This is a genomic window from Leucobacter sp. BZR 635 (assembly GCF_048061935.2).
Classification (GTDB): domain Bacteria; phylum Actinomycetota; class Actinomycetes; order Actinomycetales; family Microbacteriaceae; genus Leucobacter.
In genome coordinates this window covers 56,900-114,570 of the sequence record NZ_JBLUNZ020000042.1, presented here as the reverse complement: position 1 = coordinate 114,570, position 57,671 = coordinate 56,900, and the positions used below count along the sequence as shown (strand labels likewise).

Below are 57,671 nucleotides of genomic sequence, written 5' to 3'. Positions count from 1 at the left end.
AACGCGCGCACCTGGGGCTTCGTCTCGGGCGACAGCGCGAAGCGTAAGGCGCAGGAAACCCTCGAAATCTATGCGCCACTCGCGCACCGACTCGGTATTCAATCGATGAAGACCGAGCTCGAAGATCTTTCCTTCGCGGTCCTCAAGCCAAAGCTCTACGCCGAGATCGAGAACCTCGTCAAGCAGCGCAACCCGCAGCGCGACGAGCTCGTCGGCAAGGTGATCAGCTCAATCGAGACCGACCTGCGAGATTCCCGCATCAAGGGCGAGGTGACGGGGCGCCCGAAAGAGCTGTATTCGATCTACCAGAAGATGATCGTTCGCGGCCGCGACTTCGACGACATCTACGACCTGGTGGGTATTCGTGTGCTCGTGCACTCGATCCGCGACTGTTACGCGGTGCTCGGCGCGGTGCACGCCCGCTGGACCCCGATCCCCGGGCGGTTCAAGGACTACATCGCCACTCCGAAGTTCAACCTGTACCAGTCGCTGCACACGACCGTGATCGGGCCGGATGGCCGCGCGGTTGAGATCCAGATCCGCACGGTCGAGATGCACCAGCGCGCCGAGTACGGTGTCGCGGCGCACTGGAAGTACAAGCAGCGTCAACCCGGCTCCGACAAGCAGACCGCGTCGAACGACATGGCCTGGCTCGCGCACATCTCCGACTGGCAGGCAGAGACCGAGGATCCGAGCGAGTTCCTCGACGCCCTTCGCTTCGAGATCGGCGCGAAAGAGGTGTACGTCTTCACCCCGAAGGGCCGCGTGATCGGGCTCCCGGCGGGCGGCACCACCGTCGACTTCGCGTACGCCGTGCACACCGAGGTGGGTCACCGCACCATGGGCGCGCGCGTCAACGGCAGGCTCGTGCCGCTTGAGACGGCGCTGCAGAACGGTGACGTCGTCGAGGTGTTCACGTCGAAGGACCCGAACTCGGGCCCGAACAAGTCGTGGCTGAACTTCGTGAAGAGCAAGCGGGCGCAGAACAAGATCCGCCAGTGGTTCACGAAGGAGCGGCGCGAAGAGGCCGCCGAGACCGGCAAGCAGGAGCTCACCAAGGCGCTGCGTCGGCAGAGCCTCCCGCTGCATCAGGTGATGAACTCTGAGGCGCTGCAGCAGGTCGCGCTCCAGCTCAACCACGCCGACGTCACTACGCTGTACGCGGCGATCGGTGAGGGCAACGTCTCTGCCCAGTCAGTTGTCGAGAAGGTCGCCGGCCTGATGTTCGACGATCAGGCATCGACCGAGCCCGCAACGCTCAGCGTGCCGCTCGCGGACACGCCCCGGGCCCAGGCGTCGCGGGCGACGTCGAGCGGTGTCGTGGTGAAGGGCGCAAGCGATGTGCTCGCAAAGCTAGCGAAGTGCTGCACCCCGGTGCCCGGCGACGACATCCGCGGCTTCGTCACCAAGGGCCAGGGCGTGAGCGTGCACCGCACCGACTGCCACAACTTCAAGAACCTGCAGACTCAGCAGGAGCGCGTCGTCGAGGTCGAGTGGGCGCCGACGCCTAAGAGCGTGTTCTTGGTGCAGATTCAGGTGGAGGCGCTTGACCGCTCCGGGCTGCTCTCAGACGTCACCAGGACGCTCTCAGAGCATCATGTGAACATCCTCTCGGCTTCGGTGAACACTTCGACGTCGCGGCTGGCGATCAGCCGCTTCCTCTTCGAGATGGCGAACGCCACGCACCTCGATCACGTGCTGAACGCTGTGCGCCGCATTGACGGCGTCTACGACGTCTACCGGCTGACCAGCTAGGGCGGGCGGTGCGGTGCTCTGCGCCTGCGGTGGCACTCTGCGATCCTCTCTGCCCCGATTAATCCAAACCGACCCTTTCGACGGCCGAGAACGCGGCGGAATGGATTAATCGGGGGCCTTGAGATGCAGGTGCTGCGGCCTCGAGGCTCGTTGCGCGCTGGCGGGGCTGCCGCGAGCGTTTCGCGCCCTCGCCTTTACGCAGGCGGGTCCGGGCGGAGCTCATTTCGAAGCTCCCGCGGCCGGGGGCATGCCGCGGACGCAGCGGCCTTGCTGGAAGTGCTCACCGTGTTCGGCCACGTCACGACGCTTGCTGATGTCTCGGGTGTATATCCCGGGTCCCTTCGGGAGCCCACCTGGCATTCTGCCCGACCGTATTGATCCAGACCTAGCCTTGCACGGATCGAAAACGGGTAGGAATGGATTATTCGGGGGCTTCTCCGTGGTTGGCAACGGTGTGCTGGTGCTTCGTGCGAGCGCAGGAGACCGCTGGGAACAGCAACGCGCGCAAGCTGCGTACCGGCCGGGGAGCGCCTGGAGGTGCTCCGGCCCGGCGCACACTGCCTTCAGCGCGGGCGCGGAGCGCCGTGTCAGCAGGCGACCCTGCGTCAGCACGCAGCTGCGGGTCGGCGCTCTGCGCCGAGTTCGGCGATCCTCTCCGATCCTATTTTTCCTTGGTGACGGCTGTTGGGGGTGTGCAAGGGGCGCAAAGGATAAAACGGGGTGGAGAGGATACGGGCGCGCGTCACGCAGGGGCGAGGCGGCGCGCGATTCGGGCGCGGTCAGCCCTGCTAGCCCGCTCAGCGCGGTCGAATAGACGCCGCCGGGCCCCGGGCTCGGAGAGCAGCAGCAGCCGCACAGCGACGAGGCGGGCTCCCTCGAGCGGTGCCGTGGAGCGGAGCAGGTCGTAGGCTGTCCGAAGACGAGTCGTCACCGCGTAGCCCGCAATCTCGACGACGTCACCCGGGGCGAGCCGGTAGTTGCTGATGTGCACCTCGAACTCGGAATTGCTCAGTTCAAAGCGGGCTGGCGCACGGCCGCGTCGCGTGAGCAGCCGCAGCGGTGCGCCTGGGGAGTGGCGCACGCCCCAGATCCAGGCGGCGGTGTCCTCAATCGCGGCGTATCGCTCCGACAGCACGCTGGCGATTGCCGTGCAGCGGGCGGTGGCGTTATCCGGCCAGGAGACGGGACGATACCCCGGCCCGCAGCGCACGAGCGTTCCGGTGAGCAGCGCGGCGGAACGAAGCGCCGGTGGCCAGTGGTCGACTCGCGGCGGGGCCGGGGGAGTCATGCACGTTCCCGAGAGTTCATGCAGACAGCATTACTGCCCCGGCCAGCGAATGCTAGACCGGGGCAGTAATGTGTGGATAACTAGTCGCCGAGTGCCGCGAGCCACGACTGCTGTGTGGCAAGCTTCTCTTCTGCGGCGGCCTTCGACTTCGCGTCCTTGGCTCCGGCGATCTCTGCCTCGAGCTCGGCGATCGACTCTTCGAGCTGGCCGCGGAGGCCTTCGCTGCGAGCCTTCGTCTCAGGGTTGGTCTTGCGCCAGTGCTCGTCTTCGAGGCCCTTGACGTGGTCCTCGATGCGGCGGAGTGCGCCCTCGGTGTCGCGGAGCGACTCGCGCGGTACGCGACCGACCTCGTCCCAGCGCAGCTGGATCGCGGTCAGCTGCTTGCGCGCTGCCGGGGGATCGGTGATCTCAAGGATCGGCTTGGCGTCCTCGAGGATCGCCTGCTTCGCGACCAGGTTCTCCTGGTACTCCTCGTTGGTCTGCGCGACCTCTTCGGCCTTCGCCTGGTAGAGCACGTCGCCTGCGGCCTTGAAACGGGCCCAGAGCTGGTCGTCGAGCTTGCGGCTCGCGCGGCCAGCCTGCTTCCACTCGTCGAGCAGGTTGCGGTACGACGGGATCCCGTCGAGCCCGCGGTCGGCGAGCGCCTCGGCCGAAGCGATGAGCTTCTCCTTGCGCGACTTCACGTCTTTGTTGTTTGCATCCATCTGCGAGAAGTGTGCCCGGCGAGCGGTGTCGAAGCTCTGGCGAGCAGCACGGAAACGCTTCCACATGGCGTCGGCCTGCGGCTTCGGAACGTGCGGGCCCGAGCGCTGTGCGGTCTGCCAGTCGGTGAACAGGCGCTCGAAGGCCGCGCTCGTGTCCTTCCAACGGATCGATGCCTCGGGCTGTGCGGCGAGCTGCTCGGCCTCAGCGACGATGGCCTCGCGCTTGGCGGCGGCCTCCTCGCGTGCTGCTTCGCGCTCCTGCTGCTGCTGCTCGCCGAATGCGGCAGCCTTCTCGGCCAGCTTCGCGACACGGCCGCGAAGCGCATCGATGTTGCCGACTGCGGCGGGCTCGACCAGCTGCTCCTGCAGCTTGGTGACGGTACCCGCCACCGACGCGTCCGCGGTTCCGCGGGCGATTCGCGCCTCAAGCAGCGTCACCGCTCCCGCGAGGTCTGCGAACTTTCGTTCGAAGTAGGCGAGTGCTTCTTCCGGGGTGCCGTCGGGGAAGGAACCGACAGCGCGTTCACCCTCGCCCTCTCGTACGTACACCGTACGATCTTCGTCGACCCTGCCCCAGGGCATCTCGTTTGTCGCTTCACTCACCGTGTTGCTCACCTGTCGTGTGGGATCGGTTAGCCCGACCGCGTTACTAGATAGACCCCTCCACTATGCCACAGCGAACCCCGCAGAGCATGATTGTCTGAGGTCCTCGGTAGCATTGGGGTGTGTCCCAGTTTCCAGGTTCGAGTGCCACGACCGCCCCGCTAGCGGTCCGCATGCGCCCGCGCTCGCTCGACGAGGTGGTCGGGCAGAAGCATTTGCTGCGCCAGGGATCACCGCTGCGAGTGATTGCGAGCGATGCAGACGGTTCTGCTGTTTCAGTGATTCTCTGGGGGCCGCCGGGCACCGGAAAAACGACGATGGCGCAAGCGATCGCGCATACGAGCGGTCGGCGTTTCGTCGAGCTATCCGCGGTAACCGCAGGCATTAAAGACGTGCGTGCCGTGATGGAGCGTGCCCTCAACGACCGTGACCTCTACGACATCGCCACGGTGTTGTTCCTTGACGAGATTCATCGGTTCACCAAAGCTCAGCAGGACGCGCTGCTGCCGGGTGTCGAAAATGGCTGGGTGACGCTGATCGCGGCAACGACCGAGAACCCATCGTTTTCAGTGATTAGTCCGCTGCTCTCGCGCTCGCTGCTGCTCACGCTCGAAGCGCTGAGCGACGCAGACATCGCCGAGCTGCTCGACCGTGCGGTGACTGATCCGCGCGGACTCGGGGGAGCCGTTGCGCTCACCGAGGAGGGGCGCGCGGCGCTCGTGCAGCTCTCGTCGGGCGACGCGCGGCGCGCGCTCACTGGACTCGAAGCCGCGGCGGGGTCGGCGCTGGCGCTCGGCGCTGAGGCTGCGGCCGAAGCCGCGGAGGATGAGGATCCTGAGCCGGCTGCCGTGCCCGAGATCACCGCCGAGCTCGTTGCGATCTCGGTGGATCGTGCACTGCTGCGCTACGACAAAGACGGCGACCAGCACTATGACGTGGTGAGCGCCTTCATTAAGTCGATGCGGGGGTCAGACCCGGATGCGGCGATCCACTATCTCGCCCGAATGATCGAGGCGGGGGAGGATCCGCGCTTCATCGCCCGACGGCTGATGGTGCACGCGGCAGAAGACGTGGGTCTCGCCGACCCGCAGGCCCTCACGATCGCGGTCGCTGCGGCGCAGGCCACGCAGCTCATCGGGCTCCCAGAGGCCCGCATTCCGCTCGCGGAGGCGACGATCTACATCGCGACCGCCCCGAAGTCGAACGCGGTGATCTCGGCAATCGACGCTGCGATCGCTGACGTGAAGGCCGGGCGATTCGGCGCGGTCCCGAAGCCCTTGCGCGACGCGCACTACCCCGGTGCGAAGAAACTCGGCCACGGCAAGGGCTACCGCTACCCGCACTCCGACCCGCGCGGCGTGGTACGGCAGCAGTATCTCCCCGACGAAATCGTCGATGCCAAGTATTACCAGCCGACAACACACGGCAACGAGCGCGAAATCTCGGAGCGACTCGAGAAGATCCGCCGAATCAGCCGAGGGGAGTAGCGGCGTGGCCCGCGCGACACGCGCCGCGATCCTCTGCTAAGCTATTCGTTGGCCAACATGGCTCCCACGGCAGGCTGCAGTGGGAAGCATATGGCAGGCACCCTGTAGCCGGGTTTCTGCAACGGTCGTTCCCTCACCGAAACCGGTTTGTTGTGTCGCGTGCATTGCGAGCGAAAGCTTGTGAATGCGGGCACAGCGTGGCCGAGAGAACAATACGGACAGCGCATTCGCGCTGATCTGTCAGAAACCCGAAAGGATACCCGTGTCGACTACGTCACGTACCCGCTCGCAGACGCGCCTGTCGCGCTCGCTGGGCCTCGCCCTCACCCCGAAGGCAGCTCGCTACCTCGAGAAGCGCCCCTACGGCCCCGGCCAGCACGGCCGCACCAAGCGTAAGAGCGACAGCGACTACGCGGTTCGCCTGCGTGAGAAGCAGCGTCTTCGCGCCCAGTACGGCATCCGCGAGAAGCAGCTCGTTATCACCTTCAACGAGGCACGTCGCCAGGACGGCCTGACCGGTGAGAACCTCGTCGAGCTCCTCGAGATGCGTCTCGACGCACTCGTGCTGCGTGCAGGCTTCGCCCGCACCACCGCACAGGCTCGTCAGCTCATCGTGCACCGCCACATCCTCGTTGACGGCAAGCTCGTCGACCGTCCCTCCTTCCGCGTGAAGCCGGGACAGCTCATCCACGTCAAGGAGCGCTCGGAAGCTCTCGAGCCGTTCCAGGTTGCAGCTGCAGGCGGCCACGCCGAGGTGCTCCCGAACGTTCCGGGCTACCTCGAGGTCGCACTCGACAAGCTCGAGGCGCGCCTGCTGCGTCGCCCGAAGCGCGCTGAGGTCCCCGTGACCTGTGAAGTGCAGCTCGTCGTCGAGTTCTACTCGGGCCGCTAAGCCAAAACTTTTGAGGGCGCTGGGATCCACACGGAATCCAGCGCCCTCAAGCATTTCCGGCATGCGTTACCGGTTAAGCTTGACGGGTATAGTTCCGCGGCGCGCATCGTGTCGCCGCGAGACCGCAGGAGGGTGGAACACGTGCGGAAGCTAATGTTGTTCGTATTCGGAGTAGGCACCGGCTTTGTCGCCGCCCACTTTGTCAACCAGAGCCCCGGTGGGCACCGCTTTTTTGAGCGTGTGAACCGCGGCATCGCCGAACTCGCGAACGCCTACTCGAGCGGCTACGAGGCTGCCGAGCGCGAGCAGTTCGACGAAGACCTTGAGCGCACGCTCAAGGGCCTCGACCACAAGGGCAATTAACTCGGCCTCGACCGAGACTCACTGAATTTCTGCGCCGGCCCGTCGCGGCCTGCGCTGAAGCACCACGAAGGAACGAAGCACCGCACATGCAGACCGCCGAGATTCAACGCCGCTGGCTGAACTTTTTCGAGCAGCGAGGTCACACGGTTGTGCCCTCGGCGTCGCTCGTCAGCGACGACCCGAGCCTGATGTTCACGGTCGCCGGCATGGTGCCGTTTGTGCCCTACCTCTCTGGCCTCGTGCCTGCCCCGTACGACCGGGCGACGAGCGTGCAGAAGTGCATCCGCACGAACGACATCGAAGAGGTCGGCAAGACGCCGCGCCACGGCACCTTCTTCCAGATGTGCGGCAACTTCTCCTTCGGCGATTACTTCAAGAAGGGCGCGATTCAGTTCGCGTGGGAGCTGCTCACCACGAGCGAGGCCGACGGCGGACTCGGCTTCTCGCCCGATGATCTCTGGGTGACGGTGTACGAGGAAGACGAGGAGGCGCTGAACCTCTGGCTCGAGCACTCCTCACTCCCGCTTGAGCGCATCCAGAAGCTCGGCAAGGACACGAACTACTGGTCCACCGGCCAGCCCGGCCCCGCCGGCCCCTGCTCGGAGATCTTCTTCGACCAGGGCCCCGCCTTTGGCCCCGACGGCGGCCCGGCAACCGATCACGACAGGTACGTCGAGATCTGGAACCTCGTGTTCATGCAGTACCAGATCGCCGACGTGAAGTCGAAGCTCGACTTCACGATTGTGGGCGACCTCCCGAAGCAGAACATCGACACCGGCATGGGCCTCGAACGCGTCGCGTTCATCAAGCAGGGCGTGCAGAACATGTACGAGATCGACCAGGTGCGCCCGGTCCTCGACCGTGCTGCCGAGCTCGCGGGGAAGACCTACGGTGCCGAGCTCGACGACGACGTGCGCCTGCGCGTCATTGCCGACCACGTGCGCAGTGGCCTCATGCTCATCGCCGACGGCGTGACGCCGTCGAACGAGGGCCGCGGCTACATCTTGCGCCGCCTGCTGCGCCGAGTCACCCTGTCGATGCGGCTGCTCGGTGTCGAGGGCCCGAGCTTTGCTGAGCTGTTCCCGGTGTCGCGCGACGCGATGAAGTCGGCCTACCCGGCCGTTGATGAGAGCTTCGATTTCATCTCGCGCGTTGCGTACGCCGAGGAGAAGACGTTCTTGCGGACGCTCGCGAGCGGGATCCAGATCCTCGACACAGCGATTGAAACCGCCATCGAATCGGCGAAGGCCGACACGAAGGGCGCTGGCAGCACCGCGAGCGTCGACGGCGACACCGCCTTCCTGCTGCACGACACCCACGGCTTCCCGGTCGAGCTCACGCTCGAGATCGCGGAAGAGGCCGGTGTGACGGTGGATCGCGAGGTCTTCGCGACCCTCATGCAGGAGCAGCGCGACCGCGCCAAGGCAGACGCAAAGGCGAAGCGCGGCCAGCAGGCTGACCTCGCCGTCTACAAGGAGCTGCGCGGGCTCGGTGAGACCGCGTTCGTGGGGTACGACGAGCTCATCCACGAGAGCCGCGTGCTCGGCATTGTGGTTGACGGTGCTCCCGCGTCTGAGGCGCGAGAGGGTCAGATTGCCGAGCTCGTGCTCGCAGAGACCTCGCTGTTCGCGGAATCGGGCGGTCAGGACTCGGATAACGGTGTCATCGTCGGCGACGGCTTCGAAGCCGAGGTGCTCGACGTGCAAAAGCCGGTGCCCGGCCTCATCGTGCACACGGTCAAGGTCACGGTCGGCGTCATCGGCGTTGATGCGCGTGCGGAAACCCGCGTCGACGCCGAATACCGCCGGGGTGCCACGCAGGCGCACTCGGCGACGCATATCGTGCATGCGGCGCTCCGCGACGTGCTCGGCCCGAACGCGCACCAGGCAGGCTCGTACAACAAGGCCGGCTACATGCGCCTCGACTTCACGCACTCGGAGGCCCTGAGTAGCGAGACGAAGAGCGAGATCGAGGAGATCTCGAACCTCGCGATCCGCTCAAACTACGGCGTGGTCACCCGCGAGATGGGCCTCGACGAGGCAAAGGCGATGGGCGCGATGGCGCTCTTCGGTGAGAAGTACGGCGAGCGCGTGCGCGTCGTCGACATCGGCGGCGAGTGGTCGCGCGAACTCTGTGCCGGCACCCACGTCGCGACCGCGGCCGAGGTTGGCATGATCAACCTCGTGTCCGAGAGCTCAGTCGGATCGACGAACCGCCGTGTCGAGTCGCTCGTGGGCCTCGAGGCCTTCCAGAGCTTCGCCGCTGAGCGTTCGATCGTGCAGCAGCTCGCAGGTGGCCTCCGGGTGCCGCGCACCGAGGTTGTCGCACGGGTTGAGGATCTCAACGCGCAGCTGCGCGCCGCCGAGAAGAAAATTGCAGCGCTTGAGGCAGCAAAACTCGCAGAGCGCGTTCCCGCGCTGCTGGCCGCGGCCGAACGCGTTGGATCGGTGCAGCTCGTCTCCGCCGACCTCGGCACGGTTGGCTCGCCCGACGACCTGCGCGGCCTCGTCACCCAGCTTCGTGAGAAGCTCGGCAGCGAGCCCGGCGTTGTGATGCTCGCGGGAACGGTTGCGGGTGACGGCGCGGGTAAGCCCGTGGTCATCGCGGCAACCACCGCGGGAGCGCGCGAGATTGGCATCAAGGCAGGCGACCTCGCCAAGCGCGGAGCCCAGGTGCTCGGCGGCGGCGGCGGCGGCAAGCCCGATCTCGCGCAGGGCGGTGGTACCGATCCTGCACAGATCTCGGCCGCGCTCGCCGAGATGCGGCGCTCGATCGAGGCGTAAGCGGTGCGCACAGGGGTACGCCTCGGGATCGACGTCGGTAAGGCTCGCATCGGGGTCGCCCGGAGCGACCTGCACGGCATGCTCGCGACGCCGGTCGAGACCGTGAAGCGCGAGCTCGAGAGCGGAATCGACCTCGACCGACTTGCCGCAATCGCTCGCGAACTTGAGGCTTTCGAGGTTATCGTTGGGCTACCGCTGAACCTGCGAGGCGAGCGGACGCTCTCAACCGAGGACGCCCAGAGCTTCGCAGAGCAGCTTGCCGCGCGGCTCGATGGTGTCGCCGAGGTGCGGCTCGTTGACGAGCGACTGTCGACGGTCTCGGCGCAGGGCCAGCTTCGGCAGGCCGGACGCAAAACGAAGGAAAGTCGAGGGGTGATCGACCAGGCAGCAGCGGTCGTCATCCTGCAGCACGCGCTCGACGTCGAGCGCAACAGACATGAGGCACCGGGCGACCTCGTGGTGCCCGCACCCGATCAACGCAGAAGCGAGGACACGCCGTGAGTGACACAGGGACCCGCCGAGGGCGACGTGCAGCGAACACACTGACCGAGGAAGAGCGGAAGACGAAGCGGCGGGGCCGTATCGTCATCTCGTCGGTGCTCGTCGTCATGCTGCTGCTGCTTGGCGGCGGCGCAGCGTACGTCTGGAGCTCATTCGGAGACCGGATCTCCCTCGCCATGGGGTGGACGACGAACGACTACGAGGGTGAGGGCCAGGGCGAAGTCCTGCTCACCATCACCGACGGGCAGATCGGCTCAGACGTAGCTGCAGCGCTCGCGGAAGCCGACGTCGTCAAAACTTCCGAGGCGTTCTACGACCTGCTGCTCAGTCAGTCAGAAGAAGTCCACTTCCAGGTCGGCACCTACCGCCTGAAGCAGCAGATGAGCGCCGAGTCCGCGCTTGCAGCGCTCACGGACGAGGCGAACCGGATGGAGCTGACGGTGATGATCCCCGAGGGCACCGCGGCCCTCGACGCTCTCGCGGTCACCGCGAGTGTCGTTGACATCCCGTTCGAGGAGTTTGAGGCGGCCGCCGCAGACCCGGCAGCGTTCGGCGTGCCCGAGCAGTTCCCATCGATCGAGGGCTTCCTGTTCCCGGCGACGTACACGTTCGAGCCGGGAGATACGGCCGAATCGATCATTCAGAAGATGGTGGATCGCATGTGGCAGGCGCTTGCCGAACACGGTGTCGCACCCGGCGATGAGTGGGAGGTGCTGACGCTCGCCGCGATGGTGCAGCGCGAGGCAGGATCGCGCCTCGAGGACTTCCCGAAGGTCGCCCGCGTGTTCCTCAACCGCATCGACAGCGGCATGCTGCTGCAGTCCGACGCGACCGTCTCGTACGGCACCGGCAACACGCACACGGTGTGGACCACCGACGAAGAGCGCGCAGACAAGTCAAACACCTACAACACCTATGCGAACCCCGGGCTGCCGGCTGGCCCGATCGGCCTTCCCGGCGATACCGCGATTGAGGCGGCGACGCATCCGGCCGATGGCCCGTGGCTCTACTTCATGCCGATCGACCTCTCGAGCGGCGAGACGGAGTTCGCCGAGACGCTCGAGGAGCACGAGCAGAACGTGCAGCGGCTTGACAAGTGGTGCACGGCTCACGCGGCCGAGGGCGGAAAGTACTGTGACTAACGCATGAGCGAAGCGCACCCGACCGACGCCGAACTGCGGCTGCCGGGAGTAGCCCAGTTGGGCGTGCTCGGCACGCCCATCGCGCACTCGAAGTCGCCCGCGATCCACGCCGCCGCCTATGGCGTGCTCGGGCTGCCGTGGAGCTACGGCCGAACCGAGCTCGATTGGCCCGAACTTGCGGGTTTCCTCGCCGGGCTCGGGCCCGAGTGGCGCGGGCTATCGCTCACGATGCCCCTGAAAGAGGAAGCGGCGAGACTTGCGACGGTGATTGACCCAGCCGCTACCGAGAGCGGTGTCGTGAACACGCTGCTCCGGCTCACCAACGACGCGTCAGGGAACGCGCAGTGGGCGGGATTCAACACGGACGTCGCTGGGCTCGCACGGCCGATCGAGCGCGCTGGCCTCGATGCAACCTCGACCGTCGTGCTCGGCGCCGGGGCGACCGCGGTGTCCGCGATCCTTGCGGCCCGCTCACTCGGTGCCGAACGCATCGCGATCGCGGCAAGACGCCCTGAGGCCGCCGCGGAACTCGCCACCAGGTTTGGCGACGGAATGTCGGCGATCTCGCTCGGTGAGGTGCCGAGCTTCGACCCGACGCTCGTGGTGTCAACGCTTCCAGGCCCCGGGGCCGAGTCAATCGATCTGCCCGAGTCGCTGCTCAGCGTGCCGCTGTTTGACGTCGCCTACGACCCGTGGCCATCGCCACTCGCGGAGCGTTGGCGCGCCGCTGGCGGCGTTGCCCATTCGGGCCTCGACATGCTCGTCGAGCAGGCGCTCGTACAGATCCGCATTTTCATGAACGGTGACCCGGACATTCCGCTCACCGACGAGGAGTCAGTGCTGGCGGCAATGCATGCCGCGAGTATGGAAAGATAGAACCTATGCTTCGTTGGCTTACCGCCGGGGAATCCCACGGCCCTGAACTTATTGCTGTCATCGAGGGTATGCCCGCAGGCGTGCCAATCTCCCTCGACGCTATCCGAGAGGACCTCGCGCGCCGAAAGCTCGGCTATGGGCGCGGGTCGCGCATGAAGTTTGAGCAGGACGCGCTCAACGTCTCGGGCGGCGTCGTGCAGGGCGTCACGATCGGTGGCCCCGTTGCGATTCGCATCGGCAACACCGAGTGGCCGAAGTGGGCCGAGGTGATGAGCCCCGAGAAGACCGAACTCTCCGAGAAGTCCCGCGGACGCGGTGCAGCGCTCACGCGCCCCCGGCCCGGCCACGCCGACCTCGTTGGCATGCAGAAGTACGGCTTTGACGAGGCCCGCCCGGTGCTCGAGCGCGCAAGCGCCCGCGAGACCGCTGCGCGAGTGGCGCTCGGCGCGGTTGCGCGGTCGTTCCTCAGCGAGCTCGGGATCCAGCTCGTCAGCCACACCGTCTCCATCGGCGACGTCGTCGCCCCGGCTGCAGCTGCGCTGCCACGGCCCGAGGACGTTGCGGCGCTCGACGCTGATCCACTCCGCTGCTTCGACACGGACACGAGCGCCCGCATGGTCGCTGAGGTCGACGACACGAAGAAGTCAGGCGACACCATCGGCGGCATCGTCGAGGTGCTCGCATACGGTCTGCCGCCAGGGCTCGGGTCGTACGTGCACTGGGACCGCAGGCTCGACTCGCGACTCGCTGGTGCCCTCATGGGCATCCAAGCCATCAAGGGCGTAGAGGTCGGCGACGGCTTCGAGACGACCCGCCGCCGCGGCTCAGAGGCGCACGACGAGCTGCACCTGCGCGACGGCGAGATCGTCCGCGACACTGGCCGCGCAGGCGGCATCGAGGGCGGCATGTCGACCGGGCAGGTGCTGCGCGTCCGCGCCGGCATGAAGCCGATCGCTACCGTGCCGCACGCGCTCCCCACCATCGACGTCGCCACGGGCGAAGAAGCAAAGGCGCACCACCAGCGCTCCGACGTCTCGGCAGTTCCTGCCGCCGGCGTGGTCGCAGAGGCGATGGTCGCCCTCGTACTTGCCGAGGCCGTCGTCGAGAAGTTCGGCGGGGACAGCCTTGCTGAAACTCGTCGCAACCTCGACAGCTATCTCGCAGCGATCCCCGAGCAGCTCGCGACCGCCCGAGAATCGTGAGCGGCGCGCGTCGGGCCGGTCGGCGAGCGGGGGCTCCCGCCGCCGCGCCAACGCCCGCGCCCACCGAGTCGGTCCAGCCGGCTGCTGCGGCATCGGCGTCAGCCGCGGAACCTGCAGCAGCCGCGGCACCTCCTCCGGCCGCGGCACCGTCCGGGGCTCCCGCTGCTGCGCCAGCAGCCACCGCAGCGTCAGAAGCCCCGGCTTCGCACGCCCCGGTTCCGGTGCCGACCGCTCCAGTGACGCTGCCGACCCAGTCTGCCTCGCGAGGCCGACGCCGGAACGCGCGGCCACAGGCCCCTGCGCGAGGGCGGACTGACTCGACGCGATCCAGCGCGCCCGCGACCGGGCAGGCAGGATCCCCTGCGCAGGAATCAGCCACACCGCGGACCGAAAGCGGCGCTCCGGCGGAGCGCGGCCCCAAGCGCCGTCGCCGACGCCGGCGCGGCGGAGGCAACCGCCTACCCGAGCGCACGATCGTGTTTGTCGGGCCGATGGCCGCTGGCAAGACCAGCCTGGGGCGGCGGGTAGCGAAGGAGCTCGGCATCCCCTTCGTCGACAGCGACGTTGTCTTTGTGCGCAAGCACGGCACGATCACCGACTTCTTCGAGGCGCACGGCGAAGCCGAGTTCCGACGCATTGAGGCCGAGATCATTGCTGCCGAGCTCTCGGAGCCCGGCACCCGGATCCTCGCGCTTGGCGGGGGAGCGGTGCTCTCCGAGGCAACGCGGGCGCTGCTGCAGCTGCACCCAACAGTCCTGCTGATGACGACTCAAGAGGCCGTGCTGCGCACCGCCAACATCTCCCGCCGACCGCTGCTGCGAGATGATCCCTCGGCGTGGGGGCGGATCCTGGCGGAGCGCAAGCCGCTTTACCGAGAGGTCGCTGACGTGACGTTCCGCACGGACCGTGCCGGGAAGGAACAGCTCACCAGACGCGTTGTTGAGTGGGCGCGCTCGTACGCGCGGAAGGAACGCGCCGCGGCGCAGGCTGCGGCCCAGGCTTCGCAGGCTGCCCAGCCGGCTAGCGAGCCGGTCACCGATACTTCACCAGCATCAGCGAACACTGATTCGAACACCGTAGGAAAGGACCAGGAGTGAGCAACTCTGCTTCAGTCACTGAGATCGCCGTCACCGGAGAAACGAACTATACGGTCACGGTGGGCCGCGACCTCTTTGACCGGGTTCCCGAGGCGCTCGGCCCGCGGGTGTCGAAGGTGCTCATCGTGCACACCTCGACCGTTGGCAAGCTCGCCGACGATCTGCGCACCTCGCTGCAGGGCCACTACGGTGAGGTGATGCTCGCCGAGGTCCCCGATGCCGAGTCCGCGAAACGCATCGAGGTCGCGGCATTCTGCTGGCAGATCCTCGGACAGGCCGACTTCACGCGCAGCGACGCAATCATCGGGCTTGGCGGGGGAGCCGTCACCGACCTGGCGGGCTTCGTCGCGGCGACCTGGCTGCGCGGCGTGCGGCTCGTGCAGATCCCGACAACCGTGCTCGGCATGGTCGATGCAGCTGTCGGGGGCAAGACCGGGCTGAACACCGCAGAGGGCAAGAACCTCGTGGGCGCGTTTTACCCGCCCGCAGCGGTGATCTGTGACATCGCGGTGCTCGATACGCTGCCGAAAAACGAGATCCTCGCGGGCTTCGCCGAGGTCGCCAAGTGTGGCTTCATCGCTGAGCCCGAGATCCTTGACATTATTGAGGCCGACGTGGATCGGGCGACCGACCCCACGACCCCCGAGTTCCAGCGCGTGGTGGAGCTTTCCATCGGCGTGAAGGCGCGGGTCGTCTCGGAGGACTTCAAGGAGGGTGGCCTCCGTGAGATCCTCAACTACGGCCACACACTTGGCCACGCGATCGAACACGCTGAGCGCTACCAGTGGCGTCACGGCGTCGCGATCTCGATCGGTATGGTCTACGCGGCCGAGCTCGGGCGCATGGCCGGCGCGCTCTCCGACGAGGCTGTCGAGCGGCACCGCCGGGTGCTCACGCTGCTCGGGCTGCCGCTCGACTACCCCGCTGGCCGCTGGCCGGGGCTGCTCGCTGCGATGCAGCGCGATAAGAAGGCGCGCGCAGGCATGCTGCGGTTTATCGTGCTTGATGACCTCGCGAAGCCGCGGGTGCTCGCGGGCGTCGACGAGTCGATGCTGCAGTTCGCGTACCAGGAGATCGCGAGCTAGCGGCGGACGCCGCCGCTCCGCCGCTCCGCCGCTCCGCCGCTCCGCGACGCCTCTTGTGGTCAGTTTGCGCCACCCTGCCCGTGCTTTGGCTGCAACGGCTGGCGCAAACTGACCACCACTTGAGCTCCTCGCGCTCGGCCCCTCTCAACTGACGGTGTGGTGCCTCGGGCGCGGGGCAGGCTCCGCCTGGCGTCCTCCGTACCTCCTGCACATCCTTACTTCCCCGATTAATTGAGACCGACTCTTCTGAGTGCCAAACACGGGGTGGAATAGATCACTCGGGGCTTTGTCGCCGGAGGACACCGGGGCTACGCGCACGAGGGTGCCGTGTCTGCCGCTGCCGGCGAGGAACTGCAACGGGCGCGACCTTGCCAGAACCGCCGGAGGCCAGATCGACCAGGAGCCACGTCCTCACCGCGGGAGCCCCGAAAGGCACACCGCCCGGGCGCACCCGCGCAGTACGGCAAGGGTGCGAAGCGCCCGCGGCGGCCACAAGCACGCGCACCCCGCTCCTGGGTTGAAGCTGGGTGGCTCCGGTCTGGGCACTCCGGGGGCTCCCGCGGCCGGTACGCAGCTGACGGCACCCGGTAGCGCCCAGCGGTTTCTCCGCCCGTGACAATTCCTTACTTCCCCGATTAATTGAGATCGACCCTTGCGAGTGCGAAACACGGGGTGGAATAGATAACTCGGGGGTTTGTAGCCTCAGAAAAACTCGGGGCGGCCTTCCGTGGCAGAGCGGGAGGGCGCGGGCACCGAATCAGTGCTTCTGGGAAAACCATTGCTGGCGAGGTCCGAGATTGGCGTCGCGCAATTTGAGAATTGCGCGTAGACTGGTGGTATGAGCATCTCAGTCCCACAGCAGCCCGGCTTCGCCGACGGCTTTCGCATGCTGCTGGGTGCTGCCGGCAACGGCACCCTGCTTGCTGAGCTCCTCGGCGTGAAGCCCTCGCAGGTGACGCGGTGGAAACAGGGCGCGCAGCTGCCGTCGCCGGAGTCCGCCCGATCCATCATGGATTTCGCGTACATCATTGCCCGCGCCGAGTCGACGATGCACACGAAGGTAGTGCCGATCTGGCTCGATTCACCGAACCAGTTTCTGCGCGGCTCGACGCCTCGCGAGTGCATCAAACTAGGCCGCGTAGCCGAGGTCATCGGCGCGATCGACGCCGAAGATGAGGGCGCGTACGCGTAGGCGATGGCGGAGTCGATGCCCCAGCCACTACGGCTGTTCCGCTGCTATCCGAAGGCTGCCGGTGCGAGAACGGGCATGCCCGGGCACTGGACGTTCGTCCCCAGGCCGCAGTTTCACGGGCGGTGGGACAACTCCGACCTGTACGACTCCTGGTATTTCTCCCGGAGCGCGGTCGGGGCGATCGCCGAGAGCTTCTACAACAAGCGCACCTGGATACCGGAGGTGTTTCTCACCGCCGCAGGAGAGCCCCGCGCGCTCGCCGAGTTTCGCTACACCGGGCCTGAGGTTGTCGACCTCGACGACGCCGCGGCGCTGGTACAACTCAACGTGCGCCCAAGCGAGATAGTGGTGCAGGATCTCGGGGTCACCCAGCAGATCTCCCGAGGCATCTTTGAATCCGAGGGGAGTGCCCGCGGCGGGCTCTCCTGGTGGTCGTCGCAGATGCCCTCGGAGAGCTCGATCCTGCTGTGGGGCGCGGGCGGGAAGCCCCCAGCAGGCCTCGAACTTGTCGGCATTCAGTCGCTGAGTGTCGAACATCCGGCGGTGGTGGAAGCCGCTGCCCGGCTCTATCGCGAGCTCGGGTAGCGGCTACACCCCGGCCGCGCCTCAGGTGTCGCTTGGTCCGGCTGACCGGCCCGCCCGCACCGCCTTGCGCGCTGCCCGCGTGGGAATCCGGACGGGGCTCGTGCCGGTATCAACGGCAAGTTGCTGCTGCACCTCATCGGTATCGGCGCGGGCCGGGTCGTACATCTTGTCGCGGATGAAGAAGAACGTGATGATGGCCGCCAGCGCGTAGCCGAAGCCGAGCGCCGCGAGCCCGAGACCGACACTGAACGAGTCAGCGATGACCCCGATGGTGAGCGGAGCGAGCAGCGCGCCGATCCGCCCAAGGTTGTACGCCGCCCCGGTTGCAGTGCCGCGCAGTTCCGTCGGGAAGCTCTCGTTCATGTATGCGCCGTTCACCGCGTACGGCCAGCCGTACATGAACCCGAGGATCAGCAGGAACGCGACGATGTTTTGTGGGTTCTGATACAGGTAGATGATCGGGAGGAGCGCGGCGGTGACGAGGGCGCCGATGCTGAAGACGAGCCTCCTCCCGATGCGGTCAGCTAGCCAGCCGCCGAGGAGTCTGCTGCAGAAGCCCGCCGCGTAGGTGCCAGCCACGTACACCGTCATCGAAGCGAACTCGATACCGAGATCACCTGCAATATACGACGGGAGCCACGTGTTCACGCCGTAGTACCCAAACTGCAGACAGATCGATGCGGCCGTCCAAAGAAAGAACATTCTCCGGGCGATCGGATTCTTGAACAGGAGTCGCCACTGGTTGCGATCCTTCGCCTTGGATTCGGGAAGCAGTGCCTGCGCCTGCCGCTCTTGCCAGCCCTGAGGCTCGGGGATCACCCGACGAATGTAGATTGCGAGGACAACGGGGACGATCGCGATCCAGTACATCCACCGCCAGCCAAACACCGGGATAACCGCTCCAGAGAGCAGCGCGGCCGAGAGATAGCCGAGGGAATAGGAAGCCATGAGCACGCCCATGGTGAGCCCCCGGCGCTTTGCGTTCGTGTATTCCGCCATGAGCATCATGCAGATCGTGTACTCGGCACCGAGGCCGAGCCCGGTGATGAAGCGGATGATCATGAACTGCCACGGCGCTTCAGTGAAGCCGAGGGCAAACGACCCGATCGAGAACAGCACGATCATGAGCGCCGCCATCCGCACGCGACCGTAGCGGTCGGCCAGCCAGCCCCCGAATATTCCGCCGACGCCCATTCCCGCGAGCGACGCGGTTCCGAGCAAGCCGGCCTGGGTGTTCGTGAGGCTCCACTCCTCGGTGAGGCTCGGGAGCGTGAGTGAGAGGATCTGCAGGTCGAAACCGTCGACGTACAGACCGAGAAAGCACGACACGAACACCGATATCCAGATTGTTCTGGGATTTGTCAGTTTTTTGCGCATGGGGGACTCCTCTTCATGCGTCGTTGGATGAAAAGCTTGCAGAAATGGAAACTTCGGAAGCCGACAGGCCGGTGGTGCGCTGCCGTCGGTGACTACTTCGCGGCGATGACCCCGGCGGTACGGAGGCGGTCGATCCTTGCGGGGGAGTACCCGAGCTCCTCGAGTACGGCGTCGGTGTGCTCTGAGAACCGCGGCGGCCCCGCGGAGATCTCAGCTGGTGTGCCGCGCAGGCCGAACGGGGCGGCGAGGAGCTTGAGGTCGGGCGAAGCGGCCCCCTCGACTTCAACGACGATGCCGCGGGCAGCAACCTGCGGCTCGTCGAAGAGCTGCGCGACGGAGTTCACCGGGCCGCACGGAACTCGCGCTGCGCGGAGACGCTCGAGCAGGTGTGATGAGCTCCACACGCGCAGACGCTCCTGCAACACTGCGATGAGCGCTTCGCGGTTCTGGATCCGAGAGCTCGCGTCTCGGTAGCGTTCGTCGGTTGCGAGCTCGCTACAGTCCAGCACTTCGCAGAACCGCGCGAACTGTCCGTCGTTGCCGACGGCGACGATGACGTCTCCGTCTGCGGTTTCGAAGCTCTGATACGGGACGAGCGTCTGATGCTGATTGCCGTAGCGCGGCGGGACGACCCCGGTGTTGAGATACGTCGTTCCCAGGTTGAGGAGCGAAAACGCCATGGAGTCAAGCAGCGAGATGTCGCAGTGCTGCCCCTCGCCCGTCCGCTCCCTCGCCTGCACGGCAGCCAGGAGGCTGATGGTGGCGTGCAGCCCGGCCTGCAGATCAGCGAGCGCGATGGGTGCCTTCGTACCCTCATCGCCGGGAGCGCCATTCATCGAGACGAACCCCGTCATCGCTTGGGCGATGAAGTCGTAGCCGCCCTGCTCCCTCGAAGGCCCGGTCTGGCCAAATCCCGTGATTGAACACAGGATGATGCGCGGGTTGAGTTGCCGAAGCGTCTCGTAGCCAAGCCCAAGCCGCTCGAGCGTGCCCGTGGTGAAATTCTCGATCACGATGTCGCTCGTGCGGACGAGATCGCGGATCACGGCGACGCCCTCCGGCGTCTTGAGATCGACGGTGATCGCCCGTTTGCTGCGGTTCACCGTCGCGAAGTACACGCCCATGTCGCCGATCTCGGGAGGGAACCAGCTGCGGGTCTCGTCGGGGTTGCGGGGGCCCTCCACCTTGATGACGTCCGCCCCGAGGTCGCCGAGCATGCTCGCGCACAGGGGGCCGGCGACCACGCGGCTGAGATCGAGGACTCGCAGGCCGTGAAGCGCCCCGGGGGTGCGTTCGCTCGCGGTTGTCGCGTCCGTGATGTCGCTCATCGAACGCCCACAGGCGATTCGATGGATCGGGATCTCGCCGCGGTCGCGCGGCCCACCGTGTCGCTCAGCGCCGTCTCGACTGCCCCGAATGGCACGTGCCCGTTGGTGAGGATCTCGGTGGCGTAACCGCCGAGGAGTAGGCTTTCGGCCGCGCTGCCCGAGCGAGCTTCCCCGAGCATGTGCTCCTCCATGTACCCGATGAGCACGGCGATTTTTCGCGCATTCCCCGACGCCTGAAGCTGGGACCGCGCCTGCTCGAGAAACAGGCTTGCCGCGAGCACATCGTACAGGTCGTTCATCTGACGCGCTGCTGCGACTTCCCTCCGGTCGACGGCAGCTGACGAGAGCTGCTTCGAAGACTGTTCGGCGGCAGCGTGAAACGCGAGGAGCACCTCAGCGAGTCCGCCAAGCTGCGGGTCGTTGACGGACAGCGCGAGGCGATCGGCGATGTCCGCGAAGAACGGCGTTCCCGAGTCGTTGCGCAGCAGCGCACGCTGCACATCGAGGGCGACGATGTTGGTTGTCCCCTCCCAGATCGAACCAAGCTGCGCTTCGCGCAGGAGCTTGCCGTCGACCCACTCGTCGATATACCCGTTTCCGCCCCGTGCTTCCATGCCCTCGGCGACGATGTGTCGGGCGCGCTTGCAGATCACGCCTTTGAGGATCGGCGTGAGGAGACGCACGTGCCGAGAATCAGGGTCAGGCGGCACGCTTGCGGCGCGTTCTTCAGGCGTAAGGTGCGTGACTGCCGCGTCGGCCCTGTCGTAGACGGTTGCCGTGTGGAAGAGCGTTGCCGAGGCTGCCTCGGTATCAAGCAGCATGCGAAACAGGGCCTTGCGCATGAGTGGTTTCTCCACGAGCGGCCCGCCGAACGCCTCCCTGCCCGTCGTCGAAGTCAGCGCCTCGACGTAACTGCGCCGCATGAGTGCGCTTGACCGCATCGCGTTCGAGAGCCGAGACGAGTTCACCATCGACATCATCTGCTTGAACCCGGTGCCGAGGTCGCCGACGAGGTACGCGTGAGCCCCGGCGAATGTCACCTCGCCGGAGGCCATTGCCCGGGTGCCAAGCTTGTCCTTGAGCCTGTTCACTCGGAAGTCGTTCATGCTGCCGTCTGGCAACACCCGCGGCATGAGAAACATCGCGAGGCCTGCGGTGCCCGCCACCGCGCCGTCGGGGCGCGCAAGCACGAGCGCGACATCTGCCGAGACATTTGAGCAGAACCACTTGTCACCCCAGAGCAGCCACTCGGCGCCGCGCTGCTCTGCCCGAACAATGTTTGACCCGACATCCGAGCCGCCCTGCTTTTCTGTCATGAACTGCGCCCCCGAGAAGTGCGCCCCGTCGGTGCGAATCATCGCGGACGCGTAGCGCTCCTTGAGTTCGCTGCTGCCGTATTTGCTCAGCACGCGCACTGCGGAGTCGGTCATGCTCATCGGGCACGCGAGGGCGAATTCGGCCTGACCGAAGAGGTACCAGAACGCGTATTTCAGGGTGTGGCGAAGCGGTGCGCCGAAGTCCATGACGGGTCGATGCGACATGGCGACGAGGCCGAAGTGCTCGATTGCGATCTGCTCCATTGCAGTGTAGGCCGGGTGGTAGTCGACCGCGTTGAGGATCGCGCCGCGGTGATCGTAGGTGCGCAGCACCGGCGGATTGGCGTCGGCGGCACGTGAGTGGGAGTCGAGCGCGTCGCCAACGAGGGCGCCGAGCTCGCGGAAGTGCGGCAGCGCGAGCGCGAACTCGTCTGCGGGGAGGAGGGCCTTGAGCGTGAGCTGTAGATCGTCATCGATCTCGAAGAAATTCACACCCTGGGTGTCGGGCATCGTGTCCTCGGGAAAAAGCTGCTGGGGCGGGGTGTGCGCGAGCGGGGAGCGGTGCGGCATTGCGTGTCCAATCTCTGCGGGGCGGGGAGTCGCCGTGCTCTCATGATGGCGCGATACCGCGGGGTAACCGATTGAGAATCCGTATCGGACGATACGGTTGTTGTGCATCGACCTGAGCCGGGCGCTGCGCCCCGCGTGCGGTTCGCGGCCAGTAGCCCGTGGCCGTAACCCGCGGCCGGTAGCCCGCGGCCGGTAGCCCGCGGCCGGTAGCCCGCGGCCGGTAGCCCGCGGCCGGTAGCCCGCGGCCTCCGGTCAGCAGCCAGCAGTCAGCAGTCAGTGCCCGCCGCCCGCACCCCTGTCGGGCGGTCAGACCTGGTGAGAGAGCTCCGCGGCGCACTCAACCACCGAATCGAGCGCGGGGGTACTGAAGCGGGTGTTCCACGCCAGGCTCAGCCAGGTCGGCTCGAGCGCATCGGTGAGCGCGAGAAACTCGACGCCTGGGACGCTCGCGTTGTCGCGCACCGAGGTGAGGGTGAGGGTGACGCCGACGCCGGAAGCGACGAGCGCCAGCGCGGTCCAGCTTTCCGGGGCCGTCTGCTGCACATCCAGCTCGGCCTCGTGGCGTGCGCACAGCTCGTTCAGTCGCTCGGTGAGGATCGACGGGAGCCGCTCTGCGAGTCGGATGAACGGCTCACCGGAGACGTCGCCAAACGAGACTTCGCGCGCTGAGGCGAGGCGATGACCACTGGGAACCGCGAGCACGAACCCCTCATGTTTGAGGGGTATGGAGGAGATGCTCTCCGGGAGCTTGCTCCACCGTCCCAATGCGGCGTCCGCGGTGTTGTTGAGGAGCCGGTGGAGCCCCTCGCCTGCGAAACCCCCACCGATGAGCTCGAGGTGGATCCCCGGGTGGCGTGCTGAGACCTCGGAGGCGAGTTCGCTCACCAGCTGGTAGGAGGACGGCCCGGTGAAGACGAGCCTCACGGTTCCCGTGAGCCCCCGGGCCGATTGGCTGACGCTGTTCACCGCGCGCTCGTGGGCGGCCCGCACGGCGCGCGCCGGATCGAGAAACGCGCTTCCCGCCTCGGTGAGTCTGACCTGCCGGTTGGCGCGCTCGAACAGGCGCACCCCAAGCTCCTCTTCGAGGCTTCGGATGCTGCGACTCAGCGTCGGCTGTGCGACATACAGCCGTTCTGCGGCGCGACCGAAGTGAAGCTCCTCGGCGAGCGTGAGGAATGCGAGGACGTGATGAAGCTCCATCTGGACCTTCCCTCCCAACGAAACCCGAGTAGTGCGGTAGTAAGCGATTATCCTCCTTATTCGATACGCGTGTTGCATAGATGTATTTGTGTTCAGGATTGGTCGCATGAGAGACGTGGGTCACACTGGGGCAAAGCACCGGAACCGTCAGGCCGACACTGGAGTCGCGCCGGGAAGCGAGCAAGCAATGCCCCTCATCACCGATCCAAGCGATCTTTTTCTGCTGCGGGAGACACTGACGCCGCGTGAGCACGAACTCTGCCAGCGGATTCGTGCGTTCAACGAAGAAAGTGTGCTCCCGGTCATCAACGAGGCGTGGGAGCGCGCAGCATTCCCCGAGCAGCTGCTCCCGGGGTTGAAGGAGCTCGGGATCGCGGGCACGGTCATCCCGGAATACGGTGCGCCGGGAATGACGTTGCGCGAGCAAGGGCTTGCGGCATTCGAGCTCTCGCGGGGCGACGGCTCGGTGAACACCTTTATGGCGGTTCACTCTGGCCTCGCGATGGGCACTATCTACGCCCTGGGCTCAGAGGAGCAGCGGCAGCGTTGGCTCCCCGCGATGGCGCGGCTCGAGCTTACGGGGGCCTTCGCGTTAACCGAGCCGGATCATGGCTCTGACGCGGTCGCGCTCGAGACGGCGGCGGAGAAGCGCGGCGGAAACTACGTGCTGAATGGGCACAAGCGGTGGATCGGCAACGGTGCCTCTGCCGACGTCGTGCTCATCTGGGCGAGAGACACTGCCGACGGCGAGGTCAAAGCGTTCGCGATGGAGCGAGCAGCGGGCGAGCCCTATCCGGCCGGCTACCAGCCGACCGTGATCACGGGCAAGATTGGCAAGCGGGCGATTCAGCAGGCCGACATTGTCATCCGTGACCTCGTGATCCCCGAGGGTAACCTGCTCGCGAAGTCTCGCAACTTCGAAGACGTCGTGCAGGCGCTCAACCGCACCCGCCTGAACGTCGGGTGGGCGGCACTCGGGCACGCGACGGCGGCCTATGAGATCGCGCTGCAGTATGCGGGGGATCGCTCGCAGTTCGGCTCGCCGCTCGCGAGCTACCAGCTGGTGCAGCAGCAGCTGGTGCAGATGCTCACGAAGATCTCGACGATGTACACGATGTGCTTCCGCGCGACCGATCTCGCCGAAATGGGCGACCTGTCGAGCACGATGACTTCGATGCTCAAGCTGCACACCGTGGGTGCCTCCCGCGAAGTGTGCCGCGCCGCGCGAGACGTGCTCGCGGGAAACGGCCTGCTCCTCGAGCGGCACGTCGCGCGTCACCTCACTGACAGCGAGATTAACCACACCTACGAGGGAACCGAGTCGATCCAGACACTGCTCATCGGTCGTGACATCACCGGCATCTCGGCGTTCACACGCTCCCGGCGGGGCAGCGCGCTCAGCCCAGGAACCCCTGCGAGCGCAGAATAAGGGCGAGCACCTGGCGATCCTCTGCGTGCATCACGCCGTCGACGAAACGCCTGAGCGCATGGTCGAGCGAGACCTGGCCGCCGCTGCCAGCAACCTTCTGCACGATCGCCACGAGCGTGCGAGGTGCGAGCACCGACTCTTCGAGCCCCGGCCTGCCATCGATCTCGCGCTCGGTTGAGACGAACGTGTTGAAGCCCTCGCCGTGCGAGCCAGCGAATACCTGCTGGCTGATGAACGCCGCGCGGGCGACGCGCTCGAGCTCGTCGGTGCTGAGCGGCACCGATCCCGCATCGTCTGCGATCGAGGCAGCCGCGAGGAGGGCGTTCTCGCGCGGCACGTCGGTGTACGAGACGCCCGCGTCGGGGTAGTGCACCCGGTAGCTGTTCGCGCCGAAACGGTTGACGAGCTCCGCACTCATGCGGTCGATGCCGCGGTAGCGGTGAGGCGTCTGCTCATTCGCGGTCGCGAGGATGGCGAAGCCCTGCGCGATGGTGATCGCGATCCCGCTGTTCTCCTGCACCGCGAAGCGGTCGCCAGGGCGGAGCTGCAGGATGCGGTTGAGGCGCTTCAAGAACTCGGCCGGCATGGCGTTGACCTCGTCGAGGATCACCGGGTGACCCTCGGTCATCGCGCGCAGCAGCGGGCCCGCGACGAAGACGCTCACGGTGGCACCCTGCTCGGAGCGGAGCTCGTGACTGCCGATGAGCTGCGAGCTCGTGATGTCGCCGTAGCCCGAGACAAGCTCCGGCTCGCGGCCGAGCATGACCCGCGAGAGGTACTCGGCGAGCGCGGTCTTCGCGCCGCCGGTCTCGCCGAGCAGGAGGAGGGGCTCGCCGCGGGTGAGCGCGGGAAGCGCCTCCGCGATGATGCCGCGCATCTGCCCGGTGAGGAGCAGCCCGCGCCGCAGCTGGGCCCGCGCCTCACGGAGCCGGAGCGCGCCAAGCGCGGTGAGCAGGCCGTCGCGGGTCGCCTCGGTGTCGACGCGATCCACAAGCATTGCCGTTCGGCGCTCGCCCAGCCGCTCAGCCTGCGCGCGGAGATTGCCAATGAGTAGCTCTTCGGCCTGGATGAGCGCGCGGTGCTCGTGCGCGGCGTCGGTCGCGACCGATGCCGCCTCGTCGGTGAGTCCGCGCTGCGCGAGCGTGATCTGCCACGACTGCACCGCGGCACGCAGCATCGCGGCCCGCTCGGTGAGCGCCCGGTCGAGGATCTCCCGCGACTCCGGCTCGGCGTAGAGCGCGTCGAGCCGCGCCTGCAGCGCGCGCTGTGCGTCTGCTGCGAGCGCCTGGCGCGCTGAGCCCGCGGTATGGGCGACGCGGCGAGTGCGAGTGAGTTCCCGATGGACCTCAGCGGCCTCGGCGAGGACTGGGTGCGCATCAAACGGGAGCATTCTGCCACGCTATCACTCGGTAGTGTGGTGGGTATGTTGCAGGCAGGTGGCGAGTCGGGGGTTCGCGGAGCCCTGTTGGCTGCCGCAGCCGTGGTGGGCGTGCCTGTCGAGCTGCACGACGGAGCTGACTGGTGGGTGCGCGATGGCGTCGCACACGTCGGGCTGCAGCTGGTTGCCGACCGCGGTCTGAGCGATGACGAGGCGACCGCGCAGGTCTTGCTGCTGCTGTGGGAATCGGTGCGTGAGGTGCGGGTCGCGCCTGCGCGACGCCGGCGGCGGATCGCGCTGAGCGCGTATAGCCCTCGACTGGAGCCGCTGCTCGCGCTGCTCGATCGCCTGCTCGCGGCGAGTGAGCTGTTGGCCGCAATGCCGAGCCTCAGGCGCCCGATTGCCCGCGCGGTCGCCGCCGGCGGGGGAACGGCTGACTCCGGGGGCGTGCCGGGGGAGCTGCCGCGTCACCTCCAGTGGGTGAGCGTACTGCTCGACACCGTCGCGGTGCGGTGGGTAACGGGGCAGGATGCCGTTCCGGCATATCTCGACTCGCTTGCGCCCGAGGTGCGCGCTGAGCTGGCCGCGCTCGATGGCGCGGGCGGCGAGACCGCCGGGGCGCTCGCGCTTGCGATCTCTGCCGACCCGCGTCGCTCGCCCATGCAGCGCTTCGAGCGCGCCTTCGGGTTGCTTGCCCCGGGCTATGAGCGCTTGTTCGCGCTCGATGCTGCCGGTCGCGGGCCGCAGTCGAGCCGCAACGCCTCGCCCGATGAGGGCGCGGCGGATGACGCAGGCGATTCCGAGGCGGGCTTTGACTCGGCAGGCGGCAGCGCGGACGAGGACGCCACTGACGGCGGCGAGGGCGGCGACGCCACGACGGATGGCGACACCGAGGCCGCGCGCGCGGGGGACAAGCGCGAGGGATCGGAGGGCGCGGACCTCTTCGCCGCCGAGCAGGCCGGCTTCGTCGCCACGGTGCTCTCGACGCCGCTGCCCGCGACCGGTGCCTGGGCCGAGGGCCTCGACCTGCCAGACATGCTCGCGAGCGATGCGCCCGACGACACTGACGATCGCCCGAGGGACCCCGGCACCCTCGGGTCGGGAGGCGCGGGAGCGACGGCGCTTGCGAGCTATCGCGAGCGGGCGCGCGAGCACTCGAAGAGCATCGATGAGGTGCGCGAGGTATGGCGCCAGATCGTGTCCGATCGCGTCCGTGAGGAGCGCGCGTTTACGCGGCTGCCGCAGGCTGAGGGGGATCTGCTCGACCGCGACTCCCTCGTGCGCGTCGTCGCCGATGTGGCGGCCGGGATGGAGCGGCCACGGGCGTTCCTCGCCAGGCAGCGCAGGCCCCGCCCGAGCCGGCGTGAGGGGAGCACCGACTACGTGCTGCTCATCGACCGTTCGGCGTCGATGCAGGGTCCGCCGGCCGAGGCCGCCGCGACCGCCGCGCTCATCATGCTCGAGGCGCTGGCCGGGGTCGAACGCGACATCGCGTTCGAGGAGCGGGCGCTCGGCATTGATCTCGAGCTGAGCCTGCGCACCGCGCTCATCGTGTTCGACTCCGCGCCGCACGTGGTGAAGCCGCTGGCCGGGGCCCTTGACGATCTGGCGCGGCGCACCCTTGACGGGGCGATTCATTCACCGCAGGGATCCACCAACGACGCCGCAGCCCTCGCCGCGGCCGCCCGCGAGTTCGGTCTCGCCGGGGGAGGCGCATCGTCTGGCGTGCCGCGCAGGCGGGTCGCGATCCTCGTGAGCGACGGCGGCACCAACGATGCTGACGCGGCGGCGATCGAGCTGTCGCGGCTGCGAAACGCGGGCGTCACGGTCATCGGGATCGGGATCCGCACCGACGACATCGCCAAACGGTTCGCTCCCGACGGCATTCGGCTCGACGCCCACCAGGAGCTGCCGACGGTGCTCGAGCGGCTGGTCACGAACGCCGGCATCACCAACTGACCGGGAGCCCTGTGGCCCGCTAAGCTCGGTGGCGGAGGAACCACCATGGCATCTGCACCCGGAGAACACCCACAGCTCGCTCGCCTGCTCTTTGCTGAGCTCGCTGAGGATCTCGATGGAGCGCTCGCGCAGTCGCAGCGCCAGGGCGGTGGGGGTGCTCCCGCCGACGAGCTTGAACACCTGCTCGCCGCGGCCGCGCGGTCAGCCCGTGAGGGCGACTTCGGGCGAGCAGCCTTTGCTGGCGTCGAGGGGCAGGAAGCGGATCGCTTCGAGCGTGCCTTCGCCCTCGCCCGGACAGTTGCGGGTTGGGCGGGGCTCACCGTGCCCGAACCCGAGGCGTTTTGGGAGCAGGGAATCGACCACGCGACACTCGCGCGGGCGCTCATGGCCGACCCGACGCTCGTGCCGGTTCCTGCGCCGTACGGGCTCGGGGCGGCACGCTGGACGATCCTCTTCCGTGCGGCCGCCCGGCAGCCCGCGAGCCCGCTTTCGCTCGCGGCCCCGCTCGTGCTCGCGCCCGAGGTCGTCGCGGAGTTTGGTGTGCTTGACGCGGTGCCGCGCGGTGCTGCGAGCGCGCACGAGGGCGGACAGGAATGGACGCTCAGGCTCATCCCAGCCGGCTCCAAGCCACCGCTCGTGGGCCTCAGCCACGCGCACGGGCCGCACCCGAGCCTGCCGGAGCTGCTCATGCTGCAGCTCATGCAGATCGCGGCGGGGGAGCCGCCCGTCGACAGCAGCAGCTTCACCTGGGTGCACGGCGCGGTCGGCAGCGGTAGGTTCGCCGCGCGCGAGCTGTTCGACTCGACTGACCGCAGCGTGCGCGTGAACACGCGCGAGACGGGCAATCAGGGACCGCACCTGGGCGCGCGCCCGCCGATCGGCTGAACGCGCGCTTCAAACCTGCCCCCGACCACCTCCGCTGCCCCGATTTTTCCATTCCGACCCTTGTACGGGCCGTGCAACAGTCGGACTCGATGAATCGGGGTGGTCGAGATGCGGGCGGGGCGCTACTCCCAGACGCTCGGGGTATCCGCGCGGGTCGACGGCAGCTTCGTCGTCGCGCCCCACTCGAGGTACGCCTCGGGCACGTGCAGGGTGGCCGGGTCGACCCCGCTCTTCTCGATGATCTCGTCCATCTTCACGACGCCGCCCGAGCGGCGCAGGATCCTGGCCCGCACCACCGCGCGTGCGTAGATCTCGGGCTCGCCAGCGATGCCCGAACTCGCGGGCGCAGGCCGTACGAATCGCTGCTCCATGTACACAGCCTGGTCGTCGATGCCGAGAATGCGCGACTCCATCGTGAACTTCATCCAGGGATTCAGCGACTTCCGGTACGAGATCGTCTGGTTCACGACCACCGGGTACCAGCCCTCGGCCTTGAACATGTCGAGCACCCCGTTGCGCTGCATGAGGTCGTACCGGCCGACATCCATGAGCGACAGGTACTTGCCGTTGTTCATGTGCCGCAAAATGTCGAGGTCTGTCGGCCACACACGAAACTGCGAGCGGGAGACGTCAGTGAAACCGAGTTTTGGTCCGCGCGGGCCGACAAAGAGTTGATGCCAGAGCGTACGAGGGAGCATATGCATGACTGCGAGCCTATGACGCCACGGGCGGCGTGCCATATTGTTTGTCGAATCGCTGCAACGAGCGGTGCTCGCCGCGCTGAGTTCTTCGTGCGAGAGCGTGGGGAGCTGGGTGTAGGATGGATCGGCGCGCACGGCGCATGAACTTTTCACTCAGGCTTTGGAGATCACCGCATGGCAACCTCGAACGATATCAAGAATGGCACCGTCATCAAGGAGGCAGGCCAGCTCTGGAGCGTCCTCGAGTTCCAGCACGTCAAGCCAGGCAAGGGCGGCGCATTCGTCCGCACCAAGCAGAAGAACATCGTCTCCGGCAAGATCATCGATAAGACCTACAACGCTGGCACGAAGATCGAGACCGCAACGGTCGACCGTCGTGACTTCCAGTACCTGTACCAGGACGGCGTGGACTTCGTGTTCATGGACATGACCGACTACGACCAGATCACCGTCACCCCGAACGTTGTCGGCGACGCACACAAGTACATGCTCGAAAACCAGCAGGTGCAGATCGGCCTCCACGAAGGCGAGCCCCTCTACCTCGAGCTGCCCGCTTCGGTCACGCTCGAGATCACCTACACCGAGCCGGGCCTGCAGGGCGACCGCTCGACCGGTGGCACCAAGCCCGCAACCGTCGAGACCGGGGCCGAGATCCAGGTTCCGCTGTTCCTCGACGCTGGCACCCGCGTAAAGGTTGACACCCGCACGGGTGACTACCTCGGCCGCGTAAACGACTAGGCGTGTCCGCTCGTACGAAGGCGCGTAAGCGCGCCCTTGACATGCTGTTCCAGGCCGACGTCCTCGACGTTCCGGTCATGGAGATCGTCGCAGCCGAGGCGAAGCGCGCGGCCGGCGAGCCCGACCGCGTCGCCTCCTGGCTGTACGCCCGCGAAATCGTTGATGGGGTGACCGATCACCGCGAGGAGATCGACGACCTCATCGCGAGCTACGCGCAGGGCTGGACGATCGACCGGATGCCGAACGTGGATCGCGCGATCCTCCGCATCGCCTCCTGGGAGATGCTGCACAACCCCGAGGTTCCGGCCCCGGTCGCGATCAACGAGGCCGTCGGGCTCGCGAAAGAGTACTCGACGGACGACTCGAGCCGCTTCGTGAACGGCGTGCTCGGCAAGATCGCGGAGCACGCGAAAGCCTAGGCAGCCACCGCGGCACAGCCCGCGGCCGCTCGCGCGCACCGCCCCCGTGTCGGGCGCGCGAGCGAGCCTGGCGGTGCGCTAGACTCTAGCCGTAACAGCTTTTCTTTAACAGCGTCCCGTGAGGCGCGGAAGGGGGGCGGTGAATGACCACGCGAATGGTTCTTGACGGAGCCGAGATTTCGCGGGCCTTGACCCGAATCTCGCATGAAATTATTGAGGCGAATAAGGGCGTTCGCGATCTCCTGCTCGTCGGTATCCCGACCCGCGGTTCGATGCTCGCGCGCCGCATCGCCGAGAACATCTCCCGCATTGAGGGCGTCGAGGTTCCCGTCGGCAGTCTCGACGTGACGATGTACCGCGACGACCTCGCACAGCACCCGACGCGCACACCGCATCCCACCGAGATGCCCTTCGGCGTCGACGGCAAGACTGTCGTGCTCGTCGACGATGTGCTCTACTCGGGCCGCACCGTGCGCGCCGCGCTCGACGCGCTCGGCGACCACGGCCGCCCGAAGGCTGTGCGCCTCGCCGCGCTCATCGACCGCGGGCACCGGGAGCTCCCGATTCGGGCCGACTACATCGGCAAGAACCTCCCGAGCTCCCGCGAGGAGCGCATCTCCGTGAAGCTCACGGAGCACGACGGGGAGGACTCGGTGACAATCTCGTGAGGCACCTGCTCGACACACGCACACTGAGCCGAGACGACGCGATCCTCATCCTCGACACCGCCGAGGACATGGCGGCCACGCAGCAGCGCGAGATGAAGAAGCTCCCGACGCTGCGCGGCAAGTCCGTCGTCAACCTCTTCTTTGAAGACTCGACGCGCACCCGCATCTCGTTCGAGGCGGCCGCCAAGCGGCTCTCGGCCGACGTCATCAACTTCAGCGCGAAGGGCAGCTCGGTCTCCAAGGGCGAGTCGCTCAAGGACACCGCGCAGACGCTGCAGGCGATCGGTGCAGACGGCGTGATCATCCGCCACCCGGCGAGCGGGGCGGCCTCGCGGCTCGCCTCGAGCGGCTGGATCGACGCGGGCGTGCTCAACGCGGGCGACGGCATGCACGAGCACCCGACGCAGGCGCTGCTTGACGCGTTCACGATGCGCCGCCGGCTGCACGGTGACGCGAGCCGGGGGGCCGGCCTCGACGGCGTCTCGGTCGTCATTGTCGGCGACATCGCGCACTCGCGCGTGGCCCGCTCGAACCTCTGGCTGCTCAACGCGCTCGGCGCGAAGGTCAGCCTGGTCGCCCCCGAGACGCTCTTGCCGTTCGGCGTGCGCGACTGGCCGGTCTCGATCTACCACTCGCTCGACGACGCCCTGCGCGCCGAGCACCCCGACGTCGTGATGATGCTGCGCATCCAGACCGAGCGCATGCACGCCGCGTTTTTCCCGAACGAGCGCGAGTATGCGCGCAACTGGGGCTTCGACGACCGCAGGCTTGCAACGTTGAGCGAGCGCGCGATCGTGATGCACCCGGGCCCCATGAACCGCGGGCTCGAAATCTCATCGGGCGCCGCCGATTCGCCGCGCTCGACCGTGCTTGAGCAGGTCGCGAACGGTGTGTCCGTGCGCATGGCCTGCCTGTACTTGCTGCTGTCTGGCGAACGAACTGAAGGCTGAAGGAGAAGTCATGTCTGAAGGTATTCTCATCCGCGGTGCCCGGCTTGCCGCAGATCTCACCGAGCGCGGGGCCGATGTCGCGACCGCAGCTCCGGTGGATCTGCGCGTTGCAGGCGGCCGGATCGTCGAGCGCGCCGCAGCTGGTGAGCTCGCACCGCAGGCGGGGGAGCGCGTGATCGAAGCCGACGGCCTCGTCGCGCTCACCGGCTTCGTCGACCTCCACACGCACCTGCGCGAGCCCGGCTTCGAACAGTCGGAGACGGTGCTCACCGGCACCCGCGCGGCCGCGGCAGGCGGTTTCACGACAGTCTTCGCGATGGCGAACACGCTGCCGGTGCAGGACACTGCGGGCGTCGTTGAGCAGGTCAAGGCACTGGGAGACGCCGCCGGGTACGCGACCGTGCGCCCGATCGGCGCGGTCACGGAGGATCTCGAGGGGCTGCGGCTCAGTGAGATCGGCGCGATGGCGCAGTCGCGCGCCGAGGTGCGCGTGTTCTCCGACGACGGCAAGTGCGTCCACGACCCGCTGCTCATGCGCCGCGCGCTCGAGTACGTGAAGACCTTTGATGGCGTGATCGCGCAGCACGCGCAGGATCCCCGCCTCACCGAGGGCTCACAGATGAATGAGGGGGCGCTCTCGAGCGAGCTCGGCCTGAAGGGCTGGCCCGCGGTTGCTGAGGAATCGATCATCGCCCGCGATGTGCTGCTCGCCGAGCACGTCGGCGCGCGTCTGCACATCTGCCACCTGTCGACGGCCGGCTCGGTCGAGGTGATCCGCTGGGCGAAGGCCCGCGGCATCCAGGTCACCGCCGAGGTCACCCCGCACCACCTCATCCTCACCGAGGAGCTCGCGCGCAGCTACGACGCCCGCTACAAGGTGAACCCACCGCTGCGTCGCGACGAAGACGTGCGCGCGCTCCGGCAGGCTGTCGCTGACGGGCTCATCGACATCATCGCAACCGACCACGCCCCGCACCCGGTCGAGGCGAAGGAGTGCGAGTGGGACTCGGCCGCGTTCGGCATGGTCGGCCTCGAATCGGCCTTCCCGATCGCGCTCACCTCGCTCATTGCGCCGGGCCACGCGAGCTGGGCTGAGCTCGAGACGCTGCTCTCGCAGAAGCCAGCCGAGATCGGCCGGCTTCCGGTCGGTGCCGAGGGGCAGCACCCGAGCGCGCTCGACGCCGGCCAGCCCGCCGACATCGTGCTCGTCGACCCTTCGGGCACGAGCGTCTTCGACCTCGACCGGCTGCACGGGCAGAGCCAGAACTCGCCCTTCCTCGGCATGGAGCTGCCCGGCCGCGTCACCCACACGATCCGGCGCGGGTACCTTACGCTTGAGGGCGGCGAACTTGTTGCTGCGGAGCGTGTCGCCGCCGCGGCCCACCAGAACGGAGCACACGCATGACTCGCACCATGTTTCTCGTCATCTGGATCATCATTGCCGGAGGCCTCTTGACCTTCATGGCGGTCGCGTGGCGTGCGCGCAAGCGACGAGACGCCGCGCTCGCGCTGCCCGAGCTCGGCCTCGCGGGCGATGTCGCGGCGGAGTTCGCGCACGTGAGCTACGTGTCGACGACGCCGAAGGGCGCGCCGCTTGAGCGCGTCGCGATCCCCGGCCTCACCTTCAAGGGCTGGGCCGATGTCACGGTGCGCCGCGACGGCGTCGAGATCGCGGTACAGGGCGAGCGCCCGGTCGAGATCGCGACCGCGCAGCTGCGCGGCACCGACGCAGCCGCTGGCCGCATCGGCAAGATCGTCGAGCGCGATGGCCTCTCGCTGCTGCAGTGGCAGAGCCAGGCAGCGGGCGAACGTGAGCTCGAATCCAGCTTCCGCTTTTCCTCGCCCACCGAGCAGCGACGATTCGCCGCCGCAGTGAGCGAGATTTCTCAGAATACTTCCCAGACCAACCACTCGAGCCAGGAGGACGCGTGACCGCGACGACCAACGAAGTGACGGTGCCGCCGGCATCAGCACGCCCAGAGGGAGCCGCCGTGCTCGTACTTGAAGACGGCACCCGCTACGTCGGCCGAGCATACGGCGCGACCGGGCGTACGCTCGGCGAACTCGTCTTCTCGACGGGCATGACTGGCTACCAGGAGACCCTCACGGACCCCTCCTACGCCGGCCAGATCGTCGTCATGACGACGCCGCACATCGGCAACACGGGCGTGAACGACGCCGACATGGAGTCCGACCGCATCTGGGTCGACGGCTTTGTCGTGCGCGATCCTGCGCGCCGCATCTCGAACTTCCGCGCCGAGCGCTCGCTCGATGAGGATCTCGTGAGCCACGACGTCGTCGGCATCTCCGGCATCGACACCCGCGCGGTCACCCGCCGCATCCGCGACGCTGGCGCGATGCGCGGCGGCGTCTTCTCGGGAGCCGAGCTTGAGCTCTCGGACGATGAGCAGCTCACCATCGTGCGCGAGCAGGAGAGCATGGCGGGCAAGAACCTCTCGGCCGTCGTGACGACGCCTGAGCGCTACGACGTCGCGGTTGCTGACGGCGTTGAGCGTGTCGGATCCATCGCGGTGCTCGACCTCGGCGTGAAGCGCTCGACGGTGCAGTACCTGGCCGAGCACGGCTTCGACGTGACGGTGCTGCCCGCGGGCACCACGCTCGACGAGATCCGCGCCCTCGCGCCGGATTCGCTCTTCTACTCGAACGGCCCCGGCGACCCCGCGGCCTCCGACGCCCAGGTCGAGATGTTGGCGGCGCTGCTGCGCGACGGGATGCCGTTCTTCGGGATATGCTTCGGCAACCAGCTGCTCGGCCGCGCGCTCGGCTTCGACACCTACAAGCTGCCCTTCGGCCACCGCGGCATCAACCAGCCCGTGCTCGACAAGCGCACCGGCCGGGTCGAGATCACCGCACAGAACCACGGCTTCGCCGTCGAGGTTCCCATCGAGGGCGAGATCGATTCGCCCGCCGGGTTCGGCCGCGTGCAGGTGAGCCACTACAGCCTGAACGACAACGTCGTGGAGGGCCTCGAGTGCCTCGACATCCCCGCGTTCTCGGTGCAGTTCCACCCTGAGGCCGCTGCCGGCCCGCACGACACCATCTACCTGTTTGACCGCTTCCGCTCGCTGGTGCAGAACCGCGCAGAAGCCGCTGACTCGACCACCCAGGGAGCCTAAGAAGAATGCCCAAACGTACAGACATTAACTCTGTCCTCGTTATCGGCTCCGGCCCGATCGTCATCGGTCAGGCCTGCGAGTTCGACTACTCCGGAACCCAGGCGTGCCGCGTGCTCCGCGAGGAGGGCGTGCGCGTCATCCTCGTGAACTCGAACCCCGCGACGATCATGACCGACCCCGACTTCGCCGACGCGACCTACGTCGAGCCGATCACCGCTGAGGTCATCGAATCGATCATCGCCAAGGAGAAGCCCGACGCGATCCTCGCGACGCTCGGCGGCCAGACCGCGCTCAACGCGGCGATGGAGCTCGACGAGCTCGGCATCCTCGAGAAGTACAACGTCGAGCTCATCGGCGCGAACATCGAGGCGATCAACCGCGGCGAGGATCGCCAGATCTTCAAGGAGCTCGTGCTCGAGTCGGGCGCGGACGTCGCCCGCTCGCACATCGCGCACACTGTCGAGGAAGCGAAGGAGTACGCGAAGGATCTCGGCTACCCCCTCGTCGTGCGCCCCTCCTTCACGATGGGCGGCCTCGGCTCGGGCTTCGCCTACACCGAGGAAGAGCTCGTGCGCATCGTCACCGACGGCCTGCACTACAGCCCGACGACCGAGGTGCTCCTCGAGGAGTCGATCCTCGGCTGGAAGGAATACGAGCTCGAGCTCATGCGCGACACCTCGGATAACACCGTGGTCGTCTGCTCGATCGAGAACGTTGACGCCGTCGGCGTGCACACGGGCGACTCCATCACGGTCGCGCCCGCGCTCACCCTCACCGACCGCGAGTACCAGAACCTCCGCGACATCGGCATCGACATCATCCGTCGTGTCGGCGTGAACACGGGCGGCTGCAACATTCAGTACGCGATCGACCCGAAGACGGGCCGCGTCATCGTCATCGAGATGAACCCGCGCGTCTCGCGCTCCTCGGCACTCGCGTCGAAGGCCACGGGCTTCCCGATCGCGAAGATCGCCGCGAAGCTCGCGCTCGGCTACCGCCTCGACGAGATCACCAACGACATCACCGAGGTGACGCCGGCGAGCTTCGAGCCGTCGATCGACTACGTCGTGGTGAAGACCCCGCGCTTCGCGTTCGAGAAGTTCCCGGCCGCCGACGACACCCTCACGACGACCATGAAGTCGGTCGGCGAGTCGATGGCGATCGGCCGCAACTTCACGACCGCGCTGCAGAAGTCGCTGCGCTCGCTCGAGAAGCGCGGCACGTCGTTCCACTGGGATCCGGTTGCTCCGGAGGCCGTGGAGGCGCGCGTCGCCGAGCTGCTCGGCACGATCGGTCGCCCGACCGACGGCCGCATCGTCGACGTGCAGCAGGCGCTGCGCCTCGGCGCCACGATCGAGCAGGTCTTCGCTGAGACCGCAATCGATCCGTGGTTCCTCGACCAGATCGTGCTCATCAACGAGATCGCCGAGCGCGTCGCGGCCGCACCGCAGCTCACGCTCGAGGTGCTCCGCGAGGCGAAGGATCACGGCTTCGCCGACGTGCAGCTCGCCGGCATCCGCGGCGTCTCCGAGTCGGAGATCCGGGGCCTGCGCCACGGGCTCGGTCTCCGCCCGGTTTTCAAGACCGTCGACACCTGCGCGGGCGAGTTCCCGGCGCTCACGCCGTACCACTACTCGTCGTACGACCTTGAGACCGAGGTCACGCCCAGCGATCGCAAGAAGGTCGTCATCCTCGGCTCCGGCCCGAACCGCATCGGCCAGGGCGTCGAGTTCGACTACTCGTGCGTGCACGCCTCGTTCGCGCTGTCTGACGCGGGCTACGAGACGATCATGATCAACTGCAACCCCGAGACGGTGTCGACCGACTACGACACGAGCGACCGGCTCTACTTCGAGCCGCTCACGCTCGAGGACGTGCTCGAGGTCATCCACGCTGAGCAGGCCTCCGGCCAGCTCCTCGGCGTCGTCGTGCAGCTCGGCGGGCAGACCGCCCTCGGACTCGCGCAGCCGCTGAAGGACGCCGGGATCCCGATCCTCGGCACCACCCCCGAGGCAATCGACCTCGCCGAGGAGCGCGGCGCATTCTCCGCGATCCTCGACCGCGCGAACCTGCTTGCCCCGCGCAACGGCACCGCGATCGACAAGGAGGGCGCGATCCGCGTCGCCGAGGAGATCGGCTACCCCGTGCTCGTGCGCCCGTCGTTCGTGCTCGGCGGCCGCGGCATGGAGATCGTCTACGACACCGACTCGCTGCACGGCTACTTCGAGCGCATCGAGGGCCACGCCCTCGTTGGCCCCGGCCACCCGCTGCTCGTCGACCGCTTCCTCGACGACGCGATCGAGATCGACGTCGACGCGCTCTACGACGGCGAGCAGCTGTACATCGGCGGCGTGATGGAGCACATCGAGGAGGCGGGCGTCCACTCGGGTGACTCGAGCTGCACCCTGCCGCCCGTGACGCTCGGCCACGACGAGATCGCAAAGGTCCGCGAGGCAACGCTCGGCATCGCCGAGGGCGTCGGCGTGCGCGGACTCCTCAACGTGCAGTTCGCGATCGGCCAGGGCGTGCTCTACGTGCTCGAGGCCAACCCGCGGGCCTCGCGTACCGTCCCGTTCGTGTCGAAGGCGCTCGGCATCCCGCTCGCCAAGGCCGCCTCGCGGCTCATGGCCGGCGAGACGATCCAGCAGCTCATCGACGAGGGCTTCCTGCCCGAGCGCGACGGTTCGCGCGCGCCGATCGACGCGCCGATCGCGGTGAAGGAGGCGGTGCTGCCGTTCAAGCGCTTCCGCACCCACGAGGGGCTCGTCGTCGACTCGCTGCTCGGGCCTGAGATGCGTTCGACCGGTGAGGTCATGGGCATGGACAAGGACTTCCCGACAGCGTTCGCGAAGAGCCAGGCCGCGGCGGGCAGCTCGCTGCCGACCTCGGGAACCGTGTTCCTCTCGGTTGCGGATCGAGACAAGCGCTCCGTGGTGCTGCCCGCACTCCGGCTCAAGGAGCTCGGTTACACCCTGCTCGCGACGCAGGGCACGCAGGTCGTGCTCGCGCGCAACGGCATCGAGTCGACGACGGTGCGCAAGCACTCGCTGCAGGCCGAGGGCGAGACGATCGTGGATCTCATCAACAACGGTGAGATCGACATGGTCGTGAACACGCCGTCGGGCAGCTCCGCCCGCGCGGACGGCTACGAGATCCGCGCTGCGGCCGTCGCGGCAGACAAACCGATCTTCACGACAGTCTCCGAGCTGTCGGCAGCCGTCGGCGCGCTGTCCGCACTGCAGAAGGGCTTCGACGTGAAGTCGCTGCAGGAGTACGAATCGGATCGCCAGGCAGCCCTCGCTGCTGCCGCGGTCTGAGGAGCGCGGTGACCGGCAGTATGACAGTGTCATCGTTTGGTGCCAGGCTCGCGGCGGAGTTCGCCGCGGGCCGGCACCTCTGCGTCGGCGTCGACCCGCACGCGGGGCTCCTCGCCGAGTGGGGGCTTGAGGACTCCGCCGCGGGCGCCGAGCGGATGGGCCGCGACGTCGTCGCTGCCGCAGCCGGCGTCGCGGCCTCGCTCAAGCCGCAGATCTCGTTCTTCGAGCGCTTCGGATCCGCCGGCTTCGCCGCCCTTGAGCGCGTGCTCGCAGACGCGCGTGCGGCCGGGCTCATCGTTGTTGGCGACGTGAAGCGTGGGGACATCGGATCCACGTTTGCCGCCTACGCCGAGGCCTGGCTCGCGCCCGGCTCACCGCTCGAGGTCGACGCGATGACCGTGGCACCCTACATGGGCTTCGAGACGCTCTCCGGGGCGTTCCCGTTCGTGCGCGAGCACGGCAAGGGACTCTTCGTGCTCGCCGCGACCTCGAACCCCGAGGCGCGCGAGGTGCAGACCGCGGTGCGCGGCGACGGCCAGACGCTCGCCGCGTCGATGGTCGCGAGCGCGAACGCGTGGAATGCGCGTGAGCACGCGGGGGAGACCGTGGGCTCCGTGGGCGTCGTGCTCGGTGCGACGCTCAAGCTCGCAGACTTCGGCATTGATACCGCGGTGCGCGCAGAACCCGCGCTGCCCGTGCTCGCCCCGGGCTTCGGACATCAGGGCGCTCGCATCGAAGACGCGGCCGAAATCTTCGGCGGAATCGGGCATGCAGTGCTTGCCAACGAATCGCGCAGTATCCTTGAGGGTGGAGGCCTTGGCCTCGCCGATCGCGTTCGCGAGCAGGCAAGGCTCATCACTGAGGCGCTCTATGACTGAGGAGCCGTACGGGAGATCATGACGAAGCAGCAGGCAGCAATGCCACAGGTAGACCGGGTCGCAGCGAATCGCGCTGCGGTTGCGGCGCGCCAGGCGCGCGCCGAGCTCAAGCGCAAGCTCCGGGGCGGTGAAATGTCGCCGCTCAAGGTGCTCGAGTACTCGAAGGTGCCCGGGCACGCCGCAGCCACGTTGCGCATCACCGACTACCTGCTCTCGTTCCCGTCGATCGGGCAGGTGAAGGCCGACCGCATCCGCGAAGAGTTGCAGATTTCCGAGCGCAAGCGCCTGGGCGGCCTCGGTGCGCTGCAGCGCGACCGCCTCGAAGCATTCGTGCGCGAGCGCTCGGGCGCGCTGCCGCGCGGCGAACGACCGCCGCTCACCGTGCTCGCGGGCCCGACCGCAGTCGGCAAGGGCACCGTCGCCACATTCGTGCGCGACAACCACCCCGACGTTCGACTCTCCGTGTCTGCGACCACGCGCGCGCCGCGCCCCGGCGAGATCGACGGCGTGCACTACTTCTTCGTCTCCGACGAGGACTTTGACCGCATGCTCGCCGCCGACGAACTGCTCGAGTGGGCGACAGTCCACAACAAGCACCGCTACGGCACCCCGCGCGGCCCCGTCGTTGACGCGAGCGCGCGCGGCGAGGTTGTCCTGCTCGAGATCGACCTCCAAGGTGCCAGGCAGGTGCGGCAGAGCATGCCCGACGCCCGACTCGTGTTCCTCGCGCCGCCGAGCTGGGACGAGCTTGTCCGCCGGCTCGTGGGGCGCGGCACCGAAAGCGAAGAAGAACGCACACGCAGGCTCGAGACCGCGAAGGTGGAGCTTGCGGCGGCCGACGAGTTCGACGAGATCATCGTGAATGATGAGGTCGAGACGGCTGCAGCCCGACTCGTCGACCTCATGCGTGGCGGCGAGTAGCCACCCACTTTGTGCGCGCCGCCGCGGATCACTCGCCGAGTGATCCGCGGCCGCAACACATAGTCTGCCGCGCTGAGCCGCTGTCGGCGCATAGTTCGCCACGCTGAGCCGCTGTCGGCGCATAGCGCCGTCGATCGGCCCGCGATTCTGCCGGCAGAGACCGTCGATCCTGCGCGGCGGGCGCGCGGCACTGGCCGCATTCGGGTAGCGTTGCAGGGTGATTGATTTATTCGGGGCCGGTGGCTTCTTGCAAGAGGTCGTCGAGAGCAGCCAGCTCGACCCGCGCCAGTTCTGGGGCATCCCCCTGGCGCTCGTCGGGGCAGCGCTGCTCGCCTTCGGTGCCCAGTATCAATCCCGCGGCCTGAACAAGGTCGAACGCATCGTCGGCGCGAGCGCGCACGCGGGCCTCTCCCTGCGGCACATGCTCAGCCTGCTGCGCCGCCCGTCCTGGGTGGTCGGCACGGTGCTGCTTGGCCTCGCGGTCGTGTTTCAGCTCGGCTCGCTCGCGCTCTCTCCGATCACGATCGTGCAGCCTATCGGCGTGGTTGGGCTCATCATCACCTCCGTGCTGAACTCCCGGATCTCAGGCGTCCGCCTCGGCAAACGCGTCACCGCGTCAATTGCACTCGCGGTCGTGAGCATCGCGGTGTTCGTCTTCGTCGCTGCCATGAACGTGCAAGACCGGGTCGTCACCGACGTGAAGCTGATCGCGATCCTCATCACGTTCGGTGTAGTGCTGATCCTCGCCCTCGTTCTCTTTGTGCTCTACCGCCACCGCGGCATCGCGCTCATCTATATCGTCGGCGCCGGGGTGCTGTACGGCTTCGTCGCGACCTTCGCGAAGGTCGTCATCTCGCGGCTGCAGCAGGGCGACTTCGAGTGGCTCACCTGGCTGTGCGTCGCGGCCCTCGCCGCCGGAGCGCTGCTCGGCATGCTGTTCGTGCAGAATGCGTACTCGTCGGGGCCGCCCGACCTCGTCGTCGCTGGGCTCACGGTCATCGACCCGATGGTTGCCGTGTTCATCGGCATCATCATCCTCGGCGAGGCCGCGCACGCGCCAATGTGGGTGTCCGTCGTGTTCGTGATCACCGGCATCACAGCGATGATTGGCGTGATCGGCATTTCGCGGTTCCACCCGCAGTCCGGGAAATCGGTGATCGCGCACACGGGCAAGATCCCCGTGGCGACGCCCGTCGACCCGGACACCAACCCCGCGGCCTGAGCGCGCGGCGCTCGCGCCGGGTCTGTCTGGGTGTGCCTCACTTCTGACCGGCAGCCCGCTCGGAGCGGCCGGAAATGTCCCTGAGCTGAGGCGGCCGTGCGCTCAGTGCGTCCCGGGACCGTCCCCCGCATCCTCTCCGACCCGATTAATTCAGTCCGACCCTTGCGAGGGCCGAAAAGGGGTCGGAATGGATTAATCGGGGGGTTGGGGGCTGACGTGGGGGAGCGCGATTGCAGAGCGGCGGCGTCTCAGGCTGCGGCGCGCGAGACGAGCGTACTGAACGCTCATGTCTGCGGTCTCAACGGCGGGGAACAGCTGTGGCGGCCCAGGGGCGGAGTGGGATCCGGAGCCGAGCTGTGCAAGAGGGCGGACTGGCGACGCCGTTGTCAGCAGCCCTGCCCTCGACCATATCGGCTGTGGTGCGGCAGTGCGTCGAACGTGATGCTTCTGTGATCCCCATCCACCGCGCGCCCCGCCCGTTGGCCGCCCGCCGCCCCAGGCCTCACGATGGCTGGGCGCCGCAGCGACCAAGAGAGCAGCGCAAAAAGCTCTAGGCCGCCGGTTCGCAGCGTGTTAGCCTAACCAGCAATCAGATACCTGGGGAATCCAATGCGCGCACCATCAGCGAAGATAGCCGGATCCGGAGCGCTTGCGGTTCTGCTGCTCGCCGGCGGACTCACCGCCGGAGTACCGGGCGCGACCCCCGCGTCGGCGGTCCCGGTCGCCACTTACGAGGTCACTGTCTCGGGCGATGACGGGCCGGGGAGCTTTGGGGCGGCCATCGAGGCAGCGAACGCCTCGCCCGGGCATGACACGATTCACATTGCCGACGGCTTGAGCACGACGATCACCGCGCTCTTCGAGGTCACCGAGACGGTGACGATTGTGGGCGGTGAGGGATCCAAGATCATCAGCGCCCCCGACTACCGCGGAACGACGCTCGCGGCCACTAACGGCGCGACAATCAACCTCGACGGCGTGACCTTCACGGGCAGACACGCCTACGGCGGCTTCATCCGGATCGCGGCCACGGACGAGCCCACCACCATCTCCAACGTGACGATCTCCGACATGGAGATTTACCCCGACGGCGGCAGCTTCCTACACTTCGATGACGCGCGCGGTAGCATCACCGTCGCGGATAGCCGTTTCGAGAAGCTTGAAACTTCGAGCCCGCGGGAGACGAGCGTGATTCAGGTGGACCGGCTCGCCGCACCGCTCGCCGTCTCCGACAGCGTGTTCTCCTTCGTGTCGCCCGCAGCGGTGAGCATCGGCAGCGCCGAGCTCCCCACCGACGCGGGAGTCGTCATTGAGCGGAGCACGTTCGAGTTCGCCGGCGCTGGCTCCCAGAGCACGGCGGCGGCGGGAGTGCTCCGCCTCGTTGGCGGGGCCGCGCAGCCGGCGGGCCGCGCCGTACCGGCGGTGCAGCTCAGCGACACGACCATCGCGAACAGCGCGACCGTGACGGGCGGGGCCGTGAGCGTTTCGGGGCTGCACGGCGACGTCGCGATCACCGATGTCGCGATCGTGGACAGCGCATCCTCCGTGGAGAACGCTCCCGTGGAGGTGCGCGAGCACCAGGGTGAGTTCGACCTCAACCGTGTGACGATCGAGACGGGGAAGGGCACACATGGCCCCGCGCACTCGCTGCGCTTCTCAGGGATCGCCACCGCCGCTGAAGCGACTGCCCGGATGCGCGTCGTCAACAGCACGTTTGTCACGAGTTACCCCGACGGCAAATCGCACCTCTCGCTCGGTGACTCCTCGTCGGCGTCGCTCGATCACGTCACGCTCGTCGGCGGCGGAGTCCTCTACACCGGCACCGCCGGCGGGCAAGAGCTTGCCCTCACGAACTCGATCATCAGCGGGGCAGCAGCCGGGGCCGTTGTGGCCGAGGGCACGGGCGCAGTGTCCGGTAGCCACAACACGGTGACCGCTCTCGGCGCGCTGCCGGCGGCTGGGAACGACGTCGTCGCTGACGAAGAGATGCGGCTGTCCGCGCTCGCCGATCACGGGGGGAAGACGCGCACCGTGCTCCCCGAGCGGGGCTCGCCCGCGATCGACGCGGCGCTCGACGGCGGTGAGCTTCCGGCGTTGGATCAGCGCGGCTTCGCCCGAGTCTACGGCGCGGAGCCCGACCGCGGTGCCGTTGAGGTTCGCGGCGGGACGGTGACGCTCGGTGAGAACGTCACCGTGCAGGCGGGGGAGAAGGCCGTCATCCCGGTCACCTACACGCCCGGGGAGGACGATCTCGGGGCGACCGTGAGGATCGATATGACCGCCGGCACCGCGACTCCCGGCCAGGACATGCACCCCGTGCCGCTCTATACCGTGCTCACCTTCGAACCGGGCGGCCCGTCCACCCAAACCTTCGAGGTGCCGACGTACATTTTCAACACGAGCTTTGACCCGCTGACCTTCTTCGCGACGATCACCGAGGTATCTCCCGGAGCAGCTGTTGCTGAACCTGGGGAGCTGACAGTGTTCATCGTCACGGCGCTGCCGGCGGCCCCGACGATTACTGACCCGAAGGCGGTCTCGATCACCGCGGGAAAGACCGCTGAGTTCTCGGTGACCACGACGGGTAGCCCGGCACCGGAGGTCACCTGGGAGGTCTCGAACGACGGCGGAAAAACCTGGGAGAGCACTGCCGCGGCATGGCGCGTCGTCACCGTCGGGAACGAGTCGACGCTGACCGTGCCTGGCGAACTCGCGCTCACCGGTTATGTGTTCCGCGCGACCGCGACCGACCCCGCTGGCCGCTCCGCGGTCAGCGGGGGTGCAGTCCTCACCGTCACTGCCGCGGAGACGCCAGACCCAGATCCGACTCTTCCCGATCCGGGTGACGGAGACGGAGACGCTGGCGAGGGATTGAAGGATCCCGCCGCGCCGACCTCCGGCATCGCGCAGACCGGCGGTGCGCCGCTCGCGGCCGCGGGGATCGCGCTGCTGCTCGCGGCGTTCGGAGCGGGCCTGCTCGGGAAAACAGCGTTCAGGCGAGCCCGCGGCGGCGGCGCGAGCTGAGCCGCAGCGGTGGCCCGTGCTGAGCCGCAGCGGCAGCGCGAGCTGTGCCTCGTGACAGAGCGAGCTGTGCCTCGTGACAGCGCGAGCAGGCCCTCAGGGCAGCGCGAGCTGACACGACGGCGGGACGAGAATCGCGGCTGGAGTGGCAACCGATCCGATAGACTAAATCGGTTGCCAGGGGCGTTAGCTCAGTTGGTTAGAGCAACGGACTCATAATCCGTCGGTCGCGGGTTCAAGCCCCGCACGCCCTACTTTCCCTGCGCGTTGCCCCGCCATTCGGGCCCGAGAACGGGCTGCGCCCGCCTGGTCGCGGCCGCGCCAGCTCTCTCGGGTTACGCCCGCTTGCTCGCCCAGAACCGCTCGAGGCCTGCCTGGATGATTCCCTGATCCCACGACATCGCGGCGACCTCGTTCTCGCGCGCGACAGCCGCCTCGAACTCGGCGAGCGTGGGGCGCAGCAGCCGCAGGTGCAGCGCGGTTGCGCCGCCGACGGGGTTCCAACGGTGCGCGAGATCCACCGATGCGGTGAGCAGCTCGTCGGGCGAGACAATTGAATCGAGCAGGCCGATTGCTGCGGCCTCCTCGGCGTGCACCCGGGGGGATTCGAGCACGAGGCGTCGTGCGTGCTTGCCGACGACTCGTGGCAGAAACATGCTTGAGCCGTTGGAGATGGTGATGCCGATGCGGTTCTCGGGCAGCATGAAGGCGCTGTGCTCGGTTCCGACGCGAGCGTCGCACGACATCGTGACCTCTGACGCGCCTCCCACCGCCAGCCCGTTCACGGCGGCAACGACCGGCACCTCGCTCTCGAGGATCGCGCGGGTGATGTCGTGGAAGGTCTCGAGCGCGCCGAGCAGCTGTTCGAGGCTCTCCGCGCCGGTCTCCTTGAGATCCTCGCCGGCGGAGAACGCCGCGCCGGTTCCGGTCAGCACGATACCGCGCGCCTGCCCGGGTGCCCCGTATGCGCGGATGTGTCGCGCAATGTCGACCCGCATCGTCTGCGTGAGCGCGTTGAGTTTCTCCACGCGGTCGATCTTGATGATCGCGACATCGCGTTCGGTGTAAACCTGAATTGTCTCCGACATCGGGGTCTCCTTATGCATTCTGGTGTTGCCATCGTCCGCCGCCAAGTCGCGGCACTGCTCGAAGCAGCTGTTGGGCGTAGTCTGTTTCGGGGTGCTCGAATAGCTGGTGCACGTCGGCGTGCTCGACGATCTTTCCGTGCTGCATGACGTAGACATGCTCGCTCACGTAGCGGATCACAGAGAGGTCGTGTGAGATGTACAGCATCGCGAAGCCGAGCTCCTGCTGCAGCTCGCGCAGGAGGTTCAGCACCGCCGCCTGTACCGAGACGTCAAGCGACGCAGTGACCTCGTCGAGCAGCAGGTATTTCGGATCGGTTGCGAGCGATCGGGCGATCGAGACGCGTTGCAGCTGGCCGCCCGAGAGCTCGTGCGGGTAGCGGTTGAGGTGCACGGCTTCGAGCCGCACCATCTCGAGGAGCTCACGGGCGCGCTCGCCGAGCGCTTTGCCTCCGGCCCCGGCGGGGGCGCGCGAGCTGTCCCCTGTGGGGCGCGCCGACGCGCCTCCGTCTGGCCCGCGGTAGAGCGCGGCGGCCTCCCGGAGGGTCTCACCGATCGTCATCTTCGGGTTCATCGACGTGCGCGGGTCTTGGAACACAAGCTGCACGCCGTATTTTGCGGGCTGCGTGAGGCGCCGCTTCGGCGAAGCTATCTCCTCGCCGTCGAGCGTGATGCGCCCGGTCGCGAGCCGGTTGATGCCCACGCCTGCCTTCGCGACCGAGGATTTCCCAGAGCCCGACTCGCCGACGAGACCCACGGTCGAGCCGCGCTCGATGCGCAGGTGCACGTCGCTCACGGTGAGGGGGGATCGCGCGGATCCGAAGCGGATTCCGAGCTGTTCAAATTCCAGTGCCATGTGCGTTCACCTCGTTCGTGTGTTGCAGATCATCAATGGTGGCAAGCGGCCGGTCGCGGTCAGTTGCGAGGTCGGGAACGGCGCGCACGAGCATCTGCGTATAGGGGTGGCCCTTGCCTGCGAGTAGCTCGTCGGTGCTGAGCACATCGACGAGGTCACCGCGGAACATGACGAGCACGCGGTCGCAGATCTCCGACAGCAGCGCGATGTTGTGCGAGACCATGAGGATCGCGGTACCGTGCTCGCGGTTCACATTGCTGAGGATCGTCATCACCTGCGCCTGCACGGTCACGTCGAGCGCGGTCGTGGGCTCGTCGGCGATGATGAGCTCCGGCTGCTGCATGAGCGCCATCGCGATCATCACCCGCTGGCGCATGCCGCCAGAGAGCGAGTGAGGGTGCTGTCGGAGCACGCGCTCGGGGCGGGGGATGTGCACGTCGGTGAGCGCCTGGAGGGCCCGGTCTCGCGCCTCGCTGCGGCTGAGCCTGCCGTGCGCGAGGGAGCCCTCGATGAGCTGCGCGCCGATTCGCATCGCGGGGTTGAGCGAGCTCATCGGGTCTTGGAAGACCATGCTGAGCTTTGTGCCGAGGTGGAATCTGCGTTCGTGCTCGCTGAGCGTGCTGAGCTCGCGCCCGGCGAGCTCGAGCTTCTGGCTCTGCGCCTCGACGCCGCGGGGGAGCAGCTGGGCGATCGCAAGCGAGGTGAGCGTCTTACCGCTGCCCGATTCGCCGACGACGCCGACGACCTCGCCTGGAGCGACGTGAAAGGACACGTCGCGCACGAGTGCGGTGCCAGCGGCCGAAATGGAGAGCCCCTCGACGCTGAGAACTGGGTCGGTCATGTCGTCACCTTCTGCTCGGGTGCTGTGCTGTCAGCCTGCGCGCGTCGCGCCTGCTGCGTCGTGCGCAGCAGCGGGTTTGTCGCCTTTGCGAGTGCGTCGCCGAACATGGAGAGCGCGAGGCCGGTGACCCCGATGAGGATCGCGGGCGCGAGCGCCGCCCAGGGGTTGAGGTAGAAGTTGCGGACGCCGTCGGTGAGCATCTGGCCCCAGTCAAACTGCGGCTCCTGCACGCCGAGGCCGAGGAAGCTCAGCGAGGAGAGCGCGATGATGCCCTCGCCGACAGCGGAGAAGCTCGTCACGATGATGCTGTCGGAGACGTTTCTGAAGATGTAACGGGAGAGGATTGAGCGCCGCTTCACCCCGAGTACCCGCGCCGCGGCGACGTAGTCGCGCGCAACCGTGGACGACACGAGGGCGAAGGTGAAGCGGGCGAAGATCGGGGTGAAGGCGATCCCGATCGCGATGACCGCGCCCTGGGCCCCGACACCGAGGATGGTGACGACGACGACGCCGAGCAGGATGTCGCCGAAGCTGAGCATCGTGTCGATGATTGTGGCACCGATCGTCCGGACGCGGCGGCCCGAGGCGGCGAGCAATGCCCCCAGAAGGGACCCGAGCACGACGGCGATCGCGACCGCGCTGATCCCGAGGGTGAGCGAGAGGCGTGCGGCGGCGAGGGTGCGGGTGAGGATGTCCCGGCCGAGACCGTCGGTGCCGAGGAGATGCTCTGCGGAGGGCCCCTCGCTTGCGCGGAGCATGTCTACCGTCGTCGCCGACGGCCCGAAGCCCGTGGGCCCGAGCACCGCGAGCGCGGCGAGGCCGAGGATGAGCAGGGTCGCGATGATCCCGCTCGGTGAGCGCAACAGGTTCTTCACGCTATGCCTCCTTTGCTTGCGGGTCGAAGACGCCGATGAGTACGTCGATGAGCATGTTCACGATCACGACGCTCGTGCCGAGAACCAGGGTGATGCCCTGCACCACGGGGTAGTCGCCGCTGATGACGGACTGGATGAGTTCGGTGCCCAGCCCCGGGCGGGCGAACACGATCTCGACGACGACGGCGCCGCCGATGAGGCTCGCGAAGAGGGTGCCGCCGAGCGCGAGCCCCGCCGGCGCGGCGTTCGGCAAGACGTGTCTGACATAGACGCGCGAGGGTCGTGTGCGCTTTGACCAGGCGGTGCGCACATACGACTGCTCGAGTACCTCGAGCGTGCGTACGCGGATGACTCTCGCCACCATCATGGTCGGTCGAAGCGACACCGCGATCGCGGGGAGGATCAGTGCTGTGAATCCCGCAGCCCCCGCAACGGGGAACACCTTCCAGGTCACCGCGAACAGAAAGACGAGGAATGTCGCCGTGAGGTAGTGGGGCATCGCGGCAAGCGCGCCGGTGATACTCGAGAACGCAACGTCGAAGCCCGGGCGCTGCCGCGCCGAGACGATGCCAGAGACCAGCCCGATCAGCACGCCGAAGATCGCGATGAGGATCACGGCGGCCAGTGTGAGCGACAGCGTCGGCGCGAGCTTCTGCACAATGATGTCTGCGACGGGCTGCCGCGTCTTAAACGACATCCCGAAGTCGCCCTGGAAGATCCCGCCGACGTAGGAGGTGAACTGCTCGAGCAGTGGCCGGTCGAGCCCGAACTCCTTCCGTACGATGTCGACTGCGCTCTGGTCCGCCTGCGCCCCGGCGATGGTCCGGGCCGGGTCGCCCGGAATGAGGTGCACCATTGAGAACGTCAGTACGACGACGCAAAAGAGCACGATCACGAGGCGGGCACCCCTGCCCGCTATGTCTTTCCAGTGTTGCATGTGTCCCGCCTCGTGAGTGAATTCAGCCTGTGTTGCTCTGTAGCTGTGCTGCTGTGCTGCTGTGCCGCGCCGGCTACTTCGCCGCGACGATCGTGCGCGTGTCGACCTTGTAGAAGTCGGCGCTGAACTGCACACCCTCTGAGAACCAGAGCGCGTTCGACCAGGTCATCGGCTTCACGTCGACGTTGCTGAGGAGTGCGGCCTCAGCCTCGCCCCAGAGCGCGCAACGCTCGTCTCCCATGGTGGCCGCGGCCTCTGCGACGAGGCGGTTGTACTCGGCGTTCTGCACGTTGCCGACGTTGAGGGTCTCGCCGAGCTCGCCGCTGATCTGGTTCACGAGCGCGCTGGGAAGCGGGGTGGGCACCGGGTACGGGAAGACCATGAGGTCCCACTCGCCCGAGCCGAAGAGCACACCGAGGCCCTGCTCGAGGGTGCCCTTGTTCGCCTCGACCTCGACGCCGATGGTGCGCAGCGCGTCGGCGATGTACTCGGGGCCCGAGTTCTGGGTGTCGATACCGAGGAGCCGGAGCTTCAGCGGCTTGCCGCCCTCGCCGTAGCCTGCGTCCTTGAGGGTCTGCTTTGCGGCCTCGACGTCGAATCCAGTGGTGAGCTTGCCGTTCGCCTCCGTGTAGCAGGCCATGTTCGGCGTGTACATGGTGTCGGCGGGGGTGCCGAGGTCGAACGTTGCTGCCTTCGTGTAGCTCGCGTTGTCGACCGCGAGTGAGATCGCGCGCCGCACCTCGACGTCGTTCACTGCGAGGCCTTCGGTCTGGTTGAAGAGCAGCGCGTCAGACATGAACGCGTGGCCGTCGGTCTCGTCGAACGAGCCTTTGAGTCGTTCGGCATCGCGTCCGAGTACGGAACTGATGTTCACCGCGCTTGTCTCGAGCAGGTTGGCGCGGGTGGTGTCGTCGGTAACGACACGGAGGTCGAGTGTGGCGGGCAGCTTGGACTGCTCGAAGACGGGGGTATCGCGGCTCACGAGCTCGTAGCTTTCGCCGCGGCTCATCTTGTTCACGGTGTAGGTCCCGGTCTCGGCGGGGGCCGAGCTCAACGCCTCGAGGTCGTCGAAAGCGGTCGGGCACACGACGTAGGCCTGGGCGAGCCCCTCAAGGAGGTAGGTGTACGACTCGTTGAGTTCGATGTCGATGGTATTCGCCTCGGTGTCGGCGGTGATTGCCTTGAGACCGCCGGGGCCGAAGACTCGGCTCGCGTAGAGTGCGCCGGTCTCGGGCGCTGCGAGGTGCTCGAGCGACTGCGCGATGCCTGCCGCGTCAAGCGTGGTGCCGTCGCCGCAGGTGAGGCCGTCGCGCAGCTGGAAGAGGCCGCCGTTCTCGCGCATCTCCCACTCCTCAGCGAGCGAGCCGGTGACAGCAACGTTTGCGTCTGCGGCGTCGACGCGCACGAGCGTGTCGTAGACGGCGTCGAAGACCTGCTTTGCGCCGGCCTCGCCCGCGCTCTTAAACGGGTCGAAGGTGTCGACGTCGTTCCGCATGACGACGCTGAGCTGCGAGAGCGCGCCGCCTTCGCCGCCGGTGTCAGGGCTTGTCGAGCAGGCCGCCAGCGGGAGCGTGAGTGCCGTGAGTGCGGCTCCTGCGAGTAGTGCCTTGGTGAGTTTCTTGGGTCGTTGCATCGTTGCACACCTCTCTGTGGGTGACCGTTAGGGGGTTGGTGTTGCTGGTCCGGTGCTCGTGCTGAACACCGGGAGTCCGGCTGCGGCGGCCTCGGCCACGAGCAGGGGTTTTGAAATACGGAGCGAGGGCGTCAGCGGGAACTCGTCAACGAACGAGTACTGCGACGGCGTCTTGAACTTCGCGAGGTGGGCGCGGGCGTGTTCGTCGAGCTGGACTGCGGTCTCGCGCGACGCGGGAATACCCGGGGCAAGCTTGACGAAGAGCTTTACCTCTTCGCCCCACAGCTCGTCGGGCTCCCCGACGGCGGCGCAGCTCACGACGAGCGGGTTGCCGCTCATCACGGCCTCTACCTCGGCGCTGGAGATGTTCTCGCCACCGCGGCGGATCATCTCCTTGAGGCGGCCCACAAGGAAGAGTCGGCCGCGGTCGTCCCGCCGCACGAGATCGCCGGTGTGCGCCCAGCCGTCGACGATGGTCGCCGCGGTTGCCTCGGGGTTGTTCCAGTAGCCCACCATCATCGGTGTGCCAGAGACGACGAGTTCGCCGATCTCGTCTGCGGCGACCGAGCGGCCCTGGGCGTCGCGGACGTCGACCTGTTTACCTGGAACTGGCAGGCCGAGCGCTCCCGTGCCGACGGTGTCGGTGTCGCTGACGGGGGAGATAAGGTCCACCCCTGTCTCCGTCATGCCGAAGGCCTCGCGCCACGGTGCTCCCCAGCGGCGCTCAAGCTCCGCGTGGTGCGCCTGCGGGATGCCCGAGCACAGCACGAGCCGGACCTGGTTTTCGAGATCCAGTGGGTGCTCGGGCTGCTTCAAGAGCAGCATGGGCATGGTCCCGAGGATGTAGAACACCGTCGCGCCGTGCTCTCTGACCGAGGGCCAGAAGCCGGAGGCCGAGAACCGCTCGAGCACGACGAGTGGCACACCCGCGGTGAGCGCCATCGCGGTGTTCCACTGGGGATCCATGTATGAGAAGGGCTGCGCGGTGAGCACCACATCGGTCTCTTCGAGTGCGGCGAGCCCCGCGGCGAGCCAGCCGATGCGGAGCCAGTACTCGTTGGTGAGGATGCAGGCCTTCGGGAAACCCGTCGTGCCCGAGGTGTACTGGAAATTCGCAACCGTGTCAGACGCGACGCCGACCTGCGGCGAGGTCTGCGGCAGGCCGCTGGCCTCGGTGAACAGCTCGGCCGCCGTGATCACGCGGACCGGCTGCTGCTGCTCCGCGGCGACGGGCTCGACGAGGGCGAGGTGCGCCGACGAGGTCACGATGAGGCGGGCGCCTGAATCGTGAAGTACGTAGGCGAGGTCCGATGCCTGGTAGTGGGAGTTGATCGGGACAACGGTGATCCCAGCTTTGAGCGCTGCGAGCCAGGTCGCGGGCCAGCCGAGCTCGTTGCCGAGCATGATTGCCACGCGCGCACCCGGAAGAATGCCGGCGTTGAGCAGCCAGTGCGCGAGCTGGGAGGTGAGTGCATCCACCTCTGCAAACGTGAAGGAGTCGCTGCCGAAGCGGAGGAACTCACGACTGGGAATGCGAGCTGCTTGCTGCGCGAGCAGCGCAGGCAGCGAAGCCGCCACGGGGTCGTGCTCGAGCATTGCTGCGGTGATCACCGGGTTAGGCTGACTGGTCGACACTGGTCTGCTCCGTTCGCTGGAGTGTGGGCTCCCACTCGGACTTCGGCATCGCGGCGACGTCTGGCATGCGCACGTCTTCGGGGCGGATACCCGCTCCGGGCCCGGTGGCGGGTGCGGCGCCGAGCACCGCGAATGCGTGCAGCGTGAGCTCGCGCACGATGTCTTCGAGCGTGCTCGGGCCGTCGGGTCGGTACCAGGCGCTCACACCGGTGCACATGTTCAGCAGCGAGAGGCGGGTGATGCGCGGGTTCGCGGCGGCGAAGACGCCGCTGTCGATGCCCTCGGCGATCGCGGTGCTCCACAGCTGCTCGTAGTTGTCACGCATGGTCACCATCTCGGTGTGAGCGTCGGTTCCCGGGGTGAGTGAGCGGATCTCCCAGTCAGTGACGAAGCTCAGCATGCGGTTGCGGCCGTGGGCACCGACGAGAACGCCGACGAGCCCTGCGACCTTGTCGCCAGGAGTGTGAGCGCTGGCGAGGGCCTCCTCAGTGGAGTCCTGCAGCAGCTGCTGCCCCTGGCGCACGATCTCAACGAGGAGGGCTTCTTTGCTGTCGACGAAGTGGTAGACGCCCGCGTTGGTGACGCCGGCGAGCGCCGCGATGTCGCGGATGCTGGTGCCCGAGTAGCCCTTGCGGGCGAACAGGAACACCGCGGACGTCATGATCTTCGAAGCGGTATCTGGCGCGTTCGACAGGTCGAGCTCAAGGCCTGCGGGGATGTTGCTCATAGCGCTCCTCATTGAAAGCTGTGTTTTGGTTACCTACCGTTCGGTAAGTAGAACTTAGCACGAATTCTTGAGATCGCAACACAGAAGCCCCCTGGGCCGGTGAAAACACCAACCCAGGGGGCTTGAGGACCTGCCGCGGAGCTCCGCTACGCGTCGTACGAGCGAATCGCGACGACGGCGTTGTGGCCGCCGAAGCCGAAGGAGTTCGAGATCGCAAGCTGTGGCCCATCGCCGAGCGGCTGCGGCTCGCCCGAGACCATGAGCGGGATCTCGGGATCCTGATCCACGAGGTTGATCGTCGGGGGAGCGAGCCGCTCCTTGACCGCGAGGACCGTGAACATCGCCTCGAGCGCGCCGGTTCCACCGAGCAGGTGCCCGGTCGCCGCCTTCGTCGCGGAGACCGGGATCTCGCGGGCACGATCGCCGAAGATGCCAAGCAGCGCGGTGTACTCGTTGATGTCACCCACGGGAGTCGACGTGGCGTGCGCGTTGACGTGCGTGACGTCTTCCGGGTGCGCCCCTGCCTGCGAGAGCGCGAGCTTCATGGCTCGGATTGCGCCGTGACCTTCGGGATCGTTTGCCGTGATGTGGTACGAATCCGCGGTCACGCCGCCGCCGGCGATCTCCGCGTAGATCTTCGCGCCGCGGGCGAGCGCGTGCTCCTCAGTCTCGAGCACGAGGGCAGCTGCGCCCTCGCCCATGACGAAGCCGTCGCGGTCGGTGTTGTACGGGCGCGAAGCGGTCGCGGGGGAGTCGTTGCGGCGCGACAGCGCCTGCATCGACGAGAACGAGGCGAGGGTAACCGGGTGGATCGCAGCCTCAGAGCCACCGGCGATCACCACGTCGGCAAGGCCGAGCTGCAGGTGCTCGTAGGCGTTCGCGATCGACTCGGTGCTCGACGCGCATGCGGAGGCAACGGTGCGTGCGAAGGCGCGGGCCTCGAAGTGCATCGAGATCGCGGCCGAGGGGGCGTTCGGCATGAGCATGGGCACCGTCAGCGGCATGACGCGGCGCGGGCCCTTCTCGCGGAGGGTGTCCCACGCGTCAAGCAGCGACCAGATGCCGCCAATGCCGGTCGCCCAGTCGACGCCGAGTCGCTCAGCGTGAACGGCCGGAGCGCCCGCGTCGGCGAAGGCCTCCTTCGCGGCGATGAGTGCAAACTGGCTCGACGGGTCGAGTCGCTTCGCGACCTGGCGCTCGAGCACCTCGGTCGGGTGCACACGGGCCTGGCCTGCAAACGACACGGGAAGGTCGTACTTTTCCACCCAGTCAGCCTCGATGGTGCGTACGCCAGATTCCCCTGCGAGGAGGGCATTCCAGCTGTCAGAGGCGGTCCCGCCAAGTGGCGAACTCGCTCCGATGCCGGTGACGACGATCTTCTTGCTCATGTAATTGGGCTCTCCACGTGGTGTCGGACACGTCGCTGCGGACGGTGCCTAGAAAGTCTTGGGGGTGAAGCGCGCGGCTGGGATGGGGGCTGCCTGCGGCAGTGTCCGCCCATCCCGGCCGCGAAAGCTTCGATGAGGCTTACGCCTGAACGATTAGGCCTGAGCCTTCACGATGAAATCGACTGCGTCGCCGACGGTCTTGAGGTTCTTGACCTCTTCGTCGGGGATCTTCACGTCGAACTTCTCTTCTGCGTTGACGACGATGGTCATCATCGAGATCGAATCGATGTCGAGGTCGTCGGTGAACGACTTGTCGAGTGCGACGACGTCGGCCGCGATTCCGGTCTCGTCGTTGACGAGCTCAGCGAGACCTGCGAGGACCTCTTCGTTGCTGAATGCCATTGGATTCTCCTTATTTGATGGGGGTTTGTAGTAAACCTCGTGCAGTAGTTTCTCGCAACTTCATGAGTGAAGCGGCAGGGCGCGCGGAGCGCGCCAAGAGCGAGAGCTACGGAAGTTCGATGACCTGTGCGCCGTAGACGAGCCCGGCACCGAACCCGATGGTGAGTGCGAGCCCGCCTGAGAGCTCGGGGCGCTCGGCGAGCAGCGCGTGCATTGCGAGCGGGATCGACGCTGCAGAGGTGTTGCCCTGCATCTCGATATCGCGCGCGATCGCGACGGTGTCAGGGAGCTTGAGCTGCTTGGCGAACTCGTCGATGATGCGCATGTTCGCCTGGTGCGGGATAAACGCGGCGAGATCCGCCGCCTCGATGCCCGAGGCCTCGAGCGTCTGGCGCGCGACCTTGGCCATCTCCCAGACCGCCCACCGGAAGACGGTCTGGCCGTCCTGACGGAGCGTCGGCCAGGCCACCTCGCCGGGAGCAGCGCGGTACTCCTCGAAGGTGTTGGTCATGCCGATCGTGTCCCACTTCTCGCCGTCGGATCCCCAGATCGTCGGGCCGATTCCGGGGTGGTCGCTTGGGCCGATGACCACCGCGCCCGCGCCGTCTCCCAGCAAGAAGGAGATCGATCGATCGGTGGGATCGACGACGTCAGAGAGCTTCTCAGCGCCGATCACGAGCACGTTCTTGCAGGTGCCCGAGCGCACGAGCGCATCGGCCTGGCCCACGCCGTAGACGTAGCCAGCGCACGCCGCCGAAATGTCGAATGCTGCCGCGGGCGTGAGGCCCAGCCGGTGTGCTGCGAGCGCCGCCATCGAGGGGGTCACCGCGACATTCGAGATCGTCGAGATAATGACCCCGTCGATGTCTGCGCGGTCGAGTCCCGACTGTGCGATGGCCTCCTCGCCGGCCTGCACCGCGAGCTCAACTGCGTCAATGCCGGGGCTCAGGCGGCGGCGCTGCACGATGCCGGTGCGCTGCCTAATCCACTCGTCTGAGGAGTCGATCGGACCAACGAGAACGTCGTTGGGGACGTCGAGATCGCCGCGAGCGGCACCCACGGCGAGCACGCGGGTGTGTGCCGGGCCTGTGGGCTGAATGAGGGTTGCCACGATTGGATCCTTTCGGTCAGGCTGCGTCTGTGAGGAGCTGAACCGCTGCCTCAAGATCAGCCGGAGTCTTCACAGCGACGGCGGGAACACCCTTGAGCCCGCGCTTGGCGATGCCGGTGAGCGCGCCCGCGGGGGTGAGCTCAATGAGGCCCGTGATACCCGCAGCGGTGAACGACTCCATGCAGGCATCCCAGCGCACCGGGTGAGCGATCTGCGAGACGAGCGAATCGCGGAACGCCTCGCCCGAGGTAACGAGCCCGCCGTCGGCGTTGCTCCACAGCTGCAAGGTGGGGTCGCCCACCGCGGTGGTTGCCGCGGCCTCGCCGAGCACCGCGGTCGCGGAGCCCATGTAGGGGGTATGGAACGCACCAGCGACCTGCAACTGGATGACGCGCGCCCCGCGAGGAGCATTCTCGGCGAGCGTCGCCAGGCCCGCGAGGGATCCCGCTGCGACGATCTGCCCGCCGCCATTGCGGTTCGCGGGGGTCAACCCTGCCGCGTCGATTGCGGCGAGCACGTCGGACTCGACGCCGCCAACGACCGCGGACATCCCGGTCTGCTCGGCTGCCGCAGCGGTCGCCATGGCTCGGCCGCGCACTCCAACAAGGCGCATCGCGTCAGTCTCGCTGAGCACACCGGCAGCTACCGCCGCCGCGAATTCGCCGACCGAGTGGCCGGCGACGCCAACCGCGGAGAGATCCGCACGAGCTGCGAGCGCGCGCCACGCGAGGATCGACGCTGCCACGATGAGGGGCTGCGCGATCTCGGTATTGCGAATAGTGTCCGCGTCGCTCGTCGTGCCGTGCGCAACAAGGTCGACGTCCGCGGCCCGTGAGGCTGCCTCGAGGAAGGCGCGGGAGTCTGCATCTCCGATCCATTCGGAGAGGAATCCTGGTGTTTGGGAGCCCTGGCCCGGGCAGGCGATAACAATCACGTCATTTAGTTTCTCAGATGATCGCGGAAGTAGCTGCATATGCTCAACGATAAATCCGAAGAATCATTGTAGGAATCCGCTAGGAGCCGCGCTTGGGCGGTCGTCGGCCGCCCTGCTGGGCGATCGATCCAGCGATGAGCGCGGACTGCAGAATGAGCGATTCGCGCGCCCCGGTCGCGTTCCAGCCGATCACCTCGGAGACCTTCTTGAGTCGGTAGCGCACCGTATTCGGGTGCACGAAGAGCTCGCGCGCGGTCGCCTCGAGCGAGCGACCGTTG

At 67.3% G+C, this 57,671-nt stretch carries 49 protein-coding genes and 1 tRNA gene (2 of these 50 running past the window's edge); 29 read left to right on the top strand and 21 right to left on the bottom strand.

All coding sequences use genetic code 11. The features are described 5' to 3' along the window. Positions 1-1,755: the 3' portion of a RelA/SpoT family protein gene (locus tag ACI1US_RS08945; RefSeq protein WP_461639831.1), read on the top strand. It extends 450 nt beyond the left edge of the window; the window shows 1,755 of its 2,205 coding nt (coding positions 451-2,205); its start codon lies off the left edge, out of view; the stop codon is at positions 1,753-1,755. 742 nt (positions 1,756-2,497) lie between these two features. Here the strand turns inward: ACI1US_RS08945 and ACI1US_RS08940 are convergent. Further along, a complete protein-coding gene (locus ACI1US_RS08940; RefSeq protein ID WP_461639817.1) occupies positions 2,498-3,043 on the bottom strand; it encodes a hypothetical protein in 546 nt (181 codons plus the stop codon). An 80-nt stretch (positions 3,044-3,123) separates the two neighbouring features. Further along, entirely contained in the window at positions 3,124-4,350 is a 1,227-nt protein-coding gene (locus ACI1US_RS08935) for a DUF349 domain-containing protein (protein WP_416549623.1), read from the bottom strand. A gap of 173 nt (positions 4,351-4,523) precedes the next feature. Here ACI1US_RS08935 and ACI1US_RS08930 point away from each other — a divergent pair, with 173 nt between their 5' ends. The 12 genes from ACI1US_RS08930 (at position 4,524) to ACI1US_RS08875 (ending at position 17,555) form a co-directional block, all read left to right on the top strand. Then, the gene (locus tag ACI1US_RS08930; protein WP_416549622.1) at positions 4,524-5,837 is read left to right on the top strand and encodes a replication-associated recombination protein A; all 1,314 of its coding nucleotides are present in this window, start codon (positions 4,524-4,526) and stop codon (positions 5,835-5,837) included. Between the two features lie 262 nt (positions 5,838-6,099). Then, the gene (gene rpsD, locus ACI1US_RS08925; protein WP_416549621.1) at positions 6,100-6,729 is read left to right on the top strand and encodes a 30S ribosomal protein S4; all 630 of its coding nucleotides are present in this window, start codon (positions 6,100-6,102) and stop codon (positions 6,727-6,729) included. Between the two features lie 153 nt (positions 6,730-6,882). Continuing rightward, positions 6,883-7,092 (top strand): hypothetical protein, encoded by a 210-nt coding sequence (locus tag ACI1US_RS08920; protein ID WP_416549620.1) that lies wholly within the window; start codon positions 6,883-6,885, stop codon positions 7,090-7,092. Between the two features lie 86 nt (positions 7,093-7,178). Next, on the top strand, positions 7,179-9,875 hold the full coding sequence (gene alaS, locus ACI1US_RS08915; protein WP_461639814.1) for an alanine--tRNA ligase: 2,697 nt from the start codon (positions 7,179-7,181) through the stop codon (positions 9,873-9,875). 3 nt (positions 9,876-9,878) lie between these two features. Beyond that, on the top strand, positions 9,879-10,376 hold the full coding sequence (ruvX, locus tag ACI1US_RS08910) for a Holliday junction resolvase RuvX (RefSeq protein ID WP_416549617.1): 498 nt from the start codon (positions 9,879-9,881) through the stop codon (positions 10,374-10,376). Then, positions 10,373-11,518 carry an endolytic transglycosylase MltG gene (gene mltG / locus ACI1US_RS08905; RefSeq protein ID WP_416549616.1) on the top strand — a complete coding sequence of 382 codons (1,146 nt, stop codon included), beginning with the start codon at positions 10,373-10,375 and terminating at the stop codon, positions 11,516-11,518. Before ruvX ends, mltG begins: the two co-directional genes overlap by 4 nt. 3 nt (positions 11,519-11,521) lie before the next feature. Continuing rightward, positions 11,522-12,394, top strand: coding sequence for a shikimate dehydrogenase family protein (locus ACI1US_RS08900; protein ID WP_416549615.1), 873 nt, complete (start codon positions 11,522-11,524; stop codon positions 12,392-12,394). A gap of 5 nt (positions 12,395-12,399) precedes the next feature. Continuing rightward, positions 12,400-13,596 carry a chorismate synthase gene (gene aroC, locus ACI1US_RS08895; RefSeq protein WP_416549614.1) on the top strand — a complete coding sequence of 399 codons (1,197 nt, stop codon included), beginning with the start codon at positions 12,400-12,402 and terminating at the stop codon, positions 13,594-13,596. Positions 13,597-14,072: 476 nt separating this feature from the next. Then, the gene (locus ACI1US_RS08890) at positions 14,073-14,693 is read left to right on the top strand and encodes a shikimate kinase (RefSeq protein ID WP_461639811.1); all 621 of its coding nucleotides are present in this window, start codon (positions 14,073-14,075) and stop codon (positions 14,691-14,693) included. Further along, positions 14,690-15,778 (top strand): 3-dehydroquinate synthase, encoded by a 1,089-nt coding sequence (gene aroB, locus ACI1US_RS08885; protein WP_461639809.1) that lies wholly within the window; start codon positions 14,690-14,692, stop codon positions 15,776-15,778. Before ACI1US_RS08890 ends, aroB begins: the two co-directional genes overlap by 4 nt. Positions 15,779-16,616: 838 nt before the next feature. Beyond that, a complete protein-coding gene (locus ACI1US_RS08880) occupies positions 16,617-16,970 on the top strand; it encodes a hypothetical protein (RefSeq protein WP_461639807.1) in 354 nt (117 codons plus the stop codon). A 15-nt stretch (positions 16,971-16,985) separates the two neighbouring features. After that, positions 16,986-17,555, top strand: coding sequence for an RES family NAD+ phosphorylase (locus ACI1US_RS08875; RefSeq protein WP_461639805.1), 570 nt, complete (start codon positions 16,986-16,988; stop codon positions 17,553-17,555). 21 nt (positions 17,556-17,576) lie between these two features. Here ACI1US_RS08875 and ACI1US_RS08870 read toward each other — a convergent pair whose 3' ends face one another. The 4 genes from ACI1US_RS08870 to ACI1US_RS08855 form a co-directional block, all read right to left on the bottom strand. After that, on the bottom strand, positions 17,577-18,932 hold the full coding sequence (locus ACI1US_RS08870) for an MFS transporter (RefSeq protein ID WP_461639803.1): 1,356 nt from the start codon (positions 18,930-18,932) through the stop codon (positions 17,577-17,579). Positions 18,933-19,024: 92 nt separating this feature from the next. Next, positions 19,025-20,260 carry a CaiB/BaiF CoA transferase family protein gene (locus ACI1US_RS08865; protein ID WP_461639801.1) on the bottom strand — a complete coding sequence of 412 codons (1,236 nt, stop codon included), beginning with the start codon at positions 20,258-20,260 and terminating at the stop codon, positions 19,025-19,027. Then, entirely contained in the window at positions 20,257-22,146 is a 1,890-nt protein-coding gene (locus ACI1US_RS08860; protein ID WP_461639799.1) for an acyl-CoA dehydrogenase family protein, read from the bottom strand. The genes ACI1US_RS08865 and ACI1US_RS08860 overlap by 4 nt, the downstream gene beginning before the upstream one ends. A gap of 306 nt (positions 22,147-22,452) precedes the next feature. Continuing rightward, positions 22,453-23,346, bottom strand: a complete 894-nt coding sequence (locus tag ACI1US_RS08855; protein ID WP_461639797.1) for a LysR family transcriptional regulator — start codon at positions 23,344-23,346, stop codon at positions 22,453-22,455. A gap of 106 nt (positions 23,347-23,452) precedes the next feature. Here ACI1US_RS08855 and ACI1US_RS08850 point away from each other — a divergent pair, with 106 nt between their 5' ends. After that, a complete protein-coding gene (locus ACI1US_RS08850) occupies positions 23,453-24,775 on the top strand; it encodes an acyl-CoA dehydrogenase family protein (RefSeq protein WP_461639795.1) in 1,323 nt (440 codons plus the stop codon). Here the strand turns inward: ACI1US_RS08850 and ACI1US_RS08845 are convergent. Then, positions 24,744-26,165, bottom strand: coding sequence for an AAA family ATPase (locus tag ACI1US_RS08845; RefSeq protein ID WP_461639793.1), 1,422 nt, complete (start codon positions 26,163-26,165; stop codon positions 24,744-24,746). The two genes, ACI1US_RS08850 and ACI1US_RS08845, sit on opposite strands and share 32 nt — an antisense overlap. A 33-nt stretch (positions 26,166-26,198) precedes the next feature. On the opposite strand from ACI1US_RS08845, the gene ACI1US_RS08840 reads away from it, so the two are divergent. Both ACI1US_RS08840 and ACI1US_RS08835 read left to right on the top strand, forming a co-directional pair. Continuing rightward, positions 26,199-28,112 carry a VWA domain-containing protein gene (locus tag ACI1US_RS08840; RefSeq protein WP_461639791.1) on the top strand — a complete coding sequence of 638 codons (1,914 nt, stop codon included), beginning with the start codon at positions 26,199-26,201 and terminating at the stop codon, positions 28,110-28,112. A gap of 45 nt (positions 28,113-28,157) precedes the next feature. Then, on the top strand, positions 28,158-28,997 hold the full coding sequence (locus ACI1US_RS08835) for a hypothetical protein (protein WP_461639790.1): 840 nt from the start codon (positions 28,158-28,160) through the stop codon (positions 28,995-28,997). A 122-nt stretch (positions 28,998-29,119) separates the two neighbouring features. Here ACI1US_RS08835 and ACI1US_RS08830 read toward each other — a convergent pair whose 3' ends face one another. Next, positions 29,120-29,701, bottom strand: coding sequence for an acyl-CoA thioesterase (locus ACI1US_RS08830; RefSeq protein WP_416549612.1), 582 nt, complete (start codon positions 29,699-29,701; stop codon positions 29,120-29,122). Positions 29,702-29,872: 171 nt separating this feature from the next. Between ACI1US_RS08830 and efp the strand changes: the two genes are divergently transcribed. From efp to ACI1US_RS08765, 13 genes are all read left to right on the top strand, one after another. Beyond that, positions 29,873-30,436 (top strand): elongation factor P, encoded by a 564-nt coding sequence (gene efp, locus ACI1US_RS08825; protein WP_416549611.1) that lies wholly within the window; start codon positions 29,873-29,875, stop codon positions 30,434-30,436. 2 nt (positions 30,437-30,438) lie between these two features. Continuing rightward, positions 30,439-30,855, top strand: coding sequence for a transcription antitermination factor NusB (gene nusB / locus ACI1US_RS08820; RefSeq protein WP_416549610.1), 417 nt, complete (start codon positions 30,439-30,441; stop codon positions 30,853-30,855). A 143-nt stretch (positions 30,856-30,998) separates the two neighbouring features. Continuing rightward, positions 30,999-31,523, top strand: a complete 525-nt coding sequence (gene pyrR / locus ACI1US_RS08815) for a bifunctional pyr operon transcriptional regulator/uracil phosphoribosyltransferase PyrR (protein ID WP_416549609.1) — start codon at positions 30,999-31,001, stop codon at positions 31,521-31,523. Then, the gene (locus ACI1US_RS08810; RefSeq protein ID WP_416549608.1) at positions 31,520-32,473 is read left to right on the top strand and encodes an aspartate carbamoyltransferase catalytic subunit; all 954 of its coding nucleotides are present in this window, start codon (positions 31,520-31,522) and stop codon (positions 32,471-32,473) included. The genes pyrR and ACI1US_RS08810 overlap by 4 nt, the downstream gene beginning before the upstream one ends. Positions 32,474-32,483: 10 nt before the next feature. Next, positions 32,484-33,878 (top strand): dihydroorotase, encoded by a 1,395-nt coding sequence (locus ACI1US_RS08805; protein WP_416549607.1) that lies wholly within the window; start codon positions 32,484-32,486, stop codon positions 33,876-33,878. Then, positions 33,875-34,405 (top strand): PH-like domain-containing protein, encoded by a 531-nt coding sequence (locus tag ACI1US_RS08800; RefSeq protein WP_416549606.1) that lies wholly within the window; start codon positions 33,875-33,877, stop codon positions 34,403-34,405. The genes ACI1US_RS08805 and ACI1US_RS08800 overlap by 4 nt, the downstream gene beginning before the upstream one ends. Continuing rightward, the gene (carA, locus tag ACI1US_RS08795) at positions 34,402-35,610 is read left to right on the top strand and encodes a glutamine-hydrolyzing carbamoyl-phosphate synthase small subunit (RefSeq protein ID WP_416549605.1); all 1,209 of its coding nucleotides are present in this window, start codon (positions 34,402-34,404) and stop codon (positions 35,608-35,610) included. Before ACI1US_RS08800 ends, carA begins: the two co-directional genes overlap by 4 nt. A gap of 5 nt (positions 35,611-35,615) precedes the next feature. After that, the gene (gene carB / locus ACI1US_RS08790) at positions 35,616-38,927 is read left to right on the top strand and encodes a carbamoyl-phosphate synthase large subunit (RefSeq protein WP_416549604.1); all 3,312 of its coding nucleotides are present in this window, start codon (positions 35,616-35,618) and stop codon (positions 38,925-38,927) included. Positions 38,928-38,947: 20 nt separating this feature from the next. Continuing rightward, positions 38,948-39,805 (top strand): orotidine-5'-phosphate decarboxylase, encoded by an 858-nt coding sequence (gene pyrF / locus ACI1US_RS08785; protein ID WP_416549613.1) that lies wholly within the window; start codon positions 38,948-38,950, stop codon positions 39,803-39,805. Positions 39,806-39,823: 18 nt separating this feature from the next. Further along, positions 39,824-40,726, top strand: coding sequence for a guanylate kinase (gene gmk, locus ACI1US_RS08780; protein ID WP_416549603.1), 903 nt, complete (start codon positions 39,824-39,826; stop codon positions 40,724-40,726). A 217-nt stretch (positions 40,727-40,943) separates the two neighbouring features. Continuing rightward, the gene (locus ACI1US_RS08775) at positions 40,944-41,948 is read left to right on the top strand and encodes a DMT family protein (RefSeq protein ID WP_461639785.1); all 1,005 of its coding nucleotides are present in this window, start codon (positions 40,944-40,946) and stop codon (positions 41,946-41,948) included. A gap of 609 nt (positions 41,949-42,557) precedes the next feature. Beyond that, positions 42,558-44,972 carry a choice-of-anchor Q domain-containing protein gene (locus ACI1US_RS08770; protein ID WP_461639783.1) on the top strand — a complete coding sequence of 805 codons (2,415 nt, stop codon included), beginning with the start codon at positions 42,558-42,560 and terminating at the stop codon, positions 44,970-44,972. Positions 44,973-45,149: 177 nt separating this feature from the next. Beyond that, positions 45,150-45,223 (top strand) — tRNA-Ile (locus ACI1US_RS08765). Between the two features lie 81 nt (positions 45,224-45,304). On the opposite strand, the gene ACI1US_RS08760 is transcribed toward ACI1US_RS08765, so the two are convergent. From ACI1US_RS08760 to ACI1US_RS08700, 13 genes are all read right to left on the bottom strand, one after another. Next, complete coding sequence (locus ACI1US_RS08760) at positions 45,305-46,057, bottom strand: enoyl-CoA hydratase/isomerase family protein (RefSeq protein ID WP_461639781.1); 753 nt, start codon at positions 46,055-46,057, stop codon at positions 45,305-45,307. 10 nt (positions 46,058-46,067) lie between these two features. Continuing rightward, complete coding sequence (locus ACI1US_RS08755; protein WP_461639779.1) at positions 46,068-46,910, bottom strand: ABC transporter ATP-binding protein; 843 nt, start codon at positions 46,908-46,910, stop codon at positions 46,068-46,070. Then, the gene (locus ACI1US_RS08750; RefSeq protein ID WP_461639777.1) at positions 46,894-47,751 is read right to left on the bottom strand and encodes an ABC transporter ATP-binding protein; all 858 of its coding nucleotides are present in this window, start codon (positions 47,749-47,751) and stop codon (positions 46,894-46,896) included. Before ACI1US_RS08750 ends, ACI1US_RS08755 begins: the two co-directional genes overlap by 17 nt. Next, a complete protein-coding gene (locus ACI1US_RS08745) occupies positions 47,748-48,626 on the bottom strand; it encodes an ABC transporter permease (protein WP_461639775.1) in 879 nt (292 codons plus the stop codon). Before ACI1US_RS08745 ends, ACI1US_RS08750 begins: the two co-directional genes overlap by 4 nt. A gap of 1 nt (position 48,627) precedes the next feature. After that, positions 48,628-49,563, bottom strand: a complete 936-nt coding sequence (locus ACI1US_RS08740; RefSeq protein ID WP_461639774.1) for an ABC transporter permease — start codon at positions 49,561-49,563, stop codon at positions 48,628-48,630. 73 nt (positions 49,564-49,636) lie between these two features. After that, positions 49,637-51,196, bottom strand: coding sequence for an ABC transporter substrate-binding protein (locus tag ACI1US_RS08735; protein WP_461639772.1), 1,560 nt, complete (start codon positions 51,194-51,196; stop codon positions 49,637-49,639). A 27-nt stretch (positions 51,197-51,223) separates the two neighbouring features. After that, positions 51,224-52,831, bottom strand: coding sequence for a class I adenylate-forming enzyme family protein (locus ACI1US_RS08730; RefSeq protein WP_461639770.1), 1,608 nt, complete (start codon positions 52,829-52,831; stop codon positions 51,224-51,226). Next, on the bottom strand, positions 52,812-53,558 hold the full coding sequence (locus ACI1US_RS08725; protein ID WP_461639768.1) for a TetR family transcriptional regulator: 747 nt from the start codon (positions 53,556-53,558) through the stop codon (positions 52,812-52,814). Before ACI1US_RS08725 ends, ACI1US_RS08730 begins: the two co-directional genes overlap by 20 nt. Positions 53,559-53,704: 146 nt before the next feature. Then, complete coding sequence (locus tag ACI1US_RS08720; protein WP_416549601.1) at positions 53,705-54,946, bottom strand: beta-ketoacyl-[acyl-carrier-protein] synthase family protein; 1,242 nt, start codon at positions 54,944-54,946, stop codon at positions 53,705-53,707. Positions 54,947-55,099: 153 nt separating this feature from the next. Further along, on the bottom strand, positions 55,100-55,348 hold the full coding sequence (locus ACI1US_RS08715) for an acyl carrier protein (protein ID WP_010157098.1): 249 nt from the start codon (positions 55,346-55,348) through the stop codon (positions 55,100-55,102). 106 nt (positions 55,349-55,454) lie between these two features. Then, on the bottom strand, positions 55,455-56,462 hold the full coding sequence (locus ACI1US_RS08710) for a beta-ketoacyl-ACP synthase III (protein ID WP_416549602.1): 1,008 nt from the start codon (positions 56,460-56,462) through the stop codon (positions 55,455-55,457). A 13-nt stretch (positions 56,463-56,475) separates the two neighbouring features. Further along, entirely contained in the window at positions 56,476-57,393 is a 918-nt protein-coding gene (locus ACI1US_RS08705) for an ACP S-malonyltransferase (protein WP_416549600.1), read from the bottom strand. Between the two features lie 79 nt (positions 57,394-57,472). Further along, positions 57,473-57,671, bottom strand: partial view of a PucR family transcriptional regulator gene (locus ACI1US_RS08700; RefSeq protein WP_416549599.1) — the 3' end only. It continues 1,010 nt past the right edge of the window; only the last 199 of its 1,209 coding nucleotides appear in the window; the start codon falls outside the window, past its right edge; the stop codon is at positions 57,473-57,475.

Excerpts from the sequence above, each read along its gene's own strand:
- ACI1US_RS08875 (WP_461639805.1), top strand. The coding sequence starts at position 16,986 with ATGCCCCAGCCACTACGGCTGTTCCGCTGCTATCCGAAGGCTGCCGGT.
- gmk (WP_416549603.1), top strand. The coding sequence starts at position 39,824 with ATGACGAAGCAGCAGGCAGCAATGCCACAGGTAGACCGGGTCGCAGCG.
- ACI1US_RS08720 (WP_416549601.1), bottom strand. The coding sequence starts at position 54,946 with ATGAGCAAGAAGATCGTCGTCACCGGCATCGGAGCGAGTTCGCCACTT.
- ACI1US_RS08800 (WP_416549606.1), top strand. The coding sequence starts at position 33,875 with ATGACTCGCACCATGTTTCTCGTCATCTGGATCATCATTGCCGGAGGC.
- carB (WP_416549604.1), top strand. The coding sequence starts at position 35,616 with ATGCCCAAACGTACAGACATTAACTCTGTCCTCGTTATCGGCTCCGGC.
- ACI1US_RS08835 (WP_461639790.1), top strand. The coding sequence starts at position 28,158 with ATGGCATCTGCACCCGGAGAACACCCACAGCTCGCTCGCCTGCTCTTT.
- ACI1US_RS08840 (WP_461639791.1), top strand. The coding sequence starts at position 26,199 with ATGTTGCAGGCAGGTGGCGAGTCGGGGGTTCGCGGAGCCCTGTTGGCT.
- ACI1US_RS08850 (WP_461639795.1), top strand. The coding sequence starts at position 23,453 with ATGAGAGACGTGGGTCACACTGGGGCAAAGCACCGGAACCGTCAGGCC.
- pyrR (WP_416549609.1), top strand. The coding sequence starts at position 30,999 with ATGACCACGCGAATGGTTCTTGACGGAGCCGAGATTTCGCGGGCCTTG.
- ACI1US_RS08880 (WP_461639807.1), top strand. The coding sequence starts at position 16,617 with ATGAGCATCTCAGTCCCACAGCAGCCCGGCTTCGCCGACGGCTTTCGC.
- ACI1US_RS08855 (WP_461639797.1), bottom strand. The coding sequence starts at position 23,346 with ATGGAGCTTCATCACGTCCTCGCATTCCTCACGCTCGCCGAGGAGCTT.
- ACI1US_RS08830 (WP_416549612.1), bottom strand. The coding sequence starts at position 29,701 with ATGCATATGCTCCCTCGTACGCTCTGGCATCAACTCTTTGTCGGCCCG.
- ACI1US_RS08755 (WP_461639779.1), bottom strand. The coding sequence starts at position 46,910 with ATGGCACTGGAATTTGAACAGCTCGGAATCCGCTTCGGATCCGCGCGA.
- aroC (WP_416549614.1), top strand. The coding sequence starts at position 12,400 with ATGCTTCGTTGGCTTACCGCCGGGGAATCCCACGGCCCTGAACTTATT.
- ACI1US_RS08865 (WP_461639801.1), bottom strand. The coding sequence starts at position 20,260 with ATGAGCGACATCACGGACGCGACAACCGCGAGCGAACGCACCCCCGGG.
- ACI1US_RS08930 (WP_416549622.1), top strand. The coding sequence starts at position 4,524 with ATGCGCCCGCGCTCGCTCGACGAGGTGGTCGGGCAGAAGCATTTGCTG.
- ACI1US_RS08725 (WP_461639768.1), bottom strand. The coding sequence starts at position 53,558 with ATGAGCAACATCCCCGCAGGCCTTGAGCTCGACCTGTCGAACGCGCCA.
- ACI1US_RS08920 (WP_416549620.1), top strand. The coding sequence starts at position 6,883 with ATGTTGTTCGTATTCGGAGTAGGCACCGGCTTTGTCGCCGCCCACTTT.
- ACI1US_RS08750 (WP_461639777.1), bottom strand. The coding sequence starts at position 47,751 with ATGACCGACCCAGTTCTCAGCGTCGAGGGGCTCTCCATTTCGGCCGCT.
- ACI1US_RS08860 (WP_461639799.1), bottom strand. The coding sequence starts at position 22,146 with ATGCCGCACCGCTCCCCGCTCGCGCACACCCCGCCCCAGCAGCTTTTT.
- ACI1US_RS08715 (WP_010157098.1), bottom strand. The coding sequence starts at position 55,348 with ATGGCATTCAGCAACGAAGAGGTCCTCGCAGGTCTCGCTGAGCTCGTC.
- efp (WP_416549611.1), top strand. The coding sequence starts at position 29,873 with ATGGCAACCTCGAACGATATCAAGAATGGCACCGTCATCAAGGAGGCA.
- ACI1US_RS08845 (WP_461639793.1), bottom strand. The coding sequence starts at position 26,165 with ATGCTCCCGTTTGATGCGCACCCAGTCCTCGCCGAGGCCGCTGAGGTC.
- ACI1US_RS08870 (WP_461639803.1), bottom strand. The coding sequence starts at position 18,932 with ATGCGCAAAAAACTGACAAATCCCAGAACAATCTGGATATCGGTGTTC.
- ACI1US_RS08770 (WP_461639783.1), top strand. The coding sequence starts at position 42,558 with ATGCGCGCACCATCAGCGAAGATAGCCGGATCCGGAGCGCTTGCGGTT.
- ACI1US_RS08735 (WP_461639772.1), bottom strand. The coding sequence starts at position 51,196 with ATGCAACGACCCAAGAAACTCACCAAGGCACTACTCGCAGGAGCCGCA.
- ACI1US_RS08740 (WP_461639774.1), bottom strand. The coding sequence starts at position 49,563 with ATGCAACACTGGAAAGACATAGCGGGCAGGGGTGCCCGCCTCGTGATC.
- ACI1US_RS08805 (WP_416549607.1), top strand. The coding sequence starts at position 32,484 with ATGTCTGAAGGTATTCTCATCCGCGGTGCCCGGCTTGCCGCAGATCTC.
- pyrF (WP_416549613.1), top strand. The coding sequence starts at position 38,948 with ATGACAGTGTCATCGTTTGGTGCCAGGCTCGCGGCGGAGTTCGCCGCG.
- ACI1US_RS08900 (WP_416549615.1), top strand. The coding sequence starts at position 11,522 with ATGAGCGAAGCGCACCCGACCGACGCCGAACTGCGGCTGCCGGGAGTA.
- ACI1US_RS08940 (WP_461639817.1), bottom strand. The coding sequence starts at position 3,043 with ATGACTCCCCCGGCCCCGCCGCGAGTCGACCACTGGCCACCGGCGCTT.
- ACI1US_RS08760 (WP_461639781.1), bottom strand. The coding sequence starts at position 46,057 with ATGTCGGAGACAATTCAGGTTTACACCGAACGCGATGTCGCGATCATC.
- alaS (WP_461639814.1), top strand. The coding sequence starts at position 7,179 with ATGCAGACCGCCGAGATTCAACGCCGCTGGCTGAACTTTTTCGAGCAG.